This is a genomic window from Neptunomonas qingdaonensis (assembly GCF_900113275.1).
In the GTDB taxonomy this organism is placed as follows: Bacteria; Pseudomonadota; Gammaproteobacteria; order Pseudomonadales; family Balneatricaceae; genus Neptunomonas; species Neptunomonas qingdaonensis.
On sequence record NZ_FOOU01000011.1, the window covers coordinates 1 to 57671 of the forward strand.

Annotated in this window: 36 protein-coding genes and 2 pseudogenes (1 of these 38 running past the window's edge); 26 read left to right on the forward strand and 12 right to left on the reverse strand. The window is 42.3% G+C overall.

All coding sequences use genetic code 11. The annotated features are described in order from the left end of the window. Positions 1 to 660 precede the first annotated feature (660 nt). A complete protein-coding gene (locus BM099_RS14575) occupies positions 661 to 1239 on the forward strand; it encodes a tyrosine-type recombinase/integrase (RefSeq protein WP_198064019.1) in 579 nt (192 codons plus the stop codon). Positions 1240 to 1282: 43 nt separating this feature from the next. On the opposite strand, the gene BM099_RS14580 is transcribed toward BM099_RS14575, so the two are convergent. Continuing rightward, the gene (locus tag BM099_RS14580) at positions 1283 to 1795 is read right to left on the reverse strand and encodes a GNAT family N-acetyltransferase (RefSeq protein ID WP_090728867.1); all 513 of its coding nucleotides are present in this window, start codon (positions 1793 to 1795) and stop codon (positions 1283 to 1285) included. Beyond that, positions 1767 to 2078, reverse strand: coding sequence for a type II toxin-antitoxin system TacA family antitoxin (locus tag BM099_RS14585; RefSeq protein ID WP_090728868.1), 312 nt, complete (start codon positions 2076 to 2078; stop codon positions 1767 to 1769). Before BM099_RS14585 ends, BM099_RS14580 begins: the two co-directional genes overlap by 29 nt. A gap of 781 nt (positions 2079 to 2859) precedes the next feature. Between BM099_RS14585 and BM099_RS14590 the strand changes: the two genes are divergently transcribed. From BM099_RS14590 to BM099_RS14680, 18 genes are all read left to right on the forward strand, one after another. Then, positions 2860 to 4473 (forward strand): AAA family ATPase, encoded by a 1614-nt coding sequence (locus tag BM099_RS14590; protein WP_090728869.1) that lies wholly within the window; start codon positions 2860 to 2862, stop codon positions 4471 to 4473. 264 nt (positions 4474 to 4737) lie between these two features. Continuing rightward, entirely contained in the window at positions 4738 to 7839 is a 3102-nt protein-coding gene (locus tag BM099_RS14595) for a DEAD/DEAH box helicase family protein (protein WP_177201197.1), read from the forward strand. Next, positions 7836 to 9560, forward strand: a complete 1725-nt coding sequence (locus tag BM099_RS14600) for a hypothetical protein (RefSeq protein WP_090728871.1) — start codon at positions 7836 to 7838, stop codon at positions 9558 to 9560. Before BM099_RS14595 ends, BM099_RS14600 begins: the two co-directional genes overlap by 4 nt. After that, positions 9557 to 11707, forward strand: a complete 2151-nt coding sequence (locus BM099_RS14605; protein ID WP_090728872.1) for a hypothetical protein — start codon at positions 9557 to 9559, stop codon at positions 11705 to 11707. The genes BM099_RS14600 and BM099_RS14605 overlap by 4 nt, the downstream gene beginning before the upstream one ends. A 2-nt stretch (positions 11708 to 11709) precedes the next feature. Beyond that, complete coding sequence (locus tag BM099_RS14610; protein ID WP_090728873.1) at positions 11710 to 11916, forward strand: DUF2997 domain-containing protein; 207 nt, start codon at positions 11710 to 11712, stop codon at positions 11914 to 11916. 2 nt (positions 11917 to 11918) lie between these two features. Continuing rightward, the gene (locus BM099_RS14615; RefSeq protein WP_090728874.1) at positions 11919 to 12428 is read left to right on the forward strand and encodes a hypothetical protein; all 510 of its coding nucleotides are present in this window, start codon (positions 11919 to 11921) and stop codon (positions 12426 to 12428) included. A 1-nt stretch (position 12429) separates the two neighbouring features. Beyond that, positions 12430 to 12996: a 4Fe-4S single cluster domain-containing protein gene (locus tag BM099_RS14620; protein WP_177201198.1), complete on the forward strand. Its 567-nt coding sequence runs from the start codon at positions 12430 to 12432 to the stop codon at positions 12994 to 12996. A 364-nt stretch (positions 12997 to 13360) separates the two neighbouring features. Further along, a complete protein-coding gene (locus tag BM099_RS14625) occupies positions 13361 to 14509 on the forward strand; it encodes an exonuclease SbcCD subunit D (protein WP_090728876.1) in 1149 nt (382 codons plus the stop codon). Beyond that, positions 14506 to 17568 (forward strand): AAA family ATPase, encoded by a 3063-nt coding sequence (locus tag BM099_RS14630; protein ID WP_090728877.1) that lies wholly within the window; start codon positions 14506 to 14508, stop codon positions 17566 to 17568. Before BM099_RS14625 ends, BM099_RS14630 begins: the two co-directional genes overlap by 4 nt. A gap of 502 nt (positions 17569 to 18070) precedes the next feature. Next, complete coding sequence (locus BM099_RS14640) at positions 18071 to 19411, forward strand: DUF262 domain-containing protein (RefSeq protein WP_090728879.1); 1341 nt, start codon at positions 18071 to 18073, stop codon at positions 19409 to 19411. Then, complete coding sequence (locus BM099_RS14645; RefSeq protein WP_090728880.1) at positions 19408 to 21306, forward strand: DUF262 domain-containing protein; 1899 nt, start codon at positions 19408 to 19410, stop codon at positions 21304 to 21306. The genes BM099_RS14640 and BM099_RS14645 overlap by 4 nt, the downstream gene beginning before the upstream one ends. Before the next feature lie 663 nt (positions 21307 to 21969). After that, positions 21970 to 22245, forward strand: a complete 276-nt coding sequence (locus BM099_RS14650; protein WP_090728881.1) for a hypothetical protein — start codon at positions 21970 to 21972, stop codon at positions 22243 to 22245. Then, a complete protein-coding gene (locus tag BM099_RS14655) occupies positions 22245 to 23696 on the forward strand; it encodes a hypothetical protein (protein ID WP_090728882.1) in 1452 nt (483 codons plus the stop codon). Before BM099_RS14650 ends, BM099_RS14655 begins: the two co-directional genes overlap by 1 nt. A gap of 8 nt (positions 23697 to 23704) precedes the next feature. After that, positions 23705 to 24400 carry a GIY-YIG nuclease family protein gene (locus BM099_RS14660; RefSeq protein ID WP_090728883.1) on the forward strand — a complete coding sequence of 232 codons (696 nt, stop codon included), beginning with the start codon at positions 23705 to 23707 and terminating at the stop codon, positions 24398 to 24400. Positions 24401 to 25408: 1008 nt separating this feature from the next. Beyond that, positions 25409 to 27640 carry an anti-phage ZorAB system protein ZorA gene (gene zorA / locus BM099_RS14665; protein WP_090728884.1) on the forward strand — a complete coding sequence of 744 codons (2232 nt, stop codon included), beginning with the start codon at positions 25409 to 25411 and terminating at the stop codon, positions 27638 to 27640. Continuing rightward, the gene (locus BM099_RS14670; protein ID WP_090728885.1) at positions 27640 to 28407 is read left to right on the forward strand and encodes an OmpA/MotB family protein; all 768 of its coding nucleotides are present in this window, start codon (positions 27640 to 27642) and stop codon (positions 28405 to 28407) included. Before zorA ends, BM099_RS14670 begins: the two co-directional genes overlap by 1 nt. Continuing rightward, positions 28404 to 31052: an EH signature domain-containing protein gene (locus tag BM099_RS14675; RefSeq protein WP_177201199.1), complete on the forward strand. Its 2649-nt coding sequence runs from the start codon at positions 28404 to 28406 to the stop codon at positions 31050 to 31052. The genes BM099_RS14670 and BM099_RS14675 overlap by 4 nt, the downstream gene beginning before the upstream one ends. After that, a complete protein-coding gene (locus tag BM099_RS14680; protein WP_090728887.1) occupies positions 31052 to 34096 on the forward strand; it encodes a DEAD/DEAH box helicase in 3045 nt (1014 codons plus the stop codon). The genes BM099_RS14675 and BM099_RS14680 overlap by 1 nt, the downstream gene beginning before the upstream one ends. Positions 34097 to 34227: 131 nt before the next feature. Here BM099_RS14680 and BM099_RS14685 read toward each other — a convergent pair. The 3 genes and pseudogenes from BM099_RS14685 to BM099_RS14695 form a co-directional block, all read right to left on the reverse strand. After that, positions 34228 to 34380 (reverse strand): annotated as a pseudogene (locus BM099_RS14685) (IS3 family transposase); the annotation flags it as partial. Between the two features lie 475 nt (positions 34381 to 34855). Then, positions 34856 to 35362, reverse strand: a complete 507-nt coding sequence (locus BM099_RS14690) for a hypothetical protein (protein ID WP_143083786.1) — start codon at positions 35360 to 35362, stop codon at positions 34856 to 34858. Between the two features lie 23 nt (positions 35363 to 35385). Beyond that, positions 35386 to 35565 carry a hypothetical protein gene (locus BM099_RS14695; protein ID WP_090728889.1) on the reverse strand — a complete coding sequence of 60 codons (180 nt, stop codon included), beginning with the start codon at positions 35563 to 35565 and terminating at the stop codon, positions 35386 to 35388. Between the two features lie 1053 nt (positions 35566 to 36618). On the opposite strand from BM099_RS14695, the gene BM099_RS14700 reads away from it, so the two are divergent. The 6 genes from BM099_RS14700 (at position 36619) to dndE (ending at position 44199) form a co-directional block, all read left to right on the forward strand. Next, positions 36619 to 37071: a hypothetical protein gene (locus BM099_RS14700; protein WP_090728890.1), complete on the forward strand. Its 453-nt coding sequence runs from the start codon at positions 36619 to 36621 to the stop codon at positions 37069 to 37071. A 20-nt stretch (positions 37072 to 37091) separates the two neighbouring features. Then, the gene (locus tag BM099_RS14705) at positions 37092 to 39098 is read left to right on the forward strand and encodes a DNA phosphorothioation-associated putative methyltransferase (protein WP_198064018.1); all 2007 of its coding nucleotides are present in this window, start codon (positions 37092 to 37094) and stop codon (positions 39096 to 39098) included. 73 nt (positions 39099 to 39171) lie between these two features. Continuing rightward, positions 39172 to 40254, forward strand: a complete 1083-nt coding sequence (gene dndB / locus BM099_RS14710) for a DNA sulfur modification protein DndB (protein WP_090728892.1) — start codon at positions 39172 to 39174, stop codon at positions 40252 to 40254. Beyond that, positions 40254 to 41858 carry a DNA phosphorothioation system sulfurtransferase DndC gene (gene dndC / locus BM099_RS14715; protein WP_090728893.1) on the forward strand — a complete coding sequence of 535 codons (1605 nt, stop codon included), beginning with the start codon at positions 40254 to 40256 and terminating at the stop codon, positions 41856 to 41858. The genes dndB and dndC overlap by 1 nt, the downstream gene beginning before the upstream one ends. Beyond that, positions 41855 to 43852, forward strand: a complete 1998-nt coding sequence (dndD, locus tag BM099_RS14720) for a DNA sulfur modification protein DndD (RefSeq protein ID WP_090728894.1) — start codon at positions 41855 to 41857, stop codon at positions 43850 to 43852. The genes dndC and dndD overlap by 4 nt, the downstream gene beginning before the upstream one ends. Then, positions 43852 to 44199 carry a DNA sulfur modification protein DndE gene (gene dndE, locus BM099_RS14725; protein WP_090728895.1) on the forward strand — a complete coding sequence of 116 codons (348 nt, stop codon included), beginning with the start codon at positions 43852 to 43854 and terminating at the stop codon, positions 44197 to 44199. The genes dndD and dndE overlap by 1 nt, the downstream gene beginning before the upstream one ends. A gap of 52 nt (positions 44200 to 44251) precedes the next feature. On the opposite strand, the gene BM099_RS14730 is transcribed toward dndE, so the two are convergent. Genes BM099_RS14730 through dptF form a run of 5 tightly spaced genes read right to left on the reverse strand, consistent with a single transcriptional unit; the run spans position 44252 to position 55487 of the window. After that, entirely contained in the window at positions 44252 to 46060 is a 1809-nt protein-coding gene (locus BM099_RS14730) for a DUF262 domain-containing protein (RefSeq protein ID WP_090728896.1), read from the reverse strand. Between the two features lie 40 nt (positions 46061 to 46100). Beyond that, positions 46101 to 46970 (reverse strand): phosphorothioated DNA-binding restriction endonuclease, encoded by an 870-nt coding sequence (locus BM099_RS14735; RefSeq protein WP_090728897.1) that lies wholly within the window; start codon positions 46968 to 46970, stop codon positions 46101 to 46103. Continuing rightward, on the reverse strand, positions 46967 to 52588 hold the full coding sequence (dptH, locus tag BM099_RS20705; protein WP_232348807.1) for a DNA phosphorothioation-dependent restriction protein DptH: 5622 nt from the start codon (positions 52586 to 52588) through the stop codon (positions 46967 to 46969). Before dptH ends, BM099_RS14735 begins: the two co-directional genes overlap by 4 nt. After that, positions 52569 to 53885: a DNA phosphorothioation-dependent restriction protein DptG gene (dptG, locus tag BM099_RS14745; protein WP_090728898.1), complete on the reverse strand. Its 1317-nt coding sequence runs from the start codon at positions 53883 to 53885 to the stop codon at positions 52569 to 52571. The genes dptH and dptG overlap by 20 nt, the downstream gene beginning before the upstream one ends. A gap of 9 nt (positions 53886 to 53894) precedes the next feature. Continuing rightward, complete coding sequence (gene dptF, locus BM099_RS14750; protein ID WP_090728900.1) at positions 53895 to 55487, reverse strand: DNA phosphorothioation-dependent restriction protein DptF; 1593 nt, start codon at positions 55485 to 55487, stop codon at positions 53895 to 53897. A 418-nt stretch (positions 55488 to 55905) separates the two neighbouring features. Between dptF and BM099_RS20710 the strand changes: the two are divergent. Further along, positions 55906 to 56144, forward strand: a pseudogene (locus BM099_RS20710) (IS66 family transposase); the annotation flags it as partial. A 178-nt stretch (positions 56145 to 56322) separates the two neighbouring features. Here BM099_RS20710 and BM099_RS14760 read toward each other — a convergent pair. After that, positions 56323 to 57342 carry a hypothetical protein gene (locus BM099_RS14760; protein ID WP_090728901.1) on the reverse strand — a complete coding sequence of 340 codons (1020 nt, stop codon included), beginning with the start codon at positions 57340 to 57342 and terminating at the stop codon, positions 56323 to 56325. 235 nt (positions 57343 to 57577) lie between these two features. Beyond that, positions 57578 to 57671, reverse strand: partial view of an NERD domain-containing protein gene (locus tag BM099_RS14765; protein ID WP_090728903.1) — the 3' portion only. 2033 nt of this gene lie beyond the right edge of the window; only the last 94 of its 2127 coding nucleotides appear in the window; its start codon lies off the right edge, out of view; it ends in the stop codon at positions 57578 to 57580.

Genomic DNA, 57671 nt, shown 5'->3' on the forward strand with positions numbered 1-57671 from the left:
TAATGTGGTATGCATTGCACTGGCGAACAAGTTGTCGCGGATAGCCTATGCTGTTTTAAGTAAGAATGAGCCTTATCAGGCACAACAGGTTTAATCGGGTTTGCAATAATAGAGCGTGATGATGAAAACGGTTGACCGTCCGGGTGGCAAACCTGTCATAAAAAACAGCTGTGAAAAGCTGCCGGCTTTTTAAGGGCTATCTGGCGCGGATGCTCATCGTGGAGCGGGAATAACACATTCCTAATTAAAGACTCCGAATACATTAGCGCAAAACCACCTCATGATCACAAATCTGTGTTGCAATCATGAGGGGAACCATACATTTTTATGCTTGGAATTCCTGATGCCTGAATCGCCACTAGTTCTATCGACACTTTCCCGCCGTCTTTCAAGCGTTTATTGGCCTGAAATGCCTGATACCATATGTCAGTAAGTCTGTGTCACCGCAGTTGTCGAGTAGAATCGTGGCAGGGGAGGAGAGACCCGTCAGCGCCGCGCTTTTCTCTTCGCCGCACTTCCGACAGCCACCCCGGCGCCAGGGGCTTGAGATGACGCATCACACACTACCGCACCACCCTCCGCACCGTGACACGCCAGCAAGGGACACCCCCCAACAGGGCATCGTCCAGGAAATGCGCCTGTTCTCACCGACCGGCGCGCTTGTATTTAACCAAAGCCGAGCGCCACGCTTACTTACGCGCGGTCCAGGACGAGTCGCCCGCGCGGGCCCTGTTTTGCCAGCTGCTGCACGATACCGGCTGCCGTCCTTCGGAAGCACGCGAAACCAGCGCCCAACGGGTATTATGGAGCGAAGGCCTCATCGTCTTCCGGACCTTCAAAAAACGCCGTCACGACCGGCGGGGGCGTGAAAAATTGCCCGAATATCGGGCGGTACCGGTCTCGTGGCCTTTACTGAAGAGACTGGATCGCGTCTTTGGGATTCGTCGGTTGCAAAAAGACCCGGACACGTTACACACGCCGCTCTGGACGATGAGCCGTTCCACCGCCTATCGTCTGGTCAAGAGGGTAATGGCCCGCGCCGGTATTCACGGAGATCAAGCGACCGGCAAAGGGCTGCGTCATGCTTATGGGGTCGCCATGATGACAGCCGCGAGACCGGTCCCGATTCACTTGTTGGCTAAAGCGATGGGGCACAGTTCAACCAAGACCACCGAGGTGTATTTACGCGCAACAGGTGACGAGGAACGGAATTTATTTTTAGCGGCCTGGGATGAATAGTGGATAGAGACTTCAAGCCCCTGAAATCATATCGAAACCGGCATTAAGGGTCTGCTGATAATGTTATGCAATGTTGAATCGGTATATAAAGCAGTTCGCCTTGATCTGATGCTGCATCGATGAATCCATATTTTTTATAGAAGTCGATCGCTTGATGCTTAGGATCAACAAACAGCCCAATGACAGCGGCAGGGTTATCAGCATTAGCCGTCATGGCGGTTTTATTAATTACATCTAATAACATTTGTTCCCCGAACTTATTACCACGAGAGTCTACGTGTACAGCCATACGCGTCAACTTGAGTGCAGGCGCGGGGTGAGGATAGTTTTTCAGCGGCGAAAAGCCTTGAGGGGCGCTTACGCTGGCATAAGCAAGCGTATAGAAACCAATAATCCTAGATGGATTATCGGTTTCTATTAAGACAAAGGTTTTTGTCAGTGAGCGACTACTCGACTGGTTAGCCTGTTTGGATATAAATTTATTTAATGCTTCTACGCCACAATCAAAACCATTACGGTCATGTTTTTTAGGATTGAGTATTTCCGTGACTAGCATATTTAAATCCACCTTGCTTTTTAAAGCGTTGTGCTGCACTTAGTAGTGCATCGTTAATAGGTGGCGGATTATCCAGTGCATAAAAAACAGCTTCTGCCCCAGCGAGCGTGAGACGAATATTTTTTTCACTCTCAACGATTGCACGAGCTTTGGCTGTAACAGCTTCGACAATAAATTGAGAGAGTGTAGCGCCGGATAGGTCCGCAGCATTTTTTACAAATTCCTGAACATCCTGCGGAACACGCGCTACAAGCCGTGTATCTTTTGGTGCTACTGTGGTCATTGTGGTCTTCCTCTTGGTTCTTTCTTCTAGTTTTACGCCATCAGTGGCGAACGCTGAGTTTCATCTTTTGAGATGACACATCTAGTGTTGTTGCCATTATGGCATACAATAGTTTGTTCTGCCAATACGTATGTCATAACGGCACACGCCGGCAGTTTCGGTTCAGAAACACTCGTCTTGGATTTGTCTGTTAATGGGAGCTTAGGGTCATGGGCTAGGCTTATAGGTCCCTCAATTCTCGGGGGATATCAAAAGAAGGGGGGAGTACAATTATTCGGACATAGATATATGAGCTATTCACTCCGGCCAGATGATCCCTCTCTGCTATGAAACACACTGCCGAGAGTCTGTGTCACCGCATGGGTCGCGGCACTGTGCGGCCTGGACGGAGCGACCCGTCAGCGCCGCGGTGATCGCTGCGTCACCTCGATCACCACCCAGGCGCGAGGGGCTTGAGATGACATATCAAACACTACCTCACCATCCGCACCGTGACACGCCAACCAGGGCCTCCCCCTACAGGCCATCGTCAAGGAAATTCGCCTGTTCTCGCCGACCGGCGCTCGTTTGTATTTAACCAAACGATGGCGCGACAACTATGCTGGCATAGAGGGCAAAGAAAAATACTTAGCTGAGTACAAACAAAAAGGTCATGTGTCTGCTATTGTTTCCTATGATTATGTGGTTTTTACGGAAATAAACTTACCATTATCATCAGGTTACTACTTATTTTTGTTCAACCACTAGTGCCGTTTTTATTATCTGAATACAGGGTTTTTACATGGAGTTTTCAAAGCAACTTGCTCTCAATATCCGAGCTGGTGCACCAATCATTCAGGTCATTAGCCATGATACATTAAGAATTCGCGCTGAAATTTTACGAGCGGCAGAAGTCACTAATCGACAGGCTTTTATTTGGGATCGTACAAATGGCCTACGAAATATGCAAAATCTAGAGCCAATACTTCCTGAAGCGACCAAGCAACCGCATGTAGTACTAAGTTGGCTCAATGGTGAGATGGAAGATGATGACGAACTATTACATCCTGTTGCTAACAGTCTTGTGCTGCTCGAAGATTTTCATCCAAATCTAATTGAATCCGAATATCAGCTAATTAATCGCTTACGCAGCTTTGCCATAGCAATGGCAGGCAGGGGTATTGAAAACACGACTATCGTTATGTCGCAACCGATCCCTTATTTACCTGTTGAGCTGGAAAAAGACGTTCAAGTATTGGAAATGCCATTACCTGGGATAAGTGAATTACGAAAATTGGCCGAGCAAGCTAAGCAGCGATTTGACGTTGAAGAGCGAGATTTTCAGCCAAGTAATGAATTGCTTAATTCGGCTCTGGGTTTGTCTACTAGCGAAGCTCAATTAGCCTTTGCCAAAGCTGCATGTGAAAAGAAACGCATTACTGAAGCAGAAATCCCGTTTATTGTGGAAGAAAAAGAGCAAATTATTCGTAAGAATGGGCATTTAGAATATTTTCATCCAACTGCGAAGCTCGACGATATTGGTGGACTAGACAATCTAAAAGCGTGGCTAAACCGACGTCGTAAAGCATTTACTCAAAATGCGAAAGATTTCGGCTTAGAATATCCACGAGGCGTGTTATTGCTTGGCTTGCCAGGTACAGGAAAAAGCCTTGCAGCAAAAGCGGTTGCCAATGCTTGGCAATTGCCACTTTTACGTTTGGATATGGGGCGAATATATGGCGGTATCGTAGGGCAATCCGAAGCCAACATGCGTCAAGCTCTGCAGCTCGCAGAAGCATTATCACCCAGTATTCTTTGGGTAGATGAGATAGAAAAGGGTTTGTCCGGTATGCAAAGCTCCGGTAGTTCAGATGGCGGTACAACTGCGAGGGTGCTTGGTAGCTTTTTGACTTGGATGCAAGAAAAAGAAAAGCCAGTGTTTGTGGTTGCAACAGCCAATAATATTTCACAACTGCCACCTGAGTTATTACGTAAAGGTCGAGTTGATGAAATATTTTTTGTTGACCTGCCAGGCTTAAACGACCGCCAAGAGATTATTCAAATTCATTTGCGTAATCGTAACCGCGTTGATGAGTTTACTGAGCAAGAAATTGGGAAACTAGCCACAAAAAGTCAGGGCTTCACTGGTGCGGAGTTGGAGGAGGCTATTAAAGAATCTATGTTTGTTGCCTTTGATGAAGGCGTTGATTTAACAGCAGAGCATATTAGCGGCGCTATCCTTAATACCAGTCCTTTGTCTAAAACTATGCACGAACTTATCGATACCACAAGAAAATGGGCAAAGGGTCGTGCTGTACCTGCCAGCAGTGCAGAGCCGGAAAGGTTAGAGCTTACTAGTTCTGACGATAAACCACGCCTTAAATCTGAATTCGAAAATCCATTTATTGGAAGTTAACCCATGGCCAATCCATTCTTTGAAGCACTAGCGACTAAACAGCATAGTGGAGAGGCATTGCGTGCTGCTACACGCGATGGGTTAATGCCTTTTCGACACTATATCAAAAATAGCATCAATGCTTTTCGAGACAAAGAAATTATCTGCGAGTGGCAGCCTGTAAGTAATAGCAACTACTTCATTAACTGTAAAAATAGGGTTTTTGAGCTAATACCGCTTACGACTATGCAGCTTATATCCAGAGATCAGGATTGGTATCAGCTAGTGAGTGAAGATGACGGTACTCCATTAGACAGCGACTTTGAATCAGATACTGCTGAGCCTGTTATCATTGGTAAAGGAAAGTATCGTCGGACTATTGATCTCAATAGTGATGATTATCGACTACGAGATAACCGGCACGAAATTCAGCTTAAAGATATTGATTCGACCGAACTCATTTCATGGCTTGGTTACCAACTTAAAATATCGCCTCTCATGCCAAACTTCACTGATAATAGTGAACTGACCATTAATGGTGTTCGGCACGTCATCAAAAAGTACCAACAGTCATTACTGACGATTACAGGAGTGGTTGAAAGTGATGATGCCAAAATACTTGTTGATGGCCAAGCTATAGATTTCGAGATCGTCAGCCAGTTTGAGCAGCACGCACTTAGTCCGTATTCTCATCAACAAAGCGGTAATCATTGGTTTCTGTATTGCAAAGACAAGGTGCAGGGATTGCACGACTGTGAACTCAAGGATATTACCGAGCAAGTATTCTCTGATGTGCTGCTATCGCAATTACTGTTTAAGCATCAACCCCTGAAACCTGAACACTGGCAACTGAGTCGGGAAGGTAAAACGCTAAAACTCTCGGCCCAAACAAGCACAGCATCTCAGCTTGCTAATATCTCTTTATTGACGCATCCAAATTTAATACTCAATATAGAAAAACAAGAAATTAAAGAAAAATGGATACAACTATTAGAATCTAATGAGGATGATGGCTCAGGTAAATCTGCACTCGATTACTTTTTTAGCGACAATGCTGTAATTTTGGATGCTAATAAAAAAAACATGAGTGTTGCGTACCGTATCCTTAAAACTCGTAATGAAGAACGGCAATTGTTGTTGGCCGCATCACGTCCGCCGAATAGGCAATCGGTTTATCCCAGTCACAGTCAAATAAAAGCAAAAGCCGATACTTTACAACTTAAGAGGCAGCAAGATGCCATCGACGAGTTAATACGGGCACCAAACCCATACCAAAATGGTCTAGTGTCATTATTTGTCGATAGAAAGAAACAACACTGGCCCGAATTTTTAGCTGCGCAATTAAATGAAACTCAATGGCAAGTGCTTACGGATATTGGTTTTGATGGCTGTGCTGAGCAACGTGAGTTTGTATGTAAAGCCCTCGCGGCACCTGACTTTGCTGTTTTAGACGGACCTCCCGGAACGGGTAAAACTACCGCCATTCTTGAATTAATTGTCCAGTTAGTTCGTCAAGGTAAGCGCATTTTGCTAACAGCATCTACACATGCGGCAATAAACAATGTGCTAGAACGGATAGATAGTAATGACCTGCAAGGAGAAGTCTTTGCTCTTCGTATTGGTAGTGAAAGCACTGCGCTAGGTGTTAAACATTATCAATTTGATAATCAACTGCAAGCATTAGATTTGGAGCTAAACGCCCCACTCAGTAAGCAACTGCTGGTAGATAGTGCCAACCTGGTGTGTGGTACGACGATAGGTATCATGCGCTTATTTAATGACAACGATGTTGATATCGATAAGCATAAAGCGTCCTTTGATGTGATGATTATTGATGAATGTAGTAAAACGCCGTTGCAAGAGTTTTTGGTTCCAGCACGCTATGCCGCCAAACACATTTTAGTAGGCGATATTCGTCAATTATCACCTTTTACTGATCGTGAGCAAATCGTCGCTAACTTAGAAAATTTATTATTGAAACCGGGTTATAAAAACACCCCGGATACTACCCTCAATAGATCTCTGCAAGAGGCTTGTTTCTTGTTAGAAGAGTTACGTGGCGATGCACATAAGCCCTATAACAAACAGTTGATCAAAGTTGTCTCATCTTCTGTGGCTAAGGCACTGAGTGCTGAGATTAAAGTGCGAAGAATGGGGTTGCATCAGCAAGGTTTAGAGCAAGTGCTGATTGTTAGCAAGCAGTACGGTGTGGACCCCGCTCAGCTCAAATTGAATTCAATGGCACTGTGGCAACACAATCTCTGTTTTATAGAAGAAATCTGTTATCAAGAAATACAAACACTGCTCCCAGCAGACGCTATTGTTCTTGATGGAAATTGGTCAAGCCAAGCGCAGGCGTTCGCACATCAGCAACACTTTGCGCAAAAACAACACATTAAGCAAAAACAACAGAAATACGGTCACGCTAGTGAAATCCATAAAATTATTTATGAGCGGCTACAAACCTCCGGTTGGGCCGATGAAGTTTGTTGGCGATTGGAACGCCTTTACTGGCTCCGCTTATCGCAAGGATTTGTTAAGAAGACAAAAAATTATAAAACTACCGTTGAGCGCTTGATACCTAAATCTGAGCAAGTCGAAGGTAGGGTATTCTCATTGCAGAATATTGCGTTCCCCTCTGTGTTAGAAGCGTTAGCGGGTTCCGGTATAGAAAAGCGGAAAAACGACACTCCCAATACGATTAACCAGGGTTTTGACGACAGGGAAAAAACGGCTCGACATACTACCTTGACCTATCAGCATCGGATGCATCCAGATATTTCACGTTTTCCTAGCCAACAGTTTTATGGAGGTAACTCACTAAAAGATGGCAACCGCGTTGAAGCTAAGCGGCTATGGCAATACAACCGCTATTCAAACCATAACATTTGGTTAGATGTTCAGGGTAATCAATCAAAAGCGCGAGTGCAGGGTAATCACAACACAGCTGAAATCAATGCTGTTATAGAAGAGCTACAGGCGTTTTGCGACTGGGCTAAAGACAAAAAAAATTGTGACAACGAATCTTATAGTGTGGCTATCTTGACCTTTTACAAAGGGCAAGAAAAAGGGTTAAGGGAAGCCCTTAAAAAACTTCCGGGCAATCAAAGCCACTATGCTCGTTTTGAGTATTTAGGCGTCAGTATCAAACTGGCCACAGTCGATTACTTCCAAGGTCAAGAGGCGGACCTTGTGATGTTATCGATGGTAAACAACCAGCGCGATGGTTTTTTGGACTCACCCAATCGGCTTAATGTGGCTATTACTCGAGCGAGATACCAGCTAGTAATAATCGGTTGCCATCATTATTTTGCTGAAAAATCAAAAACAGATGAGCTACATAAATTGGCTGCTGGAAGTGCAGTGATGAAAGGGACATTAAAATGAAGAAGGACGCAGTCAAAAGTTTGGGTGACTTCAAAATATCAATCGGAGAACAGCATCGCCTCTCTGAAAGAAAAACAGCTGGTAGCGAAAAGACGAAAACGCCTGAACAGATCCCTAAACAGAAAAACAAGTCTGTGCTTCTTGATAATCGTGATTATTTAGTTCTTAGCAGGCCTCTATTGCTTACTTGTTACCCCGTCATTGCCACGTTGAAAGTCATGCAGGACAGGCCAGATATTGCGATGTTATTAAAACAAGAGGAGCCTCAACTACCGCCACGATTATCGGCATACTTGAAGAAATTAGATGTAATTTCAGAAGAGGGTGAGTTGACGGAATTAGGCCGACAGGTCATTACAACAAAGCAACTACCTACTATTGAGCGTGGTCTGTACCACATTTGGTATTGTCACGAAGATCCGCTCATTGCTGATAGACCGTTGCTTATCCAGCGTATCAATGCCTTTTCGTCAAACACTACGCTGGATAGGTATAAAATTTTGCATAATAAAGAAGATGTCCACCGTCTTAGATATGTTTGTAAGGAACAATTCAGCTGCAAAGCTTATAACGGTCTCAGCCAACAACAGGATGATCTTGTTGGGGAAATATTAGATGTTGAGGTGGTATGTCAGCACATCAACAAAAGCCAAGCGACATTAATCTGGGGGTTAAGTGATAGATGCAGCGACATCTCAATCAATGGACAGTTGAGTATTCAACAACAAAGCAAAAATCAACGGAACAGTGTTGCAAATATTGAATGTACATTGAAACTTACATTCTCCGCTAGAGCTGAGCAGAATACCCATTTGAAAAAAGTGGTCGCGTCTGTCCTGAACGGTGAATGGAATGAAAAAACCAAGTTGCTGCAACTGCCTTTGCAAGATTTAATTAATAACTATAACAGCTTGGATCAATTTACCCTTTCTGAGCTACCTACTAGCGAACTTGCCACTCAAACGCTCGGTAAGTTCAGTGTTAAACAGGTTTCAAAATTAGCAATACAGCCGTTACAAGGAACTGAAATCTATTGGCAGGAGGCATGGGTAAAGCACTTTTACGATCATGACCATGTGACGCCTTTGGATGCAGATAGCGCTCAACAACGCTGGCTGAAAAACAAAGCTGTTATTGATTATGATATTGCGCCACTCACCCAGCACAGCATTCTGCAATTATTACAAAAAAATGGTAAAACCAGGGCTTTTTGGCATGCTGCAGCCAGCATTGACCTAGTGCCAGATCAGGCGAAAGGTTCAGCGCTACCATTACATTTATCTGAAGGCGACTGCTTTAGCTTCACCGACGTGGTATCGCATTTAACGGGTGGCGAAAGTATTGAACGGCTGATCATTTCTGATCGTTATTATCAAACGAACTTGCAAAAGCGTTTGTTGTTTAGGTTATTTAGTTCCACTCGCTGTGATTCAGGTGTGTTATTTACTTCAAAAAATCAGAATAATCAGTCGCTTCCAGAGAACTGGCAGTTTGAGTTTTTTGAACACAAGCGCCCAGAAAATCATGATCGTTATTGGATATTTCAAACCGCACGAAATATACATGCTTGGAAGCTGAGTACAGGCTTGGATTTTGCAGAGGAAAATGCAAATGATTGGCAAGTAAAGGGCCATCCCAGCTTTACCCCTATCGTGAAGTCTAATCTTCCTGAATATCTGAAAGTATTTATTGAGACTTTTTCTGAGGAGGCTGCACTATGAGCCTAATTGCTAAAAAACAAGAAATCTTTGAAATTGATTACCGTCAGCAGCCTTTGCCATTAGTCTTTGTTGATACGAATAATGACATAGAGCCAATGAATTATGACTGGTTTAAGCCTTTTAAAGTAGATGCACTTATCGACTTTATTCAACAAGCAAGGAGTACTCTACTGCTTGCGATGGATATATTAGATAACCAACAGGTGATCAATGCTTTACAACGTAAAGCGGACCAAGGCTTACGCGTATTTTTATGTTTGGGTACAGAGCATAGTAATACTAGCGCTATTGATCAATTGCAGTCTCGGTGCTTACTGCGCACAGGTACAAGGCAGCAAGGCGCCTTGATTATTCGTGACCAAAATACGTTACAAAAATCTGGATGTTTGCTAACAGGGGCATTGACTGATGAGGCCTATCAAATCTTGCTCGATAAACGGCAAGTCGATGATAGCTATCGTAGTTTCTGTCATTTATTTTGGCAGGAATGTGATAAAGAATTTAGCATAAACAGCACCAAAAAAGCTCAGTCTATCAATAGCTCTATAGTCGTTAATCATAGCTATCAAAGTAAAAATGGTCTTAACCGTTATTTCGATATTGAACCCTACAGTGCTTTTAATACGTTAGTCAGTTCCGACGATAAATTATTACAGCAACTGAGCCCCAAAAGTGATAGCCGTTCCTTTGCCTTACTGTCAGTAGATCAGTCCGCACTGGCTGAGAAAGTCATTGAGCAACAAGGTCAAGTCTCATTGACGGAGAAAAGCCTGCCGAACTTAGTTCAGGTGAAGCAAACTTACTGGTTGTTGCCTCAAAGCGTTAATACAGCACAAAGCAATTGGGCGTTGCAGCTTAATGATCAACAGGTAACAGATATTGATCTATGGGTATATTTCAATTACCGGCAGGCCAAGTGGCAGCTAGATAAAAAATCGAACATAGGCCAGCTGCAAAGTAGAACAGTCAAATTTGCCGCCGATATTAAGCAATCCTTTATTTGTAAGGAGCATCGGGAGCGCGTTATTTCTCCTATTTATACACACTGTTTTGATGATTTCTTTAATACGGATATCAAAGTGTTAGCTAAGGAGCAAACCGGGTGGATAAAGGAGCAATTAGCGTCAGTTATTCAATATACAGTGGAGCGTCATCCTCCTTATTTTCCTGACTCTGCTAAAGAAGATGCTCTACATAGGCAGTGGAGCTTAGCGCAAAACCAATGGAAAAAGATCGTAGATGAACAACTCGCTAAGCTAGCTAATCTTGAGCAACAGCAAAGTAGTGTAGCTGAGTTAATACGCCAGTTTATAGGGCAGTTCGTTTTAGGCCAAAAGCAACAGAATAAAAAGCTGAAACAACAACTTGAGGCTTTTGCTGAATGGGACTGTTTACACGCTACACATGCTGAGCGATCTGAAAAACTGCAAGCATTACAAGGTATAGCCATAGCAATTGCTAATAACAAGCAGCGAACAGAACAAGAAATCAGCAATGCAGAAGCACAAAGAAAGTGGAATGAGAAGAAGATAAAACTCAACCAAACGGTTCTAGATGCTGAAACTCAAGTCGGTACATCTAAATCGAATATAGATAAGCATGCATTACAGCTAGTTGAACAACAGACTCAAAATGAGCAAGCGGCTCTGTTAGAACTAGAACAGCTTGTCAGTAGCCTTGTAGAAGCGGAACGAACAAAGTTACCCAGCGATCTGTCGCAAGTAGAGCTTGAAAAGTTTTTTGCAAACAAAGTGAAACGTAAGAATTTCCCATCACTACATCAGGTGTTTATTCGAACGAAAAAGAAAAATAATGAGCTTAGGGGTAAGCTAAATGAACTAGATGCGCGTTTGATGGATGCCGAAAAACAGCTGACTAACGCACGAGAGCAGCTTCTAGCCTATGGCAATTATTTTATTGCCCCGGTTGTATCACAAGATCACCTGAGCCAGCAGCTCAGGTTAGAAGAAAATAAAGATTTGGAGATCAATTGGCCGACAGAACAACTCCCTCAAAACGGTTTACAACTCATGCGAGAGGGAAATCAACGCTATCTTGTAGTGGTTGATGTTTCACAGTTTCAAGATGCACAAGTTGATGCGGAGCGTTTGAAAGCTAAACTCTGTGCACCAGGAAATAGGGGGTAGTCATGGCAGAACAGCAAATTATTTTGACCATTGATGGGAATGGTAAACTGACAGCAAAAACCCATGGTTTTAAAGGTGATACTTGTATAGACGCCGTAGCAGAGTTAATGGATCAAGGTTTCAATGTTGTCAGTGTGAAAACAACGGATGAGTATTACCAGCAAGCGACCGTTCAACACAGTAACCTTGTTAGTAATAAGAGGGGTTGAAAATGAGTGCAGTGATAAAAACGACTACCCCATTTGTTGTACAAACGGTATTGTTGAGCGCACTTTCTGAGCTCGGTTATGAGCCGGTTTTGATTACGGAACTTAACTTAAATCAATATCGCCAACGGGGAGGGCTGCTTGTTGGTGATATTCTGACTAATCGGAATGATTATTGGGGGCGCCAGTATTTTCGGAAAGTTAATCATACTTTCCTATTAAATCATGATTCTGATGAAATACATGCTCAAATTATTTCAAAGCAATATACCAGTAAAAATTACAAACCTGTCGCTAGCTTTTTACAAGAATTAGAAAATGAGTATGCAGTTCAATACCAAATTAATTTAAAACATTTAGCAGCTATAGAACGCGAGAAGCTAGAAGAAGAGCGTGTCGCAAGGGTAGAGACTACACGTCGAAAAGTAATAGCAGAAGCTAAGGCAAAGGGTTATTTAGTGAAAGAAAAATACGTGAATGGCAATATCCAGCTTGTGTGTACAAGGTCCGTTTAATATGGATTTTGGCACTCAGTTTAATATTGCTCACATAGAGCCATGTACGCATATTTATGGCCCTGGTAAGCGCTTTACTATTTGGTTGCAAGGTTGCTCGTTGGCCTGCAGAAATTGTTGGAATAAAGACATGTGGCCAAGTAAGGCTAAGCAGTTACTCGAACGTGAGTTATTGCTACAGCGAATCTGCAATACGAAAAACATTGACGGCATAACCCTGCTAGGTGGCGAGCCAATGCAGCAAGCTGCAAATACACAATGGCTAATACAAACTCTACGCCAACAAACCGAGTTATCTATCATGGTTTATACCGGCTATGAACCTAGCGAGCTGGATCAAAAAGGGTTATGGGATACGCTCAGTGACCATGCAGATTTAATCATTGCGGGGCGTTATGATGAGACTTTACGAGACACCTATCAGCAATGGCGTGGTTCAAGCAATCAGCAGCTTATCTATCCAGTGAACTCGCGGTTAAAACAACAGGCTATTCAACTCAATGAAATGGAAATTATTATCTCAGAGCACGCTGGGGTAACAGTGTTGGGTTATCCCGATAGTAGTTAATTGAATTTTCAAAAAGCTTTCTGATTGATTAAATTCGTCGTTTGCCATCACTGGTTCTTAGTCATGAGTTGTAGTGATTGAAGTCGGTTCGTTTACCTCGGGGAAAATCAGCGAACACTATTGTATTACCGATGCTAAGTTTCGCGGGTTATTAAAGTCTGTGATGCAGAAGGTAACTACTTTGCAGGACAATACTTAAGGCAGTGGGTGGGTAATCCTCCCTTTTTTAAAAAAGGATAAAAGTAGAAGTTATGGCACCATCTATGGTGATTTATAGCGAAAACATGTATCTAGCCACAGGGCCGACCGCCGGGACAGTCTGAGGGTTCTAATGTAATGAACCATATTTAGGGATGAACCATCTATGCGATTTATACACACATCCGACTGGCATATCGGTCGGTTATTTCAGAACGTATCCTTGCTGGATGATCAGCTTCACGTATTAAAGCAAATCAAAAACTATGCCGTTCAGCACAATGTCGATGCGCTGGTGATTGCAGGAGATATCTTTGATCGCTCAGTGCCTCCGGCCGAAGCTGTGGATGCGCTAAACGTCTTTCTGGAAGATTTTACCCGCGATCTATCGATTCCCGTGATCATGATTTCAGGCAATCACGACAGTGCTAAACGGCTGCGTTTTGGTTCCCAATATATGCGCCAGGCAGGTTTGCACATCCTGGGTGATATTCGCGAAGTAGCTCAGCCGGTGCAGGTCGATACGGATAGCGGCCCAGTACACTTTTTTGGTTTGCCGTATCACGATCCGGTTGAGGTGCGTGAGGCGTATGGATGTGAAGTAAAAACCTATGACGAGGCACATACACATTTAGCAGAAATAGCACGCCAGGCAAGAACCCCAGGTATTCCTGCGGTTTTAATCAGTCACTGCTTTATAGACGGGGCGACAGAGAGTGATTCAGAACGTCCGCTGTCTATCGGCGGTGCGGATCGAGTTTCCTACCAGCCACTGACTTCATTTGATTATGTGGCGCTGGGGCACCTGCACGGGCCTCAATACAAAGGGGAAGAACACATCCGTTACAGTGGATCCCTGTTGAAGTACTCCTTTTCCGAACATCAACAGAACAAAGGTGTTTGTCTGGTTGAGTTGAACGACAAAGGGTTTGTTTCACAACAGCACCTTAAGCTGACCCCAAAGCACAACCTGCGGGTCATTGAAGGCGAGCTTGAGGATTTGATTCAGCAGGCGAAGAGCGATTCTGCGACGGAAGATTACATCTTGGCACGCTTAACCGATAAACATGATTTGCTCGACCCACTCGGGCGGTTACGTCTGGTTTATCCCAACACCTTGCAGATGGAACTGACACAATTTTCCATCAGCAGTGGTAGTAAACTTGTCGCTAATGTGGATAACGAGCGCAGCGAAGATCAGGTGTTTGCCGACTTTTTCACGCAGGTGATGGATACGGAGCTGACCGACGCGCAAACCGTGTTGTTACATGGAGTCATTATGGAAGCACGTACGGCTATGGAGGGCAAAGAATGAAATTGCAAAAACTAGAGATTCAGGCGTTTGGCCCCTTTGCAGGCAAAGAGACCATCAATTTTGCTGATCTGGGTGAGAACCCTCTGTTTCTGATTGACGGTCCCACAGGAGCTGGTAAATCTTCAATACTACATGCTATCTGTTATGCCCTCTATGGAGAGACAACTGATAAGGAACGTAAGGATTTAGGGCTTCGATGTGATCATGCTGATGCGGATACTCTGACGGAACTAGCTCTTGAGTTCAGTATTCGTGGAAAAACCTACCGCATTAAGCGGATACCCAGTCAGATGCGTCCCGCAAAAAAAGGGGGAGGCGAAACAGAAGAAAAACCTTCCGCCCATCTACGTCAGGTTCTTGCTGATGGCACTGAGGAAACGTTAGTTGCTAAAAAGGTCAGTGATGCTGACAAAGAAATCGTTAAAACAATCGGCCTGAGTGCCAGTCAATTCAAGCAGGTCATGGTTTTGCCACAAGGGCGGTTTCGCGAACTGTTGTTAGCCAATTCCAAGGACCGACAAACCATTCTTTCAACCCTGTTCCAGACCGAAATTTTTTCTGAGATAGAAAGGCTGCTGGCAGCCCGAGCGAGTGACATCGATAAAAAGCACAAAAAGTTTGAGGAGAACAAACAAGAGGCTTTGCTGGAGGTTCAGGTTACCGATCAGGCGGCGTTGGGTGAAGCAATTATTGAATCCGATGGGCTGTTGGGAGAGTGCACAAGGACTAAAGTTCAAGCGGATCAACACCGGCTAGAGGAAAATAATAAGCTCAAGGCGGCCAGCGATCTGCAGCTGCAGTTCGCTCAGCAAAAGCAAAAGCAGGATGCGCTTAATCGCTTGGTTATGGAGCGAGACAACAACGAAGTCAAACGGACGCAATACACACGTGCAGAACAGGCTACTGTGATTGCTCCGACCTGGCGTTCGGTGCAGGAGACCGGTAAGGATATACAGCAGAAAAATACCGATATTACTACGGCCAAGAGTGCCGGAGTTGAAGCCTTAGCCAAAACAAAAGCAGCTGAACAGGCGATGACGGCCGCCGGTACCGCCTACCAACAGCGAGATATTCTAAAACAGCGTGAAACACAGCTGGATGGATACCGAGGCATCCTCAGTCAATATGAACAATTGCAAACTACGGATCTCGCTGCCCATGCCAAACTCGAACAGGCTAAAACACAGCACGCCGCATTGGAAAGCGCTCTCGTTACTAAAGAACATGAGATAGAGCAGATCAAACTATCAATAGAGGCGCTGGGACAAAGCACCGCCCAGAAAGCTCAGATTACAGAGCAACAACTTTCCGCAAAGGCTCAACTGCTGTTGCGAAAGAATTTGGATCAAGCCAATACCGAACTCCAGCGATTACAGCTCGCTGAAAAAACAGCCCAAATAGCATTTACCGATTGTCTAGTTGAATATCAGAAAGCTGAAGAAAAAGCCGATAGGCTAGAACTGCTGTTGCGTAAAAATCAGGCGGCTCTGTTGGCTGAAAAATTGGGTGAAGATGAGCTTTGTCCTGTCTGCGGTAGCGCAGATCATCCTCAACTCGCTACTCGTTCTGAGGATGCCAGCGATATCGATCAGGATGGCGTTGATCAGGCGCGCAGCGAACAAAGTCGCGCGGCCACGGCCCGTAACGAAGCCGATAAGCAGCTTGAAAACAATAAGTCTGCAGTGATAGCCAAACAGACTGTTATTGTAGACTTAGTTACCCAATTGGGTGATGATGCGCAGCGCCACGTGAGTGATATGGAGCAGGCGCACGCGAGTCTCATATCTCAGCTCGACCAGATCGATAAAGATGAGAAATCACTTACGCAGCGCAAGCAGGATCAGAAAACGCAGGAAGCAGCGTTCAAAGTGACGACTGATGAATTAGCGGGTATTCAAAAGACACTCCCAGAACTGCACCAGAAGAAAACCCTGGCAGAAAGTGCTTTAAAAACGGCAGAAGCGAACCTGCCGGAACAGTACCGTTGCACTGACGCACTGGAAAAGGCGATCAAGGATACTAGTGCAGAGATTGAGCGGTTGGAAAAAGCATATAAGGCGGCTGAGGCGGCGTTAAATGCAGCGCAGCTCGCACAGGCCAATGCACAAGCGGCTATTAAGGGACATGGGCAGAACCTGATCGAACTTAACGATCGTTTACGCGTACGCACCGAAGAATGGCAGCAGACTTTGGATGCTAGCCCTTTCACCACCCAAGCGGAATTTGAGACGGCCCGATTGGATGACGCCTTAGTTACCCGTCTGCGCCAAGAGGTTAGTCATTATGACGATCAGCGCAAAGAACTCACCGCAGAGCTGGGACTGCTAGCGCAACAGCTACAGGGTAAACAGTTACCGGAGCTAGCAACGTTGCAGGCACAGGCCGAGGCGACGCAGACAGCCTTTGAAGCCGCAGACAGCGCCTGGACGGAAGCTAACAACCGATGCGTCTTGCTTAATCGTATTCACGAACGCATTCAGCAGCTAGAAGCGGACCAGCAACAGGTGCGTCAAGAATATGAGGTGATTGGCAATCTGGCTAAGGCCGCTTCCGGTAACGGCAAGGTACGGGTCAGTTTGGAACGCTTTGTGTTGGGGAATCTGCTCGATTCAGTGCTTAGTATTGCGAGTCAACGTCTTCGTATTATGAGCAAAGGGCAGTACAGCTTGGTGCGCCAGAACGAGGCCGAACAAAAGCGCAATACCACCGCGGGGCTCGACTTGGCAATTGACGACGCCCATTCCGGCAAGCCACGCCCCGTAGCGACCCTGTCGGGTGGCGAATCCTTTATGGCGTCGCTAGCACTCGCGCTGGGTTTGTCCGACGTGGTGCAGCAGCGTTCTGGGGGCATCCAGTTGGATACCCTGTTTGTGGATGAAGGCTTTGGCAGCCTCGATCAGGAATCCCTGCAATTGGCGATCAATACCCTGATCGATCTGCAATCCACCGGACGTACCATCGGCATTATTTCCCACGTATCAGAGCTTAAAGAACAGATGGCCCAACGTATCGACGTGGTTGGTTCGCGCAATGGCAGTTCCATACGTACCGTTGCCTAAATGAAACACAGATAACACCTCCCACAGCAAAAATTATCCAGCAAGAAGTGGCAGGTGAGTTTTGCTAAGTTAAGGGAGCGAGGTATGAGGCGATTTTTAAGTGTTCATGAAGTGGTTCATAACCTTTTCAATCTTGGTAGGGGGATGGTTTCAGCATCGAGCTATCGAAATTTCAGGGAAGGTGCGTTTAATGAATGAGTTAAGTGTACGTTTTCCTAACGAATCACTTACGTACTTGAATTCATTGATAGCGGACGATGTTCAGTGGATACCTCAAGAGCTTCAGCAGTGTCTAGATGCTATCAGGCAGTCGAATCCAATCCTCGTTAATGATCCAAGATAGGTGCGTTTAATAGAGATTTTTAGGCGTCGTGGTACGGCGTAGATGCCAAATATTTTGGAGTATTAAGGTGCGTATGCAATTATCCTATCCGGCTGTACATATATCTCGGAAGTGACTTGCACGCAGTGGCATGCCCATTTTTAAAAGGAATTTGATTAAATGCCAATTATTAGCAAAGAAGTGGTTACGGTAAAAAATATGTTGGAGATGCCGCTTGTTATTCCCGACTACCAACGGCCCTACAAATGGCTGGATAGCCATGTAAATCAGCTGTTTGACGACCTGCTCAATCATCGGTACAAAAATCGCTACCGGCTGGGAACAGTGGTGTTACATAAGGAGGCGCTAGAGGGCTCTGAGCAGGAGCTATCGATAGTCGACGGCCAGCAACGGCTGTTAACCCTGACGCTACTGTGCCATATGCTAGACAAGAACAAGCTATGCCAGCCAAACCTTCTGGAACAGGTATTTAGTTCACCAATCACGATCGAAAACCTTAGCCACAATGCTGCCGTGATCGACAGCCGCGCCAACCAGTTGAGCGAATCCGATCGCGAGTATCTTGTCGATTTTCTGCTTAATCGCTGTGAATTGATCTGCGTTAAACTTGATGACCTCAGCGAAGCGTTTCAGTTTTTCGACTCCCAGAATGCACGCGGTAAACCTCTTGAACCCTATGATCTGCTCAAGGCGTTTCACCTGAGAGAAATGGTAGACAACACCGAGCTGGAGCGCACTCAATGTGTTGCTATCTGGGAGAGCAAGATCAGCCCAGAACCGGGCAGTAAAGCAACCAGCCTGCACACCATTATGAGTGACAGTCTATTTCGCCTGCGTAGCTGGACAGCAGGAAGCTCTGGACGAGCATTCACCCGTCATCATATTAATGCCTTTAAAGGGGTCAACCTGCGTTCAACGCCATACCGGCATACCGAGACGTTGCGGGCGTTGGATTACATGGTCGACCAATACAATGCCGATAGCGTCAGGCATTGGGATCAGCAAACAATGTGTTATCCGTTTCAGATAGGTCAGCCTCTTCTCAACGGTAAGCGCTTCTTCGAGTATATCCAACACTACATCGCGACTTATGAAAATCTGTTCCTTCATGATAAATCGGAGCTTAAAGATCTCCTAAAAACCATCAACAACTATTCAGGCCGCAATCGCATTGGGGACCACTACGTGCGAACCTTATTCGAGTGCGCCGTGCTCTACTACTTTGACAAATTTGGTGATGTTGAACTGGAAAAAGTCGCCCAACGCTGTTTTATCTGGAGTTATAGCATTCGTCTGACAAAACAACGGGTCGCCCTAGAGTCCATCGATAACGAGGCGTTGGAAGACAATAGCTTATTAAAGACCATTCAGAAGGCACTACACCCTCATGAAGTACTGGCCTTTATTATCCCACCGCTGAATAAGTCGGAACTCAATGCCCCGAAGAACGTTCAGGGTTTAGTCGAAAAATTCACATCATTGGGGTATCTGCAGTCATGACCACAAAACAAGAATTTCAACAGGTAGCTGAGATTTCAGTTGCCGAATTGTTTCAGAAGGGTCAATACACTATACCTATCTATCAGCGGAACTACGCCTGGGGCGAGCCGGAAGTTGAGCAGCTACTACAGGATGTTATGGATGCTGCTACTCGTGACGATGAGCAATGCGGCAGTTATTACATCGGCAGTCTGGTGGCCTATCAACGTACGGATAACAGTTTCGAGATCATAGATGGTCAGCAGCGCCATACTACGTTGAGTATTCTGCTGTCGGTATTGAAGAATGAGTTTGCAGTAAATCTCGGTGGTATTCAGAAGATCAACCTAGGATTTGATAGTCGTGAGAAATCAGATCGAACGTTGCGGATGCTGTTCAATGGAGACAATCCTTCACCTGAGTTACAAGAGGAATCTGGAATCCGCTCTGCTTATGAAGTTGCCAGACGCTATCTACAAAGGGAAAAATCCAATCTGAACCTGTTTGCCCACTATCTACAAAATAAGGTCAAGATCCTGCGAGTCATCGTACCGGAAGGTACCGATCTTAATCATTACTTTGAGATCATGAATAACCGTGGCGAGCAATTAGAGAAACACGAAGTCCTCAAAGCCCGACTGATGAGTCAGCTCTCCGATGATGACGAGCGCAGCGCATTCGCCACTATTTGGGATGCGTGTACAGTGATGGATCGCTACGTTCAGCTCGGTATTAAATCGGATCTTAGAAAAACAGTTTTTGGCTCTGATTGGAAAACCTGCCCTGAGGAATTCGGTAGTCTTTGCAGTGCATTGACCATCAACAGCGAAGAGCAGAAAGGCACGGAAGCAAAATCGCTGGCATCGATTATTAACAAGCCACAGTTTCGCTCAAGCCAGAAAGAAAATAGCAAAGAAAGTCCGGGAACTTTCAGCTCTGTTATCAATTTCCCCAACTTCCTACTCCATGTTTTGCGGGTGACGACGGTCAAAGACATCCCCCTGGATGACAAACGGCTACTGGATACCTTCACAGAACATAACCCAGAGCCCCGCAAGTTCGTGCTTGATCTACTTAAGTGCCGGATGTTGTCTGATCGTTATGTCATCAAACGGGAAAATGAGGAAGACTGGAGTCTGAAGCGGCTTAAACGCTATAAGCGAGAAAAGGTGAGCTTGGGTTATGTAAACAGCTTTGCCGAAGACGCTGACAACCAACTGCTGATCATGTTGCTCTCGATGTTCCATGTTTCCTTCCCTACTCAAGTTTATAAACACTGGCTGAGTGGGGCGTTGTTCTACCTGTACCAAAATACTGACAGTAGTTTGACACTAGTTGGCGGAGGTTACATCCAATTCATGGAAGCCCTCAGCGATAGATTCCTCTATGGCCGATTTAGCTCGGCAGAACCCTTGGATTACTTCGAATTGACTTTTGGTAACCGAACATTATCTACAAGCTTCAATGTAGAGCATCTGAATCAGGGAACCCACGTTCAGAACTTTATCTTCAACCGCCTCGACTACCTGCTTTGGAAGCAGCTAAAAAACAAAGAGGTCTTTGATGGAGTTAATATGGACTATATCAGCAAGAGAGCAAAAGGATTTAGCTTTACTTTCCGCACCTCAGTTGAGCACTACTATCCACAACATCCGCTGAGCGGCATACCCATTACCACGTCAGATATTTTACCGAAGGGTATCGACTCCTTCGGAAACCTATGTCTGATCAGCCACCGTAATAACTCAAAGCTGAGCAACTACCTGCCAACGGCGAAGAAAGAGCACTATGAAAAAGCTACTGCTGTCGAGAGCCTGAAGCAGGTGTTCATGATGAGCTGTGACGACTGGGGTCCTGAGCATCCAGAAGTGATCGCCGAACACGAAGGTAAGATGGTGGAAGTGCTTTGTAGCTAGGTGTAATGGTCAGTCACTTCCCTTCTTTGAACTTAGTAGGTGTTTATTGATATTCGGCACTTTAGTTAATGAATAAAAAATATAGAGCGGGACTTCCTCCTTTTATTCCAAGGCCCGCACCGCTCATGCCGGCGGGATAATCTCCCTCTGCTATGGCACACAACAGAGAGAGTCTGTGTCACCGCATGTCGCGTCCACGCGAGGGGCGAAGCATAGGCAGCGACGCGCTTTAGATCTTTCACTTCTCGCTTCTGTAGATCAATGGATACTCAAAGCTAACGCTGGCTAATCATTAGCACAGAATCCGCACAGTCACGTTTTGCTGCCAACTCTAACGAATGCTGATCAATGTTGCATTGGTGTCATTTTTAGAACGGTCGGTAATCCAGCAGGCATTTTTCCTGTGATAGCCCCACAGTCAGCATCGAAAGGATGGGCGAGTATCTAGAAAAAGGTCCATTGTGTGATCTTTACACCTATATCGATCCAATCTAGTATCAATTTTGAATCAATACATGAATCAAAAATTATATATTAACGCATCGATAATTAAATAATAATGCATCAAAAAAATTGTAACTCGTTGATTTAAATTGATGCCTCTCGCTGTCAGCTTTGTAGCAGAATAGTTTTAAGCAAACGACAGAGCGGGAGCGCCCACTAATGAATATTTCAAAGCACGCGAGTGAACGAATAGAGCAACGTTCAATTCCACAGGTGGCAATTGATCTGATTCTTGACTGGGGAAAGGTTGAGCACCACCGGGGCAGCGAGGTTTACCACCTTGATAAAAAAGGTATGACACAAGTGAAGCGCTATTTGGGGCCTCTTTCCGAAGGGCCATTGGCTCAGTTAAAGAGCATCTATGTAGTCGTAGATTGTGGCACAGTCATTACTGTTGCTCGTAAGAACCAGCACTCGAAAAGGAACCGTCACTGATGAAGCATACAAGTGAAACAGGGAATGTTATCGCATTCCCAAAGCAGATCGACTTTGAGAGAAATCAGCGATTAGAAAAGAATGAAAAACAGTCTGAGCGTATGGCTCAGCTTCATAGCGCAGGAGAAGAAGCGTTTAATAATTTGATGGATTGGCGCAAAAAAATCCCCCTGGAAGATCGTGCCACGTTGGCTATGAATATGTGGGGGATTCTGTCGTATTATGACATTAAACCTAGAACGCTTTGGTCTCATGCATGGGAGGCATATCCGGACAAACATGCTTTTCGGCGTGATCTGTCTCGAATGACCCAGCGTAATCCAGAGTCGGCTACTAGTAAGTGCTTCATTGCAAATACAGCCACATGGATACGGACTCTCCGTTCTGTGCATCAGTATTTGGAGGCATCTTCGCGCGGCATATCACTAGAGTCTTTAGCTGATAAGCTTGCACGGGGTACACGCTTTCATCCATTAAAAGGGAGCATAAGTGATCAAGGCAAGCTGCGTTACTTATTGTCTGCGATTACGGAAAAGGTCAATGAAGAAACGGGGTTACTGTCGACCTATCGCAAGCTAGCTGAGTCGAAGGCGGAGCACCTGAGACGATACTATCGAGAAATAGGAGAGTCGGGCTTTTCCATGGATTACCCCGATATGGAAACCATTCGCTACTTTGCCAAGCAGATAGAGTTAACCGGTTTCGAGAGGCATGAAGAGTTGTACAATAAGCCGTTCAAGACTTTTTCTACTAACGATTGGAACTTGTTTTTCTCTTCGATAGACGAAAAAGAGCAGCCTGTTTGTAAGCATTTAAAGTGGGAGCTACAAACTTGGAATCGGATGATAGAAAAGCAAACGACATTGGTCAGGCGCAATATGGAAGCAGATTATTCCATCGCTTTTGATTTATATTATTTGCCTAGATTCTTTATTGGATACCACCTTCATTCTGCAGTTGAGCGAATTGTTCATCCAAATGACAGCGAGTTAAGTTATTTGTTTGAGAATTGCATCGATTCGAAAGGGCTTTGTCGACCTGATGATATTTCACTGGGTCCTGACCAGCTAAAGCATCCCAGTGAGAGGCCTGATGTCCATCACTTTGGCGAAACCTATCTTGTGCTGTATCCCGATACCGATTTATCTAAAATAATTCCTTATGTTTTTTATTATGCGGAAGAAGTATCTCAGTTCTTTCCTTATGAAGAGAGTCCATTCGACGAAGATTTTTTCTGTCAGCGGTTTGAAAAAGGGGAAGCTGCTATTGGCAAGACCATTTTGGAGACAATCGAAGAGAGCGTCGAAGAAGTCATCCAGTCGTTTAGAGAGACGGCCCCCTTCCTTAATCAGCATCCTTATATCGCCTGGAAAGGACAAAAAGAAAAGAAACTTGATGAGCATCTTCGAGCATTGCTTGGTGATGAACATCATTCAAGGACAGAGGTTTAATAAACATTATGATTATCCCTAAAACGTTTTTTCGTGTCTCTAACTCTTGCCTAATTGTCGAGGATAGCTGTGGTAAAGCCCGTATCCAAATGCCAGCAGGCCTTGGGGCGAGGTTAAGGCCCCGTCATGGCTTAGTTATCGCCGAGTGGAACGAGCAAGAACAGGTTGGTGAAGTATCCGGTATTGGCTTAGTGGTAGGAGTAAATCAAGCAGATAGCGAAGCAGAGCTTCAGTACTGTCCGGTAAATATCACGCTCAAGCCGAACCCGTCGGGAAGACGCTACTGGCGAAACCCCTTCTTAGGATTTGCTAAAGAGGTAGTTGGACGCTACATGCTCGAAGATCTTTTTCATGAGCAGTTCGAAGGAATGGAGGACCTGTCGTTTCAAGCCACAAGGTCAACTGGAGTCGATAGGGGTGGCGCCTGCACTGGCGGTTATGTGTACGTGCTTAAGTCAGATTACGGCTACAAAATTGGCAAAACGGTAAACATCAAAAGTCGGACTCGACTATTTGAAGTCAAGCTTCCATTCGTGACTGCGATTGAGTCATATGCATGGTTTGATGATTACACACAAGCTGAGTCGTCATTACACCGAAAATTTTCCGCTAAACGGACGGAAGGTGAGTGGTTCGACTTGGACTCAAATGATTTGAAATACATCAGCTCCCTTGGTGATCAAATCAGGATAGAAGGTTTATAAGTATCACGGGCGCTGAATAGAGAGAGTCTGTGTCACGCACATTTTTTACTACACTCAGGGGGTATGAGAGACAAGTCAGCACCGCGCTTTTCGCTCAATCACAAGCTCGACAGCCACGCAGGCGCCAGGGTGTTATGGGGGCTGAGAGTAGGATCCCCTCGGCTACCCGTATATGAACTCCATCTGTTGAGCAATGAAAATAACATAAATAGTAAACTACTTGCGTATATACGGCTTCTATTTGAGGGAGCTACCCTCTAGCCTTCGATGTTTTCGCAACTACCATCCTTTACGATTAGACAGCCTATAACGGCTTTCGGGTAGCACAGGTTTTTAGTAGTTTTCGTACCGTTGGGCTTCAAACCCCTTAACGAGTCCAAAAAAAGGTGAACTGGAAATTTAACCAGTGTGTGGTGTTGCCGCACAAAAGTCTCTCATTTGAAGTTTTAATGATAAGTCAACTGGCAAGAACGAAGATTGCGACTTAGAATGCTTATGAAAATATGATTTTGTGGGGTTTTTTAGGCAAGGAAGCTTGTTGTATTTTTGTAAAACGCGTGGTCAAGGTGTTTTCCGGAATATATCTAGTTCTGCAGAAGATCAGCATGATACCCTCAGCATTCATGCTTCCATCTATGCAAAAATCCTTACCTTTCGATTGGGGTTGATTCTGAGGCTTCTCCATATTCCCTTGTTTGAAATTATATGACTCTACGGTTTTTTATCGCACTTGGCTAAAAATAAGGCTGAGTAGATAATATTGGGGAGCACTAATTATATACCTCATAAAAGGAGTTAATAATGAGAACAGCATTTTTATTTTTAACTTCCACAAATGGACAGGGTACTAGTGTGTGTGAAGTACGCCCTCTATATTTGACCAATACGTGTAACGTTGGAACGCAAGATATCTACTAAGTATGATGTTAGCAATAGCTAATCTATTGAAAAATAGAACTTAATAATAGAAAAAGTTCCCCCGAAGGAATTCTCAAACAAGGAATTATGATGCTAGAGCTTCTTTTTCATTTATGGCCAAATTTCAGTTTATTGCTAGAACCTGGCACCCAAACAATGGAACTCAGTGTTTGGTTCTGGATTGGTATGATGGCAATTCTTGCGATTGCGGTCACCTCTGTCGTCTATCACTATTTTAGCTTTCGTTCTCGATATAAACAGGTTAAATCTCTAATTAAAGAGCTAGACAAAGCTAATCTAGCTTACATGCGCACAGAAACACTTGAAAAGGCACAGCAGACGAAAAGTAAACAAGTTGGTAGTTTGTGGAGGGAGTTTGACGAAAGTTTAGTTTTTTCGTCAGATCAGAAAAAATTATATAATACATTAGATGCTGAGCATTTTTTCAACAGTAGTACCTTAGCTTACGGTCTGTCGTCGAGTCGCCTTTTGGCTGCGACCCCTTCTTTTTTAACTGCCATTGGTGTTTTAGGGACTTTCATTGGTTTGACCATTGGTCTTACCGACCTCCAGGTAAGTACATCCGATGTTGATGATCTTAAGAAAGGTGTGGCTTCAATGATTAATGGAGCTGCGGTGGCTTTTATGACTTCGGTTTGGGGAGTTAGCTCCAGTTTGTTTTTGAATGTATTTGAAAAGTTGTTTGAGCGTAGCGCTTTGGGGAGTATTAACCGGCTACAGCATGAAATTGATTTTTTATATCCTCGTCTACCCGCTGAACAGGCTTTAGTGGAAATAGCTGATTCTAGTAGAGAGACTAAAGAAGCGTTGCAGGAACTGCATGAACGTATAGGTGACCGTTTTCAAGAAACGGTATCAGGTATAAGCGATTCGATGCAGACGGCTTTTACGGATGCTCTTAATAATGTAATGGCACCGGCATTAAAGACACTTGCAGAACAAGCGGGTCAACAGTCTTCTGATGTGTTAGAAAAACTCGCTAGTAATTTTATGGGGAGTATGGAAACAGCCGGTACTCAGCAAGGGGAGATGATGGATAAAGCCGCATCTGATGTTAGTTCTGCTGTATCGTCAATGGCAATAAAAATGGATCTGTTATTTAACACATTAACAGAACAGCAAAATAGAGACCGTGCACATACGGAACAATACTCTCGTGAATTTGCAGAACAATTGAAGAATCATCGGGCAGAGGCCACTCATAGCCAAACAGAAATGGAAACTTGTTTTAACGGACTTATGCAGAGTTTAACTAACCAGTTATCTGATCAGTTAGGTGCGGCAGAGAAGCATGATCAGGAACGTCAAAATATATTCAATTCTGTCCTTAAAGAAAGCACTGCGAGTCAGAGGGATTTGCTAGCGAGTCAGCTCGAAGCTGTTAATGATCGTGACGTGAAGAGAGCAGCCCATATTTCACAAGTACAGCGAGAACTCGTTACTCAGCAGCAGTCAATGATTAGTACTTTTAGCGCTGCATCTTCAGATCAACTGAATCGTATGGAAGAAGTGACGGGGTTACAGCAGAATAATCTTGAAAAGGTATTTCAAAAAACCATATCGAATTTGGATAATCAAATAACTTCTCACAATGAAGCAGCTCAACAGCGAGAAACAGAACTACAGCAACGGTTCCAAAATCAATTAGAACAAATAGTATCTGAACAGCACCAGTTGATGAAAGTAGTCTCTGAAGGGGTTAGTGTGACTCAAAAGCAGATGCTACAAATGGCAGATCAGCATCAGGTACTTATAAAAGAGCTGAGTACAGCAGCTGGCGCCGCTGAACGTAGTAGTCAGAATATGAGTAATAGTTCTAATCAGTTAAGTATGCTTTCTTCAAACCTTAAGCAAGTTACCGACGTACTAGATATCCGCCTTAAAGCCGTAACAGATAGTATTGAAGGTGCCTCTCAGCAGAATCATGAACTTGCCTCGCAGGTCAGAGAGCAAGCTTCTTCCCTGGAAATGCTTCAAACATCATTAAATGAGGCGACTCAACATTTCGAGTCTGCGGCTAAAGTTGCGCATGAAGGATTCAGTCATCTCGGTACACATCAACAGGCTTTCTTAGAAGGTGTTCGGCACGAGTTTGATAACTTGGGCGGTTCTTTGCGTACTCAAGTAGAAGGTATAGAAAAACAGGCTGAGGAATGGCTGCGAAGTTATTCCGATGAGGTTCGCCAGCAGGTAACTGAGAGAATGGAACTTTGGAATGAGACAACCATGGCATTTGCTGATGAAATGAAACGAACAGTTCATGCTATTAGCGGTATTGTCGATGATTTGGAGAAACGTTAATGCGTATGCGTTTTTCAAAGAAACCTTCTGTAGATGAAGATAACCCGTATTGGATATCTTTTTCGGACATTATGTCATCATTACTAATTATCTTTATTCTTGCAGCGGTCGTTCTTATTGTTCAGCTTATGGAAATTCAAGAAAAATTAGAGGAACGGCAACAGAAATTTACGCAGGAAGTAGAGTTTCTGAAGGAAGCAGAAGGTGTTCGTAGAACAATTCTCCAAGAAGCAGCAGAGATGTTAATTAAGCGTGGTATTCAGGTTAGCGTTAGTGAAAATGAAACTGTACTGAGTATTTCAAATGACATATTGGGCTTCAAGACTGGTGCATATGAGGTGGGGTTGCGTTATCAGTCTACTGCATTGCAAATAGGAGAAGTACTTAGTGAAGTCATTAGGTCTGGGAACCGGTCTGACTATTTGGATACAATCTTTATTGAAGGTCATACTGATGATCGACCCACCGCTGGATTTATGGGGAAAGGAAACTGGGGGTTATCAGCCTTTAGAGCCATTTCTCTCTGGCAGTTTTGGGATAAAGCATTGCTTCCAGGAAGTCAGCTGGATGAGCTGAGAAACAAAGAACTATTACCGTTGTTCTCGGTAAGTGGATATGCTGAAACACGTCCAGTGACAGATAAGCAGGAAACTGAAGAAGAGTATAGCCTGAATCGGCGGGTAGATATTCGTTTTACGATACGTCGTCCTAATAGCGCTGATTATGAAGCGCTATTAGGACGACAGCGATCCAGGAGCATCCAGTGAACTTGCCTCCACTGTGTTTTCAATTTAGAACATTGGGCCTATCCGGATGGCAGAGTCTTATTTCTGATACTCGTATTATTCAAGATCAAGTTGGGCACAGTGACGTATTTCTGCGGATCTGTGAGGAATTAAAAAAACTGGATCTCCATGCATCTTCTATCCGTCTAGAAACACTTCTTAAGAGCCGGGTAGCGGCTAGAGCGATTACATTTCTTTGGCTTGAAGATGATCAGTTTAGGGAAAAGTCGCTGAAAGCCGGAGTAATAGATATTTTAATTAATGCTCAACAACCTCGCCTTGGAAGAGTACCTTTACTGAATTTAATACAATTATATTTCCAGTTTTTCGACCAACTAGAGCCAGAAAATAACTCGTCTAAAATAGGAGTGTTGAAGGCGTTTGAGAGACAGTTAAGAACACAGTTTTCGAAATTGCCAGAACCAAAAACTGATGAAAAAATTGATTTTCTACATACATTAAAAAAAGAAGGATATTGGATCCTAGCACTTGATGGACCTAAAGCGTTGGTTCAGCGTGCTCTCAATGAGCATAAAGAGCTTGATGAGATTTTCACATTCTTTTGTATATCAGGGTTTGATGGTGGTCGATACGGAGATGTTTGTCGAGCCCATTACTATTTAGATGTCCTACGTACCTTACCTGTGGGAAGTGTTCATGAGGTCTTTTCTGAGCTGTTAAAACCAAGAGTATGTAGAGCTCCCTTTGAAGGTAGTCGTCGCATAGGCCACGCCGCTTTAGAAATTCTTATCGACAGAGTAGCAGAAGATCCTGGGTCTGCTTGGCAAGATTTTATTATTAACATGGCAGGAGACCCCCGTATAGCTAGCTCTGCTCCAAACTTCCGCCAATGGTGGTTACCGTTAGGTGAATCGCGGATTGAAAAAGTACGAAGTTGGTTGTCGAAGGAAGATTTAAAACTTTTCCTGCAAGCTGTAGAGCAATACGGTGTCGTGACTGGTAAAGATGATTTACAAAGAATGTTTCCTGCGAGAAAATTATTTCTTGAGGGGTTATATAAATTAAAGATTATAAGAAGTACGCGTTTAATGCTTGGTAAGACAGCAGCCGGTATAGTTAAACGAATACTCGGAGATGAATTAAAAACAAGTTATGTGAAACTTGATGGGGTGTTGGCAGATAAAGCGATTATTTATTTAGATTGCGGTGACTTTTTTCTGATAGAAGGATCCCATAGTTTCAGGCTTTGGGCTTATTTAGCACAGCCTAGTGACCTGCTAACCTCTTATGATATAAAGCTATTAACGTATGGAGAGCTAATTCATCGTATTCCACAAGATTACAGTAATAAATATCCGGGTTTGCCGTTTATAGATGTGGTACATAATTCAAGTTGGCAAAGAAAAGTAATTGATTTTCTGGCAAGTAACGGTATAGGTCTTGATATAGAGGAATTGCTAAGCTCAAAAGATTATAAGTATTATATTTCCGCATTTGGGTACCCTACTGTAAGCAAAAAAACAGATGATATTTTAGGGTTGTCTATGAATTACGTGGATGTTAAATCATCCGATAAGTTAAAAATAAATGGTAGTTTTTCTGAAAAAATCATTAATAATGAGGCAGTTTTTGAAAATAAAAAAATAACTATATCGGAGAAAATGACTGATTTTGAAATTTCATATACTGCAGCGAAACTATTAGAGTACTTGAAGCAAAATGAAATATTTGATACAACGTACTCCGGCTTAAATTTAGGTTTTACTCAGAGAGAAGTGTTAAGTTGTATTAATAATGAGCTCTCTGGCTTGGTAGAAAAGAATGCTGATGGATATTGGGTTTTAAAAAATAAAGAAAGTTCTGGTACTGAAATTAATAAGTCAAAGATTGTAAATGATTTTGAGTTTGAAGAAAAGATATTGAAATGTATATACTTAAATCCAGGGTGCCAGATTTCTAAGATTTCTAAAATTCTTGAAACTGAAGAAAAAATAATAAAAAGATATATTCATGGTTCTATATCGAAATATTTAAGACAAAATTATGAGTTTTGTTGGTATCTACGCAGATCCGGTATCAAGAAGTATAATTTAGATAATTTTAGACCACCTGTAGAATCAAATAAAAATGATACTTTAGGTTCTAGTTACTCTTCAAAAGTTTTTCATGAAGATGCAGTTAATGAAAATAAAAAAATAACTATATCAGAGAAAGTGGCTGATTTTAAACTTTCATACCCTGCAGCTAAAATATTAGAATACTTGAAACTTAATAAGAGATTTGATTCAAAGTTCTCCGATTTCGGTTTAGGTATTAATCAAAGAGTGGTGCTGAGTTGTATTAACAATGAACTCTCTGAGTTGGTAGAACAAAATATTGATGGGTATTGGGTTTTAAAAAATAAAGAAAGTTCTGGTGCTGAAATTAATAAGCCAAAGATTGTAAATGATTTTGAAATTGAAGAAAAGATATTAAAATGTATATACTTAAACCCAGGGTGCCGGATTTCCACAATTTCTGAAATTATTAAAGTTGAAGAGATAACGATAAGAAGTTATGTTCTTGGTTCTATATCGAAATATTTAAGACATGATAATGCTTTTTGTTGGTCTTTACGCAGTTCCCATACGCCCGGTATCGGGAAATATAATTTTAAGGAATTGTGATGAGCGTTAAATCGTTATTGCTCTCTTTTTTGGGCGTGTCTAAAAGTATTTCGTCTTCTGATTATGGTGCCGGTTTTGATTATGTTGCAGATATAAGCGGCGTTAATTTTTTCTTAGATAAAAAATATTATGATAGTGTGCTTAAAGGTAGCGGTCTTCCATTAGAGACTATGCAGTTAGTGGTTTTTCGCATGCTCGAAGAGCAAGATCTGGCAACCGCCTTTCCTAATGGGTTTATGATTTCTTCGGAGGTTGTTGCAGGTTTAGATGACGAGCAGGCGGATATATTAGGGATCCATAGGCGCTATCCAGGACAGTTTACTTCAGCAATTAGTGGCCATACTGGAAAAAGTAGTTTTAAAGTTAATTTGAGTGCTTTTTATAATGAAAAAAATGAGCCTTTTCGTAGGAAAGGGCCTTTTATTTATTTTGGTACTAAAAAGATTTACAGGCTGACATCTTCTGAATTGATGGGCATAACTGCTGTAGAAAACCATCAATCATTACCTGTTGAGGAGCGAGGTACAACGGCCAATTTAAGAATGATGGCTTTATTACAGATGGCTGAGCGTAGCGGCATGAGAATTGATTTGAGTCATTTTGATCGTCTTGATGTATCAATTCCTAACGAAGTCGGTGTTTTAGTTACACGTATGCCTGACGGAAGTTTAGAGCTGTGTCCGAGTTTAGGCACAGGTATTACCCCTGATCATTTAGAAAATCGTTGGCAGCAATTAGACCTCAGCGGATCCGATGGGGTATTGCGTATTAACAACAAGATTGTACTGATTGAACCTAAAAGAATGGATGCTCTAAGAGAGGTTATGAGCAACAGACGAATTCCAGCGGATAAAGTTGAGGACTTTATTACTTCACCAAGTGCTTTTCTTGATGCCTCTTTAGTTAATCTGGACTTGGGTTTTTCTTTGAGGGTGCTAGGTGCTGGTAAGCTTCGGCACATGGATTTTGGGGGATTAGACGATAAAAAGAGAGATTGGTTTACTACGAGAATGGCCTCAGAACCAATCGAACGCTTAAAGTTTTTAATTAAATCTAATGACGACGTTGATGAATTTGTTAAACAATTAAAAGTGGCTAAATCGCAAGGCGCCGATTCAATGGAGTTTGCTGGGGAACTAATTGATATCAGTGATGATGATCGTATTGATGTTGTAGTTAAAGAAATGATTCATCAGATTAGTAATAAGGTAGATCAAATTAAACCTGATAGCTATCTGCCAAATGATAATAATTCTAAAGAAAAGGTGAGTATTGTATTAAGAGAGGCGGATGAGATTTCTAGTTCTCTGATTTTAAAATCTAATCAGTTGAATGAAGTCAATAAACCAGATTGGGAAAGTTATGCCAGAGCTCCTTACCCTCATCAGAAGGAGGGGATAGATTGGATTTTATCTCTTCTAGAGTCTGCTTTAACTGATGATCATGACGATTTATATCGTTTACAGGGTGCTCTTTTGGCCGATGATATGGGGTTAGGCAAAACATACATGACTCTTGTTGCTCTTAGAGAGTATCTTAATCGGCAGAAAAGATACGGAAAACCAGAAAAGCCCATGTTGGTTATAGCACCGTTAAGTCTTTTGGAAAACTGGGAACAAGAAGTTCAAAATACCTTTAGTACGATACCTTTCCGCGACATTGTCGTTCTTCAGTCTGGACGAGACTTGAAGAAATACAGAATTCAAGGGTCCGACAGAGAATCTGTTCAACTAGCCTCGGCCTTAAATGCAGAAGGGCAGCTGTCGAATGACGCTATACGATATGCTTTACAAGTAGGACCTGAATCAGGCGTTAATCGATTGGATATGGATCGTCGATTAGTCCTTACTACCTACCAAACACTCCGCGATTATCAGTTTTCTCTTTGTGTTATTGACTGGGGAATTGTAATTTTTGACGAAGCTCAGAATATTAAAAACCCCAACACTCTGCAAACAAGAGCGGCCAAGGGCTTGAAGGCAGATTTTAAGTTATTAGCTACAGGAACTCCTGTAGAAAATAGCCTAGCAGATTTTTGGTGTTTAATAGATACCGCGCAACCTGGGTTACTAGGAAGTTGGGCACACTTTCGCGATACTTGGGTAAAGCCTATTACCGAAGCAGATGATGAAAATCGAGATCATATCAGAGCAACTGTTGGAACTGAATTACGAGAAGCCGTAGGTCGGTTCATGCTACGCCGTGTTAAAGAAGATCAACTTAAAGGGTTACCAGGTAAGTTTATTTATAGTGGCATTTGTCAATCAGCGGGTAGTTTAATTTCTGTAAAAGATGACCTCGCTAAAATGATGAGTGGTCAACAGCTACAAGTATATGACTCAGTTTTGGAAGAGTACAGAGTCAAGAGTAGTACGGAGGATATGAGAGGGCAGGCACTGACAACTTTGCAAAAATTAAGGAGCATTTCTTTACATCCTCGGCTTCATGATACTGCTTCGTTATTATTGGCGAGCTCGCCTAAACATGCGGTAGCGCTAATAAATGAATCAGGGAAATTAAAAGTTCTGTTAGATGTTCTTGAACAGATAAAGGCTAAAAGGGAAAAGGTAATTCTCTTCATGGTAACTAAGCAGTTGCAACGCTTATTGAAAATGTGGCTAGATAAAATTTATGGTTTAAATATCCATGTTATTAATGGTGATACCGCCGCCGTACAAAAAAAAGCTGATGATCTCACACGAAAAAGTATGATTGAACAATTTGAGTCCGTCACTGGGTTTAACATAATAATCATGTCGCCGATTGCGGCAGGAGTAGGTCTGACTGTTGTTGGTGCGAACCATGTTGTTCACCTTGAAAGGCATTGGAATCCTGCGAAAGAAGCTCAAGCTACAGATAGAGTTTATAGAATAGGGCAAACAATAGATGTACATATCTATCTTCCCGCAGTTTTGCATCCTGAGTTTGACTCGTTTGATGTTCATCTTGATCGATTATTGAATGGAAAAATTGTACTTAAAGATGCAGTGATTACTCCTGATATTGTCAGTGAAACAGACATGATTAAATCAATGGGCTTGTAGATAATGTTATTAACATAGCGAGAAGACAAAATGGTAAGAAGTGCTAGATCTTGCGAATCCTTCCTTAATCTAAAATGTAGTAGCTCAGACTTGATCTGACAGTTACCCGTTTTCAAACGATGCCTGTCAGTTTAGATCTGAGCTAAGTTTTTCTCAGCCCAAATCGATTTACCATCATGCAATGTATCCATCGGTGTTCTACCGCAACACATTTTGCCCTGATGCGTCCGTTCATTGTTATAGTATTCAATCCACTCGTCCAGATCTTTTTGTAACTCGTCGATGGTAAGGTGTGTGAGGCGGGGAGTTGTGTTCCCGCCTATTTTAAATTAGTAATGCACATATATTTTTTTTGGTTTGACCGTTTAGTAATAGTACTTTCCTTCAGTGCGGAGGGGTAGCTATACCCAACCTTAGGAAAGATATTAATAATGACGATTTCTTAATTAGTTTCCTGTAGAATCTATGGATTTTATGGTTTCTTTTCTGAGGCGTTTAATATTATTTGTTCTATTTTTTTATTTTATTTCTGATACATTCAATTTCGTTAATATTGGAATTGTTCATAAGCACGGAATAATAATTATCATTTAACAAATTCTCTACTTTTTCAAGATTGTTTTTTATTGAATCGATAATGGTGGCTTTGTTGTTTAAATGTGTTTTTTTCCTCAAAGGTTTTTTGTTTTTTATATTAGAAAGAATTTTATAATTTGATACACCATGCTGGCTGGAAATTAGATTTTTTCTTATTGTTTTTCAGCTAAGTTGAGGTGGTTGGTCTGTGTAGTTTTCTTTTATTAAATCCCAATCAGTTACATCTTTTACGAGAGATAAAAAGTTTATATATATAGGAGATTGAAAGTCGGATTTTAAAATATGATAAAAACTGGTTAACATTCTTCCATAGTAAAAGTTTTTATTTTTAAGATACTGGTCTACTACTAAAATAGTGGCATCATTCACTGATTTAGCAGATTTTTCTCTTATTATTTCTCTAGCATTTTTTAAAGTATCTTCTGGGCTTAATGAATTAAATTCTGACTCCATTTTTTTATTATTTTTTGTAGGAAGAGAAATTCCGCCAGACATTTTGTTTAAAGGGAATAGGGTTTCAATATTATTGAAGTATTTGAAATTGTTATTTTCCAAAGCTGAATTTTTTGCACATATCCAATTTTTCTGAGCTTTTATTATGTTGTCTTGATATGAACTTTTTTTGTTTGTTATACTTTTTAACTTTAATTTGTTTTTTTTATTTTTCAAGGACCATAAAGTGCAATATGAAACTATATGCATAAAGTTTTAAGTGCCAATGGGTGAGCACTTTTGTTCATTTTTTCGTATTTGTTTTGTATATTGGCACCGTCAAGATTTTCACTTTTCCAATAATCATCAAGTATTGGGATAAAGGAAAGATAAATCTTATTTTTATCTGGTATTTGGATTATTTTTTTTGAAACATCCATGTTGTAGTCCATTTTATGATTTTTAATCTGAAATTTTAATAATTGTATATAACACACATGTGAATGCAAATTAAATATTATGGTTTGTAGCAGCTCAAATTCTCAGGAAGATGCGAGTAAGGGGCTGGCCATGAGGGGGAACATACTTCACCGTTAACAAACTAAGCGATCCAAGCATAAGCAGTTACTGCGCTTCGCCGAAAGCGAATATCGTCATAAGGCCATCATACTAGGAAGGAAAATTTGCTCGCACTTATGGATAAGTTGAGGCTATGGTGCGGTAACCTTACCTTTTTTTAAAGAGGATAAAAGTATAGGTTATGCCACCATTAATGCTGATTCATAGCGGAAAATCTTTATTGAGCCACAGGGCGCAATGCCGCTACAGTCTGAAGGTGATAATGTTTAATATGACTCACCTCTGCGCTTCATAAACACCTCGGCTGGCATATCGGTCGGTTATTGCAGAATATACCTTGCCGGGTGATCAGCGAGTCATATTGAAGTAGATTAGAGATTATGGCCTACGGCATAATGCTGATTTGTTGGTGATTGCAGACTATATCTTTGATCGCTCAGTGCCTCCGGCGAAGCAGTGGTTGCGCTAAATGCTTTCTTAGAATAATTAACCCGTGATCATCATTTCGGGCAATTAGGGCAGTGCGAAACTGCTGCGATTTGGTTTTCATTATATGCGTCAGGCATGTTGCACTTCCTCGGAGATATTGCAAAGTAGTTCAACCAATGCGCATTTTAATACGGATTGTTGCCCTATAAACTTTTGGGGTTGGCAGTATCACTATCCGATTGAGGACGTAAGATGTATGGAGGCGACGATTGTTTCAAGAGATGATGCGCACTTACTGAATGATCTGGGAGGTACTCAGTGGTCCGTATAGTTATTAATATACCCATAGAATTTTATTCTTATTATGTTTGGCTTAATAATGGTTTTCAGTAATGATTAATGGAATAGATGCATGCAGTAAGCACTTTAAGTACTCGGACCTCATATTTTGTGGTGCAACACAGGTTAGGAGTGGCGTATCAAACATGCCAAAATCACAAGAAAGCTTCAATGCTATTAGCTTGTTAGCTACTGAGATTTTAGACTTGGTGGTAGATGAGTTTGGTTCTGTTAAGTTGACTTATGGCCTCTGCAGTAAAGAATTACTTTCAGAAATACGGAAACGTAATGTGAAGCGCATTGCCCCCTCACTGGATCAGCATGCGGCTTTTGAAGTAAATAAAGCGGGAAAGCGTATATGTAGTCGGGATGGGTTTGCATGCGACTTTAGGGTTGAAGGGGTAAGTTCAATAGTTATCGCGTTATGGGTTATCGAAAACTGCTCTTTTGATAGGCTGTATTTTTATGGGCATGATCTCCCTATACATGTTAGCTATGGCCCAGAGCTTAATTGCAAAGTATCAGTCATGAAGCAGTATAATGGGAAGCTGGTGCCACGGACTATCAAGAAAGAGCGGTTTTTAGACTATGTAGGCTAGTTATGGATCAAGACAGATTTATGAAGCTTGTAAGTGAATTAACTTTAGGAAAGCGCCTGCCTGATGTTATATATCTACACCGCTCCGCTCTAGAATACATAGCAGATGAGCTCTCCAAGTTTACTTATTTGATTGCTAAGGCCGGCCAAATTGATGATGAACACTGGAATGTAGTTAAGTATTATCGTAAAGACTTCAGATTATCATATCTTCATTACCCACTATTTTTTGATGATTCATATCCTGCCCTTGAAAGAAGTTCAACGGTGGATCTTCGTTCAACTACCAAGCGAGAAATGGACTACAGTAAAGCTGAAAACCCTCCGATTCTTCATAGAAAAGAACTTTTTGTTCATCCAGATCACCCTGAGTATGAAAATTTTATTACGTTAACGCAGGAGGGTGAAACTGCTGGTCTGTATGAAAATCATAAAATAATTGGCTTCCGTGATTCTTGGTATCGCCTAATCAATCAGAGTGGTTATGCTTTGGTTGATGGACGGTTATTTCGACAGGCGGCTCTTCAAACCGGTGATCAAGCACAAGTAGATCGTCATAAAACCGCTATACAACGTCATAGCCTTTCTGCACCGATGAAGTCTCTTTCAAAGCATGGATATCTTGATGGTACATTTAGTGTATTTGATTATGGGTGTGGGCTTGGCGATGATCTTTGTGAGCTGGAGGCCCATGGTATTGATGTGGCTGGTTGGGATCCTGCACATAGGCCCGATGCTGACATATTTTCAGCGGATATAGTTAATATCGGGTTTGTGATTAATGTGATTGAGGATCGTGAGGAGCGTATAGAGGCTCTTATGCGAGCGTATGAGCTTGCTGGGAAGGTGCTAGTTATCTCTGCTATGTTGGCAAGCGATAGCTTTATCCAAAGGTTTAGGCCTTACAAAGATGGTGTTATTACCTCTAGGAATACATTTCAAAAGTATTATGCCCAATCTGAACTTCAGGCTTTTATCGAGCAAACACTAGAAGAAAATGCTATTGCGATTGCGCCAGGTATTTATTATGTGTTCAGAGATAAGTTGCAAGAGCAGTCGTTTTTATCTAATCGGCAACTTCGCCATCATCAATGGAAGCAACTGACACAGCGGCCTGTTAATTCGTTGAGTAAGATGCAGGTACTCATCGGACAAAATACTGAGCTATGTGAGCGTTTTTGGCAGGTTTGTCTTGAGCTGGGGCGGTTACCAGCAAGTGATGAGTTTGAAGGTTATGCTAATATTGTTGAGGTTTTTGGCTCCTCAAAGCGTTTATTTGATGTATTAAATGCGGGGGCAGCCAGCTTAGACTTTGAGCTCTCTAAGGCAATGAAAAAGGATGACTTGATTGTATACTTTGCTTTAGCGCTATTTGGAAAGAGAAAACCTTATACGCGCTTGGCTGACGGCTTGAAGCGGGATGTGAAAGCATTGTTTGGCACATATAAGGAGGTTCAAGAAAGAGCAAGGCATGCTTTGTTTGAAGTATCTGACGTTCAAAAAATCTATAGTGCTTGTAAAACAGCATACGAAAACCTTTCTGCAAGCGTCATGGATGAGCAGCACTCGCTTACGATACATCGTGGGTTCTTGGAAGAGTTGCCACAAATCTTGAGAATTTATGTTGGTTGTGCGGTTCAGTTGTATGGTGAATTAGATGAAGTGAGTTTGATTAAAATCCATATCCAATCAGGAAAAGTTAGCCTGATGGTTTATGACGAATTTGATGAGTCGCCACTGCCGCTTTTGTTAGAGCGAATTAAAATTAAGATGCGAGACCAGGATGTAGATTTCTTTGATTATGTCGATGGCTATGCACCTCAACCGTTGTATCTCAAATCTAAGTTAATAGACAGCAGTTTTAGTTATTATGAAAAGCAAATGTCTTTTGATCGCCGTTTGCAGCGGCTTGTCCCTTCCATTCAAGGGCTACTCGGCCCGGGTAATATTGAGTTGCAGCGTCTGCTCGCTGAGCAGGGTAAGGTTGCTAAAGGTTATCGATTTTATTCCATCAAAAAAACTGGATAAGATAAGAACTGACGTTTACTTACGTTATTTGGTGACGTAAAATGCACGAAATTACGTTATCAGGTCTGTTGATATGAGCTCTACTGACACTTCCGGCTATTGTTATTCTTTTCCTGCAGTTAGAGGGATGCAAGCAGGGCACTGTTTTTATATAGCTACATGCCCCCTTCGGATCATTCCTCGTATTTTTATTTATGACGAAGAGGAGGTCCCTCCTGAGCTTCGTGCCCAGAGGACTCTTAATAAGTCTCGAATACCCGAAATGGTTAAATACCTATTAGATAACCCTCATGATTATGTTTTTTCAGCGTTGACTGCATCAGTAGGTAGCGATGTTAATTTTGAAGAGTTTGAGAGCGGATCAAATATGGGGACACTGAAGGTTCCTATGGATGCGCAGATACTGATTAATGATGGCCAGCATCGGCGCAAAGCGATAGAGGAGGCGGTCAAAGAGCGTCCAGAGCTGGGTCATGACAACCTTCCCGTTTTGTTTTTTGTTGATGAGGGACTCAAGCGAAGTCAGCAGATGTTTGCGGACTTGAATAAATATGCTGTAAAGCCCAGTCCATCGCTGGCGACATTATACGACCTTCGTGATCCTGCTTCTAATTTAGCTAGGTATTTAGCGACTGAAATAGAGCCATTTAAGGGGCTGACCGAGATGGAAAAGTCCAGTATTTCGGTTGTGAGTAATAAGCTTTTTACTTTGAGTAGTATTAAGCAGGCTACACGCGCACTCCTTAGTAAGGGTGCTAAAGAAGGTTTTGATGAAAGTGAGAAGGAAACCGCTACTCTCTATTGGCAGGTTGTGTATGCCAATATGCCTGATTGGCAACAAGTACATAAAAAAGAGGTTTCCCCTACGCAGTTAAGGCAAGAATATGTGCATGCACACGGTGTAGGGCTTCATGCTTTAGGTATCCTCGGTAAAGATCTCCTATGCGAATCCCCTGACCAATGGCAACAAAAACTGACTAAGCTTCGTACTATTGATTGGCGAAAAGCGAACCCAGAGTGGATTAAGCGTAGTATGCAGCACGGAAAATTAAGTAAATCTAATACGAGTATTCAGTTGACGTGTAATGCATTGAAGTTGGCGCTTGGACTGAAACTAACACCCGAAGAAAAAGCATTAGAAGAGCAAGTTGCCTAATGAGTATATTGGTTCAGAAACACGATCTTGAAGATTACGAAGAATTTATTAATGCAGAGTTATTTGCTGGTCGGCCTCTGGCTGATTTTGTTGCAGAGGTCCAGAGGATTTACTGTACAGATAAGCGTCCATGGGTTATCGGTTATAGTGGTGGCAAAGATTCCACGGTTATTGTGACGCTTGTATATCTTGCGTTGCTCGGATTAGAGCCAGAACGACGTTCCAAACCTGTGTTCATAGTTTCTTCTGATACCTTGGTCGAGACACCCGTTGTCGTCGATATGATTACACGCACCCTCAAAATGATCGAAGATGGTGCTCGCAGAGATGAATTGCCGATTACTACCCATCTTGTGACACCTAAAACAGATGCCACATTTTGGGTTAGTTTGCTTGGTAAAGGATATCCAGCTCCCACTCGTCAATTTCGTTGGTGTACAGAGCGCATCAAAATTGATCCGGTAAGCCTATTTATTAAAGAGAAAGTTGCTCAGTTTGATGAGGTGATACTCTTGCTAGGCTCTAGAAGTGATGAAAGCGCATCCCGAGCACAAGTTATTGCACGCCACAAAATAGACGGATCCCGTTTAGCGCGACATACGACGTTACCGAATGCCTATATCTATACTCCTATAGATACATGGAACACTAATGACGTGTGGTCTCTGCTGCGTGGAGCGTATAAGTATTCAGACTTCGTCGACGAGTGGGAAAGTCCTTGGGGTACGAGCAACCTTCCGCTCTGGACGCTTTATCTGAACTCATCGAACCAAGGTGAATGCCCTCTGGTTATTGACGATAGCACACCATCTTGCGGTAACTCACGTTTTGGCTGTTGGACATGTACCGTTGTTACAAAAGATAAGGCCATGGAAGGTTTGATCAAAAATGGAGAGGAATGGATGTCGCCTCTGCTGCGTTACAGAGACCTGCTTGCGTCAACGGGCGACCCTTCACAAAAAGCCAAATATCGTAATTTCAAACGACGTGACGGAAGAGTTATCTACCAGAACGCTAAAGAGGGAGAAGAGCTCGACAGCCAGCGGAAGTTTATTCCAGGCCCTTACTGGTTAAAATTCCGTAAACAATGGCTTGAAGACCTACTCACCATTGAAAAACAGCTCAACCAAGAAGGACATGAGATTACCCTCATCACCGAGCCGGAGTTACACGAAATCCGACAAGAGTGGTTTAAGGATCCTAATGAACCGGATTGGGAAGACTCACTTCCTAGCATCTATCGAAAAGTCTATGGACGTGATCTAGAATGGTCCAACAATGACCGGCCACGTTTCGATGCGGACGATGCAAAAATGCTGGAGCAGCTTGGTGACGAGTACGACGTCGCACCGGCGATGATTAAAAAACTGATTGAGCTTGAGCTCTCGATGGAAGGCCTTAGCCGTCGAAGTGGAGTCTTCAACAAAATTAGCAGTCTATTAAAACAAGATTGGGGTAGCTTAGAAGAGATTGAAGCTAAAAAATCTCAGTTACAGGCTAAGCATGAATACGATCTCCATCAAAAGGAGATTCAAGATTATGAAGACAAAATCAGAGAGATCGAAGCGCTACTGTTACGTGATAAGCAGGCCGAATTAATATGATTATCAAGAAATTAGTGCTACATAATTTCCGGGTTTTCCGGGGTGTTCATGAGGTTAATTTAGAGCCTAGCAGAGATCAACATGGAACCCCGAGACCCATCATCCTCTTTGGTGGTCTCAACGGAGCTGGTAAAACTTCAATCTTATCTGCTGTAAGGACTGTGCTGTATGGCCGGCAAGCGTTTTCGCGGACACTAAGTAAAGGCGAGTATATTGAGCAGCTCGATGCGCTAATTCACAAAGGTGAAGGCTTGGGCGGGCACCCAGAACAAGCTAGCATCGAACTAATCTTTACCTTCACCCAGGGAGGACTAGAGAGCGAATACAACCTCATTCGCTCTTGGGGTAAGGGTAAAAAAGATCGTCTCAGCCTAAGCCAAGACGGTACCCCGAGGAGTGAACTAAACTATGATCAGTGCCAAGGATTCTTAAATGAATTGATACCCGCAGGTATCGCCGATCTTTTCTTCTTTGACGGAGAGAAAATTGCAGAGCTGGCAGAGGATGAGTCAGGAAGTATTCTTCAAACTGCTGTCAGACGGTTACTCGGTATTGACTTGATTGCTCGCCTCAAGAGTGATCTCATCATTTACCTTAAGCGCCACGGCGCTGAGGCGATGCCCGAGAAGATCAATCAAGAGCTCCGTGAATCTCAAACAGAGCGTCAGGCTCTTGAAAAAACAGCTGAAAAGCTGCGTTTTGACGCAGATTTGAAAGCCACCAAGTTTGAGCTGGTCAGCAAAGATCTTAGTGATTTGGAAGCATCATTGAATGCCGATGGTGGGACTTGGGCAAAGACACGCCAAAGCGAAGAGGAGCGTGTTAAAGACCTGCTTAAGGAAAAGGTGCAATTAGAAAAAGATATTCGTTCTGAGTTGGAATACCTTCTACCACTGGCTTTGGCGCCAAACACGCTAAAAGAACTGCTTCATGATTTAGCGAGCGAGGCTCAAGTAAAGCAAAAGCAAAGCTTTGGTCGTGAAGTACAGAGCTTATATACGCAGCTAAAGTCTGCATTAAGCGGTATAGAAGAGGATAATACGCCCTCACTGCAACTGGTTGACCAGTGTTTTGAAGCACACTTAAACGAAATTCCAGTTGATGCTGTTTCGTTGGATCTATCCGACCGTGAATACCGAGGGCTAGAACACCAAGTATCTGATGCCCAAGAGCAGTCTCTACCTCGCTTTCAAGAAGCCAAAGATCGACTCGCCAAGGTTGAATATGAGCTTGATCACGCCTCTTTAAACATTGAACGCGCACCTGATCAAGAGCAGCTACAGGATATTTTCACCAAAATTCGTCAGCTCGAGCGTCAGCGTGTCCAGCTCAATAATGATTATAGGCAAGTGCTTGAAGCGGCAAAAGATGCCTTTAAAAAAGCTATGGAGCTTGCCAAGAAAGAGCAGAAACTTCACGATAAGCACCGTGTTTTTAGTAATAGCTCTGAAGCTGTGAATAACGCGCAGCAAGCATTATTGTTGCTCGATCGCTTTGCTGAATTGTTAACGCATGCGCGCGTGAAGAAGCTGGAATCCGAGTTTATTGCGTCTTATAAACAACTGGCCAGAAAGGATGATCTGCAGATTCAGGCACGGATTAACCCTGCGACCTTTGACGTGGAGCTCATCGACGACCATGATCATGTGATTAACCGTAAAGCATTGTCAGCCGGTGAGAAGCAGATCTATGCGATTTCGATACTTGAAGCGCTCGGTCGCACATCAGGTAGAAAGTTACCGATCATCATTGATACTCCACTAGGCCGGTTGGACTCACATCACCGTGATAAGCTGGTGAAGTATTACTTCCCCTTTGCCAGCCATCAGGTAGTTATTCTCTCCACAGATACCGAGATCGATAACCATTACTTCTCCAAATACTTGGAGGAAGAAATTTCTCACGCGTACGAGATTGTTTTTGACGGCAAGACTAAATCATCACGGCTAAAAGAAGGTTATTTCTGGGCCGCATCACAGGAGGAGGCTGTCTAATGTTACCCAATCGAATGCACCTGAAGAAGCAAACTGAAGAGCAGCTGAAACGATTGAAAAGCCATACCGGTGTGACCCCAAATGTCTCGGCTCGTATCGCTTTCTTTCGTTCGCTAGAGAGTGGCTATCGATTTTCTGGCGAGCCTATCAGCCTAGACGGGGGGTTAAGTCTGGATAAGGTCACCTGGTTGGGTGACTTAGAGCTTGCTGTTGAAACACTGCTGAGAAAGTACTACCCAGAGCTTGGGTCTAAGGAATTAGAGCAAGCTTGGGCAGCACATGTTGAAGATGGGATAGCTTCGCTGAGAAGCCACAAATCCTTGACAGGATTCAGCAATACTTTCTAATGGGTTGAGGGCATAAATTTGCGACCGACACAAATGTTATGCCACCGTGGAATCACGCAGCTGTGACTTCTTCAGGTAAATTGCCAAACATGAATAAGTCTATGACTGCGCGCCTTATGAAGTCTTTGCGATCTGATAAAGATTGCGTGTCCCAGCTTTCATTCTCACATAGACTTATCGTCATATTCAGCCGGCTGCTCCTGTAGGCAGGAACTTTCTCAGGGAAAGATTTATTACCTTCATTTTCATTATCAGTCCCTGAGAGTAACGTCAGATTTTCCAGCTTGTGCATATATGGATTTAAAGTAGGGTCCACTTCTCCATTTCTTGGATAAATATGCTCAAGCGTATAGGCAAAAGCATCTGGGCACATTGTTCTATCATGAGATTTGTAAATACCTACAAATCCTTGTTTTCTTTCGCTTGATAACCACTTCCAGCTTTCTTCTATTGACGACAGAATAAACTTTAAATGCTTATTATCCCCCCCTACCTCATATTCAATTTCATCTAAATAGGAGTGAATCTCACTCTTACCAATTTTAGATATCAGCACTCCTCTAAGCTCATCGACAAATCGCCTAACCTGATAAACGCCAGAATCCTTTCTCATTTCAATAATATTTTTGTAATATATTTTGGTGACTGGAGTCATTCTTTTTTCCATGGCAACCCTATAGACAAAGAAGAATTTCTCCAAAAAATATATTAGTTGATAAAACTTTTTCTCACTTAAATTACTTGCGGCCATTAACAACGGAAGGCAGTGAGAATGTTTGAAAATAACAATCAAATTGTATAATTTCTTTCTTTGGTACTCAGTAAGCATTGATTTTTTATACGGCCATCTCCCATCGCTGAGAAGATCGTATATCTTTATCTGCTTATCAATATCATCAATCCGTGAAGATATATTTTTTTTATCATCGAAGAATTCTTTATTAAAATCTTCAAAAAGAGAAGTTTTAGAAGATCCTTTGCCTTTATTAGAAACATAATAGGCTATCAGCTTATCGTCTGTTGACTTAGTACCTTTTTCAGTAATAGAGTCCCACTTAGTTTCCAGTTCATTTAGCTGTTCATCTTCTAAGCCCGTTTCATCAGCAGCCCCAAGGGATGAAGCTCTCAACAAATCACCAGCAGTTAGAGACCTACCTCTATCATTGATAACTTGGAAAAGAGTATAAGCATCACTGATATCCTTCATTTTTATAATAAGAATTTTGCAAGACTTTGAGAAAACCTTAAACAACACATCAATGTTTTCTAATGTCTCATTATCATCAACACCTCTAAAGTCACCAAGCCAAGAATCAATATCAGAACAGCATCTTTTAATGAGTAAGTGAGACTTCAAATCAGAGCTAGCAACAACTCCATTTCTAACAGCATCATCAAAATATAAATGATCCCTTTTTGACAAGGTCATTCGAGGAAAACTGACATCCTTACCATTTTCCTCAAACACTACATCTACAAATTTTCCCTTATACTTCGCGATTCGTTTTTCTCTTGTCTCGGAGGCATCACCATTTAGCTGAAGACCTTCGAGAAGGTTAACTATTCTAGATATCAAGATTACTGTTGTAGATAGCCTCTGCTGTCCATCTACCAATTGATATTTAACCTTGTCATCAAGCTCATCTTCACTTTTACATTTAACAGATACAATTCCACCTAAAAAGTGCTGCCCAGCTTTGCCTTCTGTTTTATGAGCGTCATATAAAGCCTTTATATCGTCACAGAACTGTTTAACATTCTTGCGTTCCCAAGAATAAGACCGTTGGTATTTTGGTACAAAAAATATAGTATTTTCTGAAAAAACAGATTCCATTGAACAAAAATTTGGTTTAACTTCCATGACATCCTCAATGATTATTATATGGATATTTACAAATCAATTATTTGTGAAAAACTTCTTTAAAGTGCCATTCTATGTATTTTTCAGAAGGATGGTCATTTTTTAATCTTGGTAAATAACAATCTACTCCTTCAAAATCAAAGAAAAGTTCTTTAACTCTTTTGTTACCATTGACTGATTTGGATACGATAATCTTCATATCTTTATCGAACCCAATTGCCCCCTTATCAAAAGCCCTGTGATGCAAAGTACACAAGCAAATTCCATTATTAGTGTCACACGGACCACCATATTGTTTCCATTTTATGTGGGCAGCATCTAAGCACGCAGTAACTGAATCTAATCTCAAATCAAGTTCGCAAATTGCACATTTATACCCGTAGGCTCTTAAAATATTTTTTCTGAAAGCAGGGTCCCGCTTTTTAATAATTTCATATAAATCAAAATCTAGCGTTTCAATAATATCTTCTTGAATGCTTTCAGGAAAATTATCTTTTAATATCAAAGAAACAAGCTCTCTTGCTAGAGATGGGTTCACCATGAGTAATTTATGTGCTGGTTTTGAAAAACCACCAGTGACATTCTGGTTTATAAGTTCGCTCTTAGGTGGATCGGTATTGCTTTTTCTAGGCATGCAATTATCAGTATTGGTTAACTCCCAAAAGCCATCATTTATAAGTCTCCAAAAAGGATATGTAGAGTGATAGTTAGACCTACAGGGACCATAACGTTTTAAGAGTTTAGTGAGACTCTCATCGATTTCAGTTTCAAAATGAAATAGGCGATCGTGACCTTTCAAATACTCTGAGATAGCAAAAATTAAGAGTAAAGGCTTATGTGGTGCCCGAACGTCTCCACGTCTCCATATCGATATTGTTTGAATTTTTTCTTTTAGTTCTTCAGGACTCATTGATCAAGAAGCTCCCAAAACGCCTTGTCTTTAATCTTTGATACTTTCTTCTCACCATCAACATAAAGGCTATAGTGCTTATCCAGCTGACGTATCTGCTGCATAAAACGCTCTTCTTCATTTTTGTCCGCACTGTTGAATATCGCTTTAATCTCTTGGCTTTTCAGCTGAGATACGCGGTGAATAATCCAGGAGAGGATGTATTTTGAGTAGTCCATATCTCCTGCCTTAAAGTGAGTGAGCTCTTGGGTTGATAGAATGGTGCCCACACCAAATTCTCGTCCCTCTTTAAGAATTTTTTTCAGGCTTTCAAATTGTTGCGACATAAAGTTATCAGCTTCATCCACCAATATCATTTTACTGATTTGGCGATAGTCGCCATCTAGTTTTGAGCTGCCGTGCTGGTGCATCTGCGCAAAGAAGATATCTAGGGTGATGGCAACAACCAGGTTTTGAATCTTCTTATCGTACCCTGAAAGGTTGATCACTGTTACGCCATTTAAGGTGTCGTAAAGCGATTGTGTTTTTTCGGAGTTGGGCTCAAATACTTCGAAGGTATTGAGCTCATAGAGTGCTGCGTAAAGGGAATCTTGCTCCACTTTTTCTTGGTCGAGGAATAGGTCCCAGATATTTTGCATCGTCGGAACGTTATTCGTCCAACTCGCAGGGTTGTGCGCTTGAATGCCGCAGTTCTCATATGCCTGCATGACCAACTCATGAATTCGGTGCTCTTGCTTAGGCCCTAAACCAAATGCTTTAGCTAGGGTTGCACGGAATAAACTGGCTGTATGTACTGGTAACATAGGCTTGTTGCCTACCAAAGAAAACGGATTAAAGGGGAGGTGGTGCAGGCCATAGACCGTCGCATTAGTCGCTTTAACAAAGTCTTCTTTGATATAATCTGCTTTGTAGTCAAAGATCAGAATACCTAGTGGCTTTCCATCCACATTATCTTTTTGTTGACGTACCAGCTGAGTGATTAAACTTTTAGTAAATTGAGTCTTCCCCGTACCCATCGTGCCAATAATACCGGTGTTGGTATTGAACACTTTGTTGGTATTGGTTGGCTCCCAAAAGATGGGCGCCTTATCAATCGTACGGTGGCCTAACAGGACTGATAGGTGCTGGCCACTCCAGTTACTTGTTCCAGATAATTTTCTCTTAGTATCAATAGATTCAGATTGAGTAGTATCAAAATTTTCGTTTCTAACATGACTCTGTGTATTATCGTATTCCGGTGAATCATCAATAGAGCCGGAGCTGCTTTCAGTTTTTACCGAACCGTAGTTACCTATGTCATTTTGCACGCGATAATTCTGAGTAGAAACTTTTTCCGTTGCAGAGTTATCTACTTGCACATAGATATCTGGCCGGATCCTTTTCTGTTGATTATCTATCTGAATATCTATATTTGGCCGGACCTTTTTCTCTTGGTTATCAAGTAAAAACCACAGACCGTTATTATGTCCAAAAAGAATGCCTTCGTTACGGAGTAATACCTTGCTTACATCCTCTCTGCTGAAAGAAGTCTTTCGATAAAGGTAATGTAACCGCAGTTGGTTATTGCCGGAGAGTGCCCTCAAAATTTGTTTTTTGAGAATATCATTATCACTGAAATTACTTTCAACTTGAGGGTCGCTATTCGTTTCTAGCTCTGTTTTGTCTGGTCTCGTGTCTGTCTCAATTAAGGTGTCTTGAGTTTGGCTAACACCCGAAGTATTAGAACTGACCTGTGGCAACGGTTGCTTTAGTTCCGATCTGGAATCATTTGACGAGATATTAAATTCATTAATAGAGAGATTAGAACCAAGGATATATTTAGTGGGCACATGGCACAGCTGTTTGATGTTCTTCTCATGCATCAGGCCTTTAAGTGAAGTACCAACCAATGTTGATAGCAGACTAGTGGGTAATTCGATGCACAATACTGCCCCAACTTCTTTGTAGCTAGGCTCTGGTATCGACTGACCATCGATATGTTGAACAACGATGCCTTCGGGGTAATCCTCTAAGGTTGCAAGTCGATATTCTCCACGCGTCCATTCTTCTCTTTCGGCCAAGAGCTGACTGAAGTAACCCTCTGTGAAAACGTCGTAAAGTTGATATTTATCAACCTGGATCAGAACCTGTCGCATAAACAACGCCCGATAGATTTTGTTGGCTAGCGATCGACGTCCGAGCATATTTTGAAGGTGGGCAAGCAGGTTCTCAATTTGGGCGATTGCTTTGTCTGTCCCTTGAGGTTTTCCGGTTTTAACCTCCACTGGTAGTAAGAACAATTGTTGGTCTTTAAAACCGACCAACAAGATATCATCGGACATTGGCCCTTCATTTTTACTATGAGCACCAGGTGCGAACTCACTTTCCATGATACGCAAGCCGATATTTCCGGATACTCGGACCATCTCACCGATCGAGAGCGGCACCCATGTAATATCCGACTCGGAAAGCATACTCGTTACAAACTTGTACGCGCCAATCTCTCCTTCGATCCCTTTTCGTGAAGATTTACTGGCTGTGAGCATCTTGAGTAGCCAATCGCCGTTGAAAGCATTGAACTCTTCAATTAATCCTCCTTGGCCTTGTTCAAGGACTCGTCGATACAGCTTAATTTCTCGCGTGACTGTTATCGCATCGTATCCTGCAGTTGTTGTGTACTGGTCTGAAAAGTGAATCAGAGTCAGGTTCTGATTACGGAAGAAATCTAACGTTACCTTAGGATCTATAATCGTGGTCCAGATTGATGCCTCGTACGCCTGTTCCAAATGCTTTTGAAACCCCTCATTGACGGCTAGGGCGATAGCGTTGGACCCGGTATAAGGCGTACTCGATTTTCTTGCAGGAACAATTAGCGCGCCATAGAGCCTCGCTAATTTTAAGTGAGGGGTGAGCTTATAAGGAACATTACGCAGACCAAAGGCAGTAAAATAGCTGTTGCCTTTGCTTTCTGCGCCTTCACCACTAAGCAGTCCATCAGCTGATATGCCTGAGATGCTGGCATCGATGTTAATTTCTCTTGGCTGAATTTTTTCTTCATTACGGAAGAAGGCTATATGCGCGTATGCATGTCCTGATTTAGCCGCTTCTTTGTGAGTAAACTTACTGTAGGTGAGCTGTGTTCGCAGAGTATCGATTAGGGTATCTGCTATTTCTTTTTTGTCCTTTTTATTGAGCCCTAGCTTTTCTTTCAACTGGCTATGACTGGCTAATTCTGCAAAATCGTCAAACCAGTTGAACTGTAATTGTTCATCATAAAGGTTTACATGCACGCAGCAGGCGTTATCCAGATTTTTAGCAAAGTAATCAACAATGCCTAAAAGCAGTTCTTTACACTGCTGTTGGTTGATTGCATTGATGAGCAGTTTGCTCTTGCCATTATGAGAAAAGAGTTGACTAAATGCATTCTGAAACTCGCCAATTTTTTCCCGTACAACTTTACGAACATAGTCATAATTACTATCTTCATGCGGAATGGCTTTCAGCCAAACAGGATTTTCTTTAACCAACTGTACGTAAGAAAAGGCGTGTTCGTTATCGTACAGGTATGGAATCAATCCTCTGGGCGATAAACGCTCTAGTGTTATGCGGGGAAGATACTTGAAGCTTGACTCTTCACCATCAGCAACGATCTGATCGGCAAGCTCTACGAAATAAGAGAGAATCAAAGGATGAAAAGGACTAAAGTGCTCACAGTCCTCAGATTTAACCATCCCAACCTGCAACACCAAACGATCGGCGTTAGTAGGCACGGTATCGATTTCAATTTGTTCCAGATAGGCTTGATACGCTGATACGACCTGATGTACTAAATCTCGGTATTCATCGCCCCAAGAGACAAGCGAGGGGAGGGTTTCACGGCAAGATAAATAGCTAAATAGCGATTGATATGCATTGTGTAATTCGGGGCATATTGTTAATAACGAAGACAAAGGGGTATTGCCTTCATGATTGAGTGCTATAAGTTCCTGATCCAAAAAATCGGCTTCCCAGCGTAGCAAAGTAAGTCGGACGCTGACTGGTGTGACTTCTTTATTATCGATCAGAACCTTGTCTTTCCGTCGTGAAAACTCACCGTAATAGCTGTCTCTAAACAGCCGGCTAAAGCGATCTCTGTCAAATAACAATGGTAAAGATAATGATTCGGTGGCGACTTCTCCTTCAACGTTGAAATGAAGGCGGTGTAAACCGCTGTTGATCTTGAAGTCGATTAACTCTGAATCATTGGCTAATTCTTTGAAGTGTACTTCGGCAGTTGTGGTAAACAATGCAGATTCGCCGCATTCCTCTAGCTCAACTCGCTGATTCGCTGAAGGGTTTACAGTCAGGAAATATTCATTGGTATGTAAGTTGATGATTTGCGCTTTTGCAGAAATAGTATAGATGTTTTGAAAACCCTCGATGTAAAAATCACCTTTGCGTATCACTAGACAATGAAAATCGAATTTCTCGGTTGAGCGATCACGGCCTCCGGTTCCTACAGTAAAAAAAAGAGGAGTTCCGTCAAAAGGGCCTTTCACAGTCAATTTACAATGCTTAGAGCCTTTTGTCGCTTTTAGATCATGGCCTAAAGGGAGGAGTCGGTTTGGGGTGGTAAGTTGATTCGTATCGAGGTCGTTCCCAAAAAAGGTTGCGGTAAAGTCAAAGGCCATCTCATTAGCTGGAACTTGAATGATGATATGTTGTTTTCGCTCGGCAGCCTTTGATGTTCCGCTGCTGCGAGCTATCGACTCGCATTGCTCTGAAGTTATTTCATCAAACACAAGGGTGGGTTGGCTGTTCCTGTTTATTTCATCAAGATAAGTTTGAAAATGAACATCCTTCCAAGATTTCAAATCACCTTTTGGAAAATGCTTAGCAATAAACTTTGATCCAAACTGCTTAAGACGAGATTGCAACTGTCCTGAAAAGTGCTCAACGTCATGTTCAATCGAGCGATATAGTTGCCTATTTTTTTCTAAACGTTTTTTTATTTGGTCTGTATCGTCACTGAGCTCTTTTATAAAAGGGTCATTGAAGAGTTCGAGTTCATGAAACTCAATCTCACCATCTTCCAACGAGTTATAAAGCTTTTCGAAACCAAACATTGTTGCGCCATCTTCACTAATGGCATCGAATTGATAATCAAGAAGGCAGTTGGAGATTCCTTTAGCATCGTTTTGCTCATCGATTAGGTTGGTGAGAGCTGTTTTAATTGATGATGGGTGCCATATGCCACCTTCATAAGCCAAGTCATCGGAGCTGTTAACAATCGTATCCAGCGTACTATTGTGTAAAAACAGTAATGCCATTCCACTAAGTAAACTATTGTCGGACTCTGGTTCATCGCGTAGGTGGGCAAGAAAGTGCTCGTTGAAACCGTCATCATCGTCAGAGTGGAGAAGAGGAAGAACCTTGAGACCGTTCAGGTCAAGGTATGGCATAGAGATGACATCAGATATCGACTCTACTTTATATGAAACTGAATTGTCACCAGCTAGCTCAATTAATGCTCTATAGATTTTCTTTCTTATTTCTTGGCTAGGTGACTTGAACTGAAAACGTTCACCTGCGCTGACATGATTTGGAGCCCACGTTGCAAACTGGGTTGCGATAAAATTTTCAAATCGTTTTACGGACATAAACGGCTTCCCCACTGTCACTCATACGTTCTACATTACCGATACGCTCATAAAAATCGACTAGCCTAAGCTGCGATTGTTTATCGAAAAATACGCCACGTTGCTCAAATGCCTCGATGAGCTCTACCAACCGGAGCCGCTCAGAACTACCAATTGATATATTGGTTAGCAGCAGAAGAGTGTCTTGGTTCAACACCAGTACATTGCCACCACGTCTTCGGTTTTGAACGAAGCCTTCCGCGATATACTTTTCAATTGCACGTACAATTTTGCTATTGATATCTGGACGATCTGAACCAGGTTTAGCCCAGGCTTTATCGAATTGATCGCACGCCAGTCTAAGGAGGTTTCTTAACCACTCAATAGAGTTCTCAGCAGGTTCAATCTCTCTCTTTATTCCTCGCTCATCTTTAAAGCGCAAAGTGTAGTCTTTTAAATGCTCAGTATATTGAGTGTCAGAACTCTCTCTGAGCTCAGACGCGATTTTCCATAAAGGTTTTTTAGGTGTTTTGGGGAGCTGTAGCGCCTCCATCATCGAAAGCATAGGGAAAATATCGTGTGCAGCCTTCGTAAAGGATTCCCAACCGTAGTTTTTGATCTCTGTGCGTTCAGAGCTTGCTTTTTCCGTATCAAGGATGAAATACAGAGGTTTGGGTTTTGGAGGTCCGGCTTCCCATTCAGGTAGATTTAGAGCTAACTGAGAAGTATACAAAAAAGTATAGAGAGCCAAAAAGTGGGGTAGCTCTTCAAGCATATACTTGGGGTTCTTTGCCAAAAATAGGATATCTTGTTGGAGACAGTCTGCAAGAAAAGGGAGATAGGGAGGCTCAGATCCTTCCGGTCTTTTCTTTACTAATTGTGCTTTCAGAGTGCTTATAATGATTTTTTCAATGAAGTTTAAATGGTGCTCTACATCGAATTCAATCCTTATTTCGCCCAGCAATGAGTCTAATACAGTCGCAACTCGTTGATCGGCAGCCGTTGTTTTTTCCTTATTTGCGTTAAGGAGTAAACAATGAGGCGCAACTTTAAAAAGGTCCTGATTTTCGAAATAGGTTTTTTTAAGTACGTTCCAGAAGCTTTCTTCGCTTAGTTTGTCTTTGAACGCTTTTTCACAGTCTTCTTCAAACTGCTCAGCGCTATATTTTTTAATCTCGATTCCAAGCGCTGAGCTTACAAATAAGCCAGAAACAGCATTCCAGTCACACTCATTGTAATTGGTTCGTACTGGCATATAACTGCTAGAAAGGTTCTTGCTTTCTACATTTGCAGTCAGTACATCTAGGTTGATAATCATTATCTATCCTCACATTACCTGCAAATAACCTTCATCTAGCTCAACTTCATAACGTTCTGTTCCATCTATGAAAAAGAGTGTACTTTCTTGGTTGGCTTCGTGGGTTATCTGGTCTACAAGCTCATCCAGAATAAGTACGGTGCTCTTATCATGCTTATTGGGTCGGTATCCAGCTTTGAGCTTTATTAACAACTCATACAGATTGATGCCAATAATCAATGCAGGAAGAGCGGTACCTCCTACTTTCATGTATGCATTGAAAGTTGCAGAATGATGCGCTCGGTCATCAGCTATAGCGCTAAAGTTGAGCTTTATTTTAAGAGCTGTTACAACCTTGATCTGGTTGTATTCTGCAAGAAAGTACAGTCCTCTGCGCAAATCTGGAGCACGCCTGTTCATGTATCGCCGCAACCCATCCAAAAGAACATCGCTGTAAAAGTGTTGAAGCGCATTATTGTCATCTTTAGATGAGTCATCATTATAGCCGTCATGAAGCTTCCAGATACGTGCAAACTGCTCCAGTAAAGTGTTTGAAAAGTCGGCATCAAACCGTTGATGGTAGCCATTAGCAAAATCAGAGCCTTTGAGCATATGAAACAAGCGGATATATGATTGGGGCTCCAATCTATTCAATATTCCAATTTTTTTGATCTCGTTTCTAAATTCGTTGAATTCGCTATCCCTATCGATAAGTTCAAGCTTAAGTTCAAGAATGAAGTGGTCAATTTGTTTCGTGCGGATATTGGCAGGATCAAAGCCGACGATTCGTTGGGACAGTTCATTATCAGTAGCCGCGTACAAATTATCAAAAAGGTAATTCGGAGAGGTGAGCAGGTGATGCAAGAAGTCTAGTAACGCCCTAGAAGTCATAAACTGATCTTTTATTAGACGCGCTTTCATCAATGCATCGACGATTACTCGTTGCACTGATGGTAGCATTAACATTTTAAAATTGGAGCAGAGAACAGGCTCCTGCCCATTTTGATCATGTCCCTCCAGCAGCGGTATAAATGGATTATCATTGTATTGAGTTAGCCGCTGCATAAAGGCTTCAGCAAAATTCGAATGAGCCACATGATCCCGAAACTCAAACTTTGGATATCGCTCAAAATCAAAGTAGTGGTGCATGGATGGTGGGGTGTTACCTTGAATGTGCGCTCGCATCGAGTCTTTTAAGACTGAGTGCTCTTCGCTACCACCTTCTGCATAGTTTCCCATCATGCCCACATTGATACCAATCACTAGAGGCTGGCGAGTGACAGCCACCTCTGAAAAAAGCTTATCAAGTTCACTGATGGCATTGTTATGTGGATCAAGACTATGAGTTGCATCTAGGTGGAATTTTATCTTGTTACTTAGTTTCCTGCTGTAGCGCGTCAGAATAGCCGACTTTCCATCACCGCTACTACCACAGAGAAAAATTATTTCCCCAGGCTCTAATTTATTAAGTTGTTTACTGAAATCTTTTTCAATTTCAGTAGTAATGTATAGAAATTGTTTATAGATGTTCTTATCCGCATCATCCTGCTCTACCTCCACTGCTTGAGGCGAGGATTTAGATAAAACGGATAAAGCAGATCGAAGTGTTGGTGTGTTGGGCAAAGGTCACGACTCCATGTCAGCTTTAATAGCTATTGAACCGAATGAGGACTGGGGAGCGACGCTGAGAAGTCTTTTAGGATTGATGACATATTTGAAAGCCACATATTCCTTCGTGCGTATCAGTCCAAATCAATTTAGTTCAAATGATAGATTATTCAAGTTAGTCGAGATAAACATGAATAATCGGTGACGAGTCTACACCAGTTTATTCATTTATATAAGATAGGTGGGGTCAGCGAATGTTAATCATCATTTATGAGCCGATTTGTGTGTTGCTTTAGACACTATTGCTGTCGCTATATTTCTTGATTCTTATTCCATGTCATCCATACAGCGTTTAACCCCTTTGAAAAGTATCCTAATGGAATTTTTTGCTTCCCTAGCGTCTTCAATATGTTAATGGAGATTATCAACATATATAAAAAGATGGATAGCGCTGCAGCACTATCTGGAGGGGGAGAGTCCTCGGCAACATCACGACCATGGGCTCTATATCGCTCGAACTTTCTAGATGCGGGTTTACTGAGAAGTGGGCAACGTGCCGCTGCGGTGATGACGTTGATTCAGTTCACCAAACTGAATGGGTACGATTCGTATGCCTATCTAAAAGAGGTGCCGACGAGACTGCCTGCGCAGAAGTGCAGCGCCATTGGTTAGTTGCTGTCGCATAACTGGACACAGGGGGGGGACTAGAAAGTTTGATAGCCGACAGATTTCAAAATTATTTATATTTTTCAGTTTGTTAGTAATCATTCATGCTGAGATTATAGTGTGGCTCAATTATTTTCTTAGCTCTTACCTGGATTGGCTGCTAAGTAGCGGTGTGGATGTGGGGTTACCCTCTCATTTTCTCAAAATCATCAAAAAAGGCTTGTGCGAAAGGGGTGTATAAATAAATTTCACCAAACCAATTGACTAGTTGAGAGCCTGAGTAATGAAAATCAACAGCTTTATTTTGAAGAAAACTATTGCGTAGACCTATATAGGAGCGATTATATTTCCAATAGATATCTCCAGTTCCATTGTCGAAATCGAGAAGATTTCCTAGCCTGCCTCCTCTGAGAGGGGTGAGATTTTTTACGCTACTCAGTACGAAATCAGAATGTATAAGATTGTCATAAGACAAACCTCGACTTATATCTATTTGTATAACTGATTCAAACCATTTTCCTGTAAAAGCAAAATAAGCAATTTGCTCCGGAGATCGACTTAAACCATTGATGACTAATGAATCAAGCAACTGGTCACCAGATTCTCTTTTAAATAATGCCGATTCAGCATATAACAGCTTTTCAGATAGCTTATCTTCTATATAAACATTACTAATATCGATATGGTCACTCACTGGAGGTGATCTATCTGCATACGCTTGTTCAATATAGCGCTCACTATTTACTAGTTGGCTACCCGTATGATGACTACTATCTAATTTGATTCTATCATCATTACAAATGGTAGCAATGAGCCTATTTTGGTCACCTTTATTAAAGGCAGATTTCGTAGCTATGTTTCCCGATTCATCTAGTTTAGTTTTCTTCACTTGATGATTAATAGAAGGTCCCCTGTAGACATGTGGTGAGAGGTTTTCAAAAGAGAAGTTTTTTCTGTTACCGTCTTTAAATCTCATAAGGGGATACCACTCACCTGTTTCTAGGTAGTAAACAAGAGAGGCTGCTGGTATTGGATCGTTGTGGGTGATATATACAACGTAGATTTCCTCTCCGCTCCATTCAATGCTAAGTAGGCTCATAAAGTCATTGAATGGGAGCCGATAGAAATCTTTACCATCAAAATATATTTTCTTTCTTAAGCCTTCTGGCGTTAGAGTCGGTTTTCTAAACGGTGTTCTAGCCATCCATAACTCCATTGCTTCGATTTGGTAAATCGAGCCTTTAATCCATAGAACAAATCAAACCTTAAAGTAGGACTATACCTCAACAGAGGCCCGGAAACGTATGGTGCTTTTCGATTAGCCCTTTGGAGATACTAATCACAAACTCACTCCAGCTACGGAGTAATCTATAGATGAGTTTATTTCAGCACAAGTAGAGTATTGAGATCGGAGCGTTAATCATCATTAACGTACCTTGTTAAAGGCCATTCCAGAGTGCATCAGATTCCACCAAGTCAATGAAGTGTGAGGCGCTGAAGCCATTAGGGAAAAGGCTTTCGCGTTTATCTAAA

Bases quoted from the DNA above. Each gene is read 5' to 3' on its own strand.
- BM099_RS14580 (WP_090728867.1), bottom strand. From the start codon at position 1,795: ATGCTAGTCACGGAAATACTCAATCCTAAAAAACATGACCGTAATGGT.
- BM099_RS14585 (WP_090728868.1), bottom strand. From the start codon at position 2,078: ATGACCACAGTAGCACCAAAAGATACACGGCTTGTAGCGCGTGTTCCG.
- BM099_RS14590 (WP_090728869.1), top strand. From the start codon at position 2,860: ATGGAGTTTTCAAAGCAACTTGCTCTCAATATCCGAGCTGGTGCACCA.
- BM099_RS14600 (WP_090728871.1), top strand. From the start codon at position 7,836: ATGAAGAAGGACGCAGTCAAAAGTTTGGGTGACTTCAAAATATCAATC.
- BM099_RS14605 (WP_090728872.1), top strand. From the start codon at position 9,557: ATGAGCCTAATTGCTAAAAAACAAGAAATCTTTGAAATTGATTACCGT.
- BM099_RS14610 (WP_090728873.1), top strand. From the start codon at position 11,710: ATGGCAGAACAGCAAATTATTTTGACCATTGATGGGAATGGTAAACTG.
- BM099_RS14615 (WP_090728874.1), top strand. From the start codon at position 11,919: ATGAGTGCAGTGATAAAAACGACTACCCCATTTGTTGTACAAACGGTA.
- BM099_RS14620 (WP_177201198.1), top strand. From the start codon at position 12,430: ATGGATTTTGGCACTCAGTTTAATATTGCTCACATAGAGCCATGTACG.
- BM099_RS14625 (WP_090728876.1), top strand. From the start codon at position 13,361: ATGCGATTTATACACACATCCGACTGGCATATCGGTCGGTTATTTCAG.
- BM099_RS14630 (WP_090728877.1), top strand. From the start codon at position 14,506: ATGAAATTGCAAAAACTAGAGATTCAGGCGTTTGGCCCCTTTGCAGGC.
- BM099_RS14640 (WP_090728879.1), top strand. From the start codon at position 18,071: ATGCCAATTATTAGCAAAGAAGTGGTTACGGTAAAAAATATGTTGGAG.
- BM099_RS14645 (WP_090728880.1), top strand. From the start codon at position 19,408: ATGACCACAAAACAAGAATTTCAACAGGTAGCTGAGATTTCAGTTGCC.
- BM099_RS14650 (WP_090728881.1), top strand. From the start codon at position 21,970: ATGAATATTTCAAAGCACGCGAGTGAACGAATAGAGCAACGTTCAATT.
- BM099_RS14655 (WP_090728882.1), top strand. From the start codon at position 22,245: ATGAAGCATACAAGTGAAACAGGGAATGTTATCGCATTCCCAAAGCAG.
- BM099_RS14660 (WP_090728883.1), top strand. From the start codon at position 23,705: ATGATTATCCCTAAAACGTTTTTTCGTGTCTCTAACTCTTGCCTAATT.
- zorA (WP_090728884.1), top strand. From the start codon at position 25,409: ATGCTAGAGCTTCTTTTTCATTTATGGCCAAATTTCAGTTTATTGCTA.
- BM099_RS14670 (WP_090728885.1), top strand. From the start codon at position 27,640: ATGCGTATGCGTTTTTCAAAGAAACCTTCTGTAGATGAAGATAACCCG.
- BM099_RS14680 (WP_090728887.1), top strand. From the start codon at position 31,052: ATGAGCGTTAAATCGTTATTGCTCTCTTTTTTGGGCGTGTCTAAAAGT.
- BM099_RS14695 (WP_090728889.1), bottom strand. From the start codon at position 35,565: ATGGATGTTTCAAAAAAAATAATCCAAATACCAGATAAAAATAAGATT.
- BM099_RS14700 (WP_090728890.1), top strand. From the start codon at position 36,619: ATGCCAAAATCACAAGAAAGCTTCAATGCTATTAGCTTGTTAGCTACT.
- BM099_RS14705 (WP_198064018.1), top strand. From the start codon at position 37,092: ATGAAGCTTGTAAGTGAATTAACTTTAGGAAAGCGCCTGCCTGATGTT.
- dndB (WP_090728892.1), top strand. From the start codon at position 39,172: ATGAGCTCTACTGACACTTCCGGCTATTGTTATTCTTTTCCTGCAGTT.
- dndC (WP_090728893.1), top strand. From the start codon at position 40,254: ATGAGTATATTGGTTCAGAAACACGATCTTGAAGATTACGAAGAATTT.
- dndD (WP_090728894.1), top strand. From the start codon at position 41,855: ATGATTATCAAGAAATTAGTGCTACATAATTTCCGGGTTTTCCGGGGT.
- dndE (WP_090728895.1), top strand. From the start codon at position 43,852: ATGTTACCCAATCGAATGCACCTGAAGAAGCAAACTGAAGAGCAGCTG.
- BM099_RS14730 (WP_090728896.1), bottom strand. From the start codon at position 46,060: ATGGAAGTTAAACCAAATTTTTGTTCAATGGAATCTGTTTTTTCAGAA.
- BM099_RS14735 (WP_090728897.1), bottom strand. From the start codon at position 46,970: ATGAGTCCTGAAGAACTAAAAGAAAAAATTCAAACAATATCGATATGG.
- dptH (WP_232348807.1), bottom strand. From the start codon at position 52,588: ATGTCCGTAAAACGATTTGAAAATTTTATCGCAACCCAGTTTGCAACG.
- dptG (WP_090728898.1), bottom strand. From the start codon at position 53,885: ATGATTATCAACCTAGATGTACTGACTGCAAATGTAGAAAGCAAGAAC.
- BM099_RS14760 (WP_090728901.1), bottom strand. From the start codon at position 57,342: ATGGCTAGAACACCGTTTAGAAAACCGACTCTAACGCCAGAAGGCTTA.